Here is a 54530-nt window from a genome sequence, read left to right as displayed (position 1 = left end):
CTGCGCACCTGCTTGGTTTCGGTAGCGCCTTCGTCGTGCTCGTCCTTGCGCTTGACGCCGCGCTGGTCCTGGAAGTCCAGGCCAGCGATGGCGGCGGCGGTATCGTCGTCCCAGTCCTGCGGCGGCTTGAGATTGCCGGCGGCGTCGAAGAGGCGGCGCACGTCGAAGCGCGCGGCGCGCGCCAGGTGCGCCAGCACCTCGTCGCGCCCCATGTGCTGCGCGGCCCATGCCGAGGCTTTCTTGCTTTTCATGTCTTGATTCCTTGTTCAGAACGTCCAGCCCAGGCGCGCGCGGCCCTGCAGCGCACCGCCCTCGTCCATGACCAGATCGGCGCCCACGCGGAAGCGGCCGAGATCACGCTCCAGCCACAGGCCGGGTTGCCCGGCGTATTGATCCAGGCTGGCCCCAGCGGCCCAGCCGCGCTTGGGCGGCGGCACCAAGGTCGCCTCCAGCGGCAAATCCAGCGCCTGGATCACCTCGCCGTCGGGAGAACTGGCCAGCACGCGCCGGCCGCCGTCGAGTTGCAGCAGCGACAGGTCCAGCGATATCGGCGGACAATCCTCTCGCCGGGGCTGCACGGTGACGGCGATGCGGCGCTCCTCGCGGCTGCCGCGGGGCAGCGCATGCGGCGGTTCAAGGGGCGTGGCCGGAGCGGCTGACCGCGCGGCGATGAGACTGCCGTCGGATTGGCGCTGGGCAGCGACAGGGCGCAGGTCCTCGACGACGACGCGTGGCGCCGGATGCAGATGCCAGCCGATGAACACGCCTGCCAGAAGACCCAACAGCAGCGCCAGCAGCCACAGCCCGAGATACAGGCGGCTCATGACGGGCGCTCGCACAGCGCCCTCTCCGCGGCCCGGCGCCGCTCCAGGCCCGGCAGGCGAATGCCGCGCGCATGAACCCAGCGGCTCAACTCCGCGCAGGCGCCGGCGTAGTCGCGGGCATTGAGGCGACGCGCGAGCGTGGAGCGGCAGAAGGCCCCTGCTCCCACGTTGAACGTGAAGGACGTGAAGGCCCCGCGCTGCCCCGGCGTGAGCGGCACGCGCACGCAGGCCATCATGGCGTCGTGCGCCGCCAGCAGTTCATGCCACAGCAAGGCCTCGCATTGCGCGCGCGTGGCAACATCGCCGACGCGTACGCCCGCCGTGCTGCCGTAACAGATCGTGGGGATGCCCACCGGATCACGGTACGCCGTCGTGCGCAGGCCCTCGAAGCCTGCCACCAGCACGAAGCAGCCGAGCAGGCCCGCGACCGCCAGCCGCGCCTTCATGCTCCGCTCCGCAGCTCGCGCCGCCATTTCCATAGCAAGTGGACGGCCTGCAGCCCGAGATAGGCCAGCGTCAGCCAGCCCACCAGGTCGTGAACGGTTACCCCACTGAAGAAGGCCAGCACCGGTGGCCCGGATTTGGCCGCCGCCGCACTCACATCGCCACGCATGTCGGTCATCGGATATCTCCTGAAACGAAAAAGCCCGACGCGAGGGTCGGGCATTGGAAGAAAGCGCTGGACGTCGGGAACAAAAAAGCCCGGCACGGGGCCGGGCTTGGTCGAACTCTGGACGCGAGCTCTCTGCGGACTATTTTACGACGATGCAGGCCACACTCATAACGGAGTTCCGTTTTCTTTCATGAGCCGGCTGGCATCAGTTGCAAGCGGCCGAGGCCACCTGCAACTGTGCCGCCCGCACCATCCGGATCAGCGGTACCAGCAGCAAGCCGAACAGCAGAAGACCCGCACCCGCCAGCAGCAGGAAGGTGGACTGCAGACCCCAGCCGTCCAGCGCAAGGCCCACCAGAGGAGCCGTAGCCAGGTAGGTAGCGCGGAAGCCCAGGTGCGCCAGCGAGTTGGCCGTGGCCCGGAAGCGGCCCGGCACGCGACGGTTGAAGGCGTCGCGCAACACCACCAGGCCCAGGCCACGAGCGATGAAGAACAACAGGCTCACCGCCAGCCCGCCTGCCAGTCCCAGGCCCGCCAGGCCGAGATAGCCCAGCACCGGCGCCAGGCCGATGACCGTCATCAGCACGGCAACTCCCCAGCGGCGCTCCAGCCCCAGGGCCACGCGGCCTGCAAGGGCCGCCACCAGGGCCAGGCCGCCCCAGAGGTAGCCGAACAGCGACAACTCGATGCCCTGCGCCTGCCAATGCGGCTGCAGCAACCACACGGCATAGAACGAGCCCTGGCTCCAGATGCACAACGCCAGCAGGGTGTAGCGCAGCACGCGACTGCTGCCCCACAGATGCACGACGATCTCGCGCAGGTTGCCAGCGTGATCATCGCGCGACAGGCGCTCTCCAGGCGGCTCGTGCAGGCCCAGTGCGAACAGCAGCGGCAGGGCGCCCACCAGCGCCTGCACCCAGGCGACAGCATCCAGCGACCAGGCCAGCAGCACCAGGCTGCAGACGATGCCGGCCAGGGCCTCGCCCGAGGTGTGGAGCGCGAACATGCGGGTCACGACCTTCTCGGGATGGCTGTTGTCGCCGGCCAGGGCCTGCTCCGTGTCGTACAGCAGCGCGAGATCGGCTCCCGATACCAGGCTGACGCCCACGGCCAGCAGCAGCTCGCAGATCGAGAGCTGCAGGAAGCCATGCGAGAACACGAAGCCGGCATGCCCCGCAGCCATGAACAGTGCGCCGACCTGCAGCGAGCGCACGCGGCCGAAGACGTCGGCGATGTAGCCCGACGGCACTTCCATCAGCAGCACGAAGCCCGCAAACACGGCCTGCAGCAGCAGGACCTCGCTGAGGCTCAGGCCCCGCTCGCCCAGGAAGGGCACGATCACCGGGATGATCACCAGGAAGACCTGGAAAAAGCCCAGGCCGGCCACGCAGCTGACGTTGCGCCGCAGGCGTATCCTCAACAACTCCTGTTCATCGTTCGTCACCATGACACTGCTCTTGGAAAAACAACCGCACAAAGACAAAACCCCGGAGGCTTGCGCGCTCCGGGGTTGGTTCGGACTACAGATCCGTGATCTGGAAGGTCAGGGCGAACAACCCGGAGCAGCGCGCGCAATAACGGCAAAACCCAGCACATGCGAACGCATGGCCGGAGTGTTGCCTCGAGAGTTGTAGGCGCGAAGGATCACGGGTGTACCTGATTCAAGGGCGCGCATCCTGCGCCTGGGCTCGAGGCTTGTCAATGCGACTGGGCCCGCCAGCGGATCGGCCCTGGAATCGCTACATGATCTGGATCACCGCCTATGACCCTGCCTGGCCCGATGCTTACGCGCGAGCGAGCACCGCGCTGCTGCGGGCGATGGGCGAGCGGATCGTTGCCATCGAGCACACCGGCAGCACCTCGGTCCCCGGCCTTGCGGCCAAGCCGGTGATCGACATCTGCGCAGCTACGCGGGACCTGGCCGGTTTCGCGGCCATGCAAGTGCGCTTGCAGGAGATCGTCTACGAGCCCGAGGACTACGGCGCGGCGCAGCGTCTGTTCTACGTCCGCAAGCGTGCCGACGGCAAGCGGACGCATCATCTGCCTGTGTTCCCCTTCGACCAATGGCCAATGCTGAAGGAGCGGATGTTCGCCGCTCACCTGCGCCAGTACGCCGACGCGGCAGCACGCTACGCTGCCTTGAAGCTGCAGCTCGCCGGGCTCGGGCTCGACCGCGAGGCATACACGCGCGGCAAGACCGCGCTGATCCAGGAGCTGATGGACGCAGCCCGCGCCGAGCGCGGGCTGCCGCCGGAACCCGTCTGGGAGGAGTGAGGCGCGACGCTCAGCTGACGCCGAGGTAGCGCCCCTGCTTGTGGTTGGTGACCAGGATGAAGCTGGTGGTCACGGCGCCGAGGATGGAGAGCGCGACCCGATCCGGCGGAAGCTGGAATGCCGCCAGCAGCACGATGAGGCAGTCCACCGCCATCTGCACCTTGCCGGCACGGATGCCATGGCGCTCCTGCAGGTACAGCACCAGCAGGTTGATGCCGCCGAGGCTGGCCTTGTGGCGGAACAGCATCAGCATGCCGGTGCCGATCAGCGCGCCGCCAATGACGGCGCCATACGCCGGCTGGATGAACGATAGCTGCAGGACCCGCGGCGTGAATGCCGACAGCAGCGACACCAGGGCGACGGCGGCGAAGCTTCGCAGCAGGAAGCCGCGGCCCATGCGCGCCCTGGCCAGGGCCAGGAACGGCAGGTTGAACACGAAGAAGATCGGCCCGAATCCCCAGCCGGTGACATGGTCGAGCAGCAGGGCCGCGCCGGCGGTACCGCCCGTCAGCAGGCCGATCTCCGCATAGAGCGTTACGCCGAGCGCAACCAGGGCCGTGCCGCATAGCAGGGCCTGCAGGTCCTCGACGGGACCATGGGGGGTGTATGACAGCCTTTCTTCCATGGGGCGCAGTCTGGGCCGCCCGACCCGGGGCTCCATCCGTACAAGTACCTGAATCCCGGGAGCGTACCCCGCTAGCGCCCCTGCGCCTTGCGGTACTCGCCGGGTGCGCGGCCGAACCAGCGGCGGAAGGCTCGCGTGAAGCTGGCGGTATCACCATAGCCGAGCTGCAGGGCCATCTCCTCGATCTTCATCTCGGTGCCCTCCAGCAGCTGCACGGCGACCTGCTTGCGCTCGGCCTCCACCAGGTCGCGGAAGCTGGTGCCCTCCTCCTCCAGGCGGCGGCGCAGGCTGCGTGGCGCCATGGCCAGCTGCTGCGCCACATCCTCCAGCGAGGCCACCAGGCCCAGCGGCCCGAGCAGCAGGCGGCGCACCTGCCCCGTCACGCCCGCCACCTGGCGCCGCTCAAGTTGCGCGCGGCACTGGTCCTCGAGCAGGCGCACCAGGTGGGCGTCGTACATCGGCAGCAGGGTCTCGGCGTCCTCGCGCCGCAACACCAGGGCGTTGCGCGCACAGCCATACCGGGGAGCGATGCCGCAGAGCTCTTGGATGCGCCCGGCATGGGCCGGCGCGCGGCCCTGGAACTCCAGGCGCTGCACGTGCAGGCCCCGCAGGCCCAGTTCGTGCAGCAGGTTCACGGCGGTGGCCATGTCGCGCTCCAGCAGGAACTGGCGCAGGTGCTGCGGTATGCCGGACGGGTCGGCACTGACGCCGAACTCGCGCTCGTCGGAGAACAGCGCCAGCTGGCAGTAGGCGGTGCTCAGCGGCAGGTAGCGCAGGGCGCTCTGCGTAGCCTCGCGCAGGTTGCGGCTGATGCGCATCACGAAGCCCCAGATGCCGAAGGTGGCCACGTTGTACTGCAGGCCCAGCTCGAAGCCCGGCGCCTGTACCTGGGGCAGCGCCAGGATCAGGTTCTCCACCAGGCGCATCTCCTGCTCACGCGCGATCAGGGCATCGGCGTCGCGCAGCTGGGCCTCGGTGATGCCGGTGCCGAGCAGGCAGGTGGCGGTATCGACGCCATGACGCGCGCCGAAGTTGACCATCACCTGGGCGATGGCGACGGGATGCTGGAAACTGGCCTCTGCGGACATGGCGGCTGGGGTCCTGCTCAGGCTACTGGCCGGAAATGCACGGCGGCAGGCCGGCAATGCCCTGCCGGGCGTCCTGCCCCGGCGGTACTGTGCGACCTGTTAGTGCTCGCGCTGGAGTCAGCCATGCAGCAGGATCTGGTTTCGTTGAACAGGCAGGCCATTGCCACGGCCCGGGAATATACAGGCGAGCTGGCGTGGCCGACAGTGGCACTGGCGCTAGGCGTGATCGCGGCCTTCATCGCCAACCTGTGGCTGTTCGCGGCGGGGCTGATGCCGCTATGGGCGGCGATCCTGGCCTATGCCGTGCTGACCTACATGTCCTACACGCCACTGCACGAGGCGGCGCACGGCAACATCCACGGCGGCCACGACCGGCTGCAGTGGCTCAACGATCTCTGCGGCTACCTGGTGGCACCGCTGATCATGGTGCCCTTCTCCACGCACCGGGTGGAGCACTTCACGCATCACCGCTACACCAACCAGCCGGACAAGGACCCGGACCACGTCGTCAGCGGCATGCGCCATGGCTTCCTGGCCTTCATCCTCCACGGCCTGCGCTTCCTGTGGGTGCAGAACACCTTCCTGTTCCGCGACTACTGGGCCACCGCGCCGCTGCGCGAGCGCGCCACCTACGTGGCGGAGGTGAGCTTCGCACTCGGCTGGCGCCTGGCCTTTGCGCTGGCGGTGACCCGCGAGCACACCGTGCTGCTGCTGGTGGCCGGCTACCTGGGCGGCGCGTTCTTCACCGCCTACTGGTTCGCCTATCGCCCGCACCTGCCCTACGAGGAGCCGGCGCGCTACCGCAACACCAACAGCCTGATCATGCCCCGCTGGATGAAGCCGCTGGAATGGTTCTGGCTAGGCCAGAACCTGCACTCGGTGCACCATCTGTTTCCGCGCGTGCCGTTCTACCGCTACCACGCCCTGCACCGGCGCATCGAGCCGGCCATGCGCGCCCACGGCACGTCCATGATCGGCATCTTCAGCCGCCGGGCCGTTCCGCCCGATGCCTGAGGACGCATTCAGGCGGCCTTCGGCAGCGGCTCCAGGTCCATCACGCGGATCTGCTCGGGCGGCACCGGGCGACTGAACAGGAAGCCCTGGCCGCTGTTGCAGCCGTGCTGCAGCAGGAACTGCAACTGCGCCGGCTTCTCCACGCCCTCCGCCAGCACCTCCAGCCGCAGGATGGTGCCGAGTGCGATGATGGCGGAGATGATCTCGGCGTCCGTCGAATCCTCCGGCACGTCGCGCACGAAGGCTCGGTCGATCTTGAGCTTGTCCACCGGAAAACGCTTTAGATAGACCAGCGAGGAGTAGCCAGTGCCGAAGTCGTCGATGGCGATGCGCAGGCCCAGCGCCTTCAGGCGGCTGATCTTGTCCTGCACGTCGGCGGTATCGCCGGCCAGGGCCCCTTCGGTGATCTCCAGTTCCAGAACCTGCGGCGGCAGGCCGGTCTCCCCCAGGATCGTGCTCACGCGGCTGTCGATGTCGGGCAGGCTCAGCTGGCGCGGCGACAGGTTGACCGCCAGCGTGCCCAGCTCGAAGCCTTCCGCGCGCCAGCGCGCCACCTGCTCGCAGGCATGCCGCAGCACCCACTCGCCCAGCGGCACGATCAGGCCGGTGTCTTCGGCCAGCGGGATGAACTCCGCCGGCGGCATGGTGCGCCCCTCGGCGTCGTGCCAGCGCACCAGCGCCTCGACGCCACGCAGGCGGCCGGTGGCGAGGTTGACCAGCGGCTGGTAGTGCAAGGTGAACTCCTCGCGTTCCAGGGCACGGCGCAGGCGTGCCTCCAGGTCCAGGCGTGACGCCGCAACCTGGGTGAGCGCGGCGTTGTAGAAGCGGTAGGTACCGCGCCCGGCGGCCTTGGCCTCGTACAGGGCTGAGTCGGCGTGCTTGATGATGTCGCCGGCGCTGTCGCCGTCGGCCGGGAACAGGCTGATGCCGATGCTCAGGCCCACGTAGGCCTGGTGCCCGCCGGCCAGCAGGAAGGGCTGGCTGACGCACTCGATCAGCGACCGCGCCACGCGCGCGGCGTCGGCCTGGCCCAGGCCCTCCAGCACCACCACGAACTCATCGCCACCCTGGCGCACCAGCAGGTCCGACTCGCGCAGCGCGGCGCGCAAGCGCTTGGCGACGATGGACAGCAGCTCGTCGCCTGCCGTATGGCCCAGGCTGTCGTTGACGTTCTTGAAGCGGTCCAAGTCCATCATCAGCAGTGCGCCGGGCTGGCCGTTGCGGCGGCCGCGCACCAGCGCCTCGTCGAGCTTGCTGCGCAGCACCAGGCGATTGGGCAGGCCGGTGAGCAGATCGTGATGGGCCAGGTGTTCGAGCTGCGCCTCGGACTGCTTGATGCGGCTGATGTCGGAGAAGCTGCCGACATAGTTGACGAGCTTGCCGGAGTCATCGTGCACGGCGCTGATGGTCTGCCACTCGGGAAAGATCTCGCCGTTCTTGCGGCGATTCCACATCTCGCCCTGCCAGAAGCCCTGGCTGCGGATGGCGTCCCAGACCTGGTCGTAGAACGCCGCGTCCTGCCGGCCGGACTTGAGCAGGCGCATGTTCTGGCCGATCAGCTCGGCCTCCGGGTAGCCGGTGATCTGGCAGAACGCCGGGTTCACCGCCAGGATCTGGCCTCCCGGGTCAGTGATCACCACGCCCTCGTGCGTGGCGGTGAAGACTGTCGCGGCCTGGCGCAGCTTGAGCTCCTGGTCCTTGCGCTCGGTGACGTCATGCAGGAATCCATGCCAGGTGACGCTGCCGTCCGGATCCGTTCCCGGCATGGAGCGCCCTTCCAGCCAGCGCACCTCGCCGTCCTGCGCGTGGATGCGCATCTCGCGGTGCCAGGGCGTGACGTCATGGCAGGACTGCTCGATGGAATCGATCAGCCCCCGCAGATCGTCCGGGTGGACCCGCGCGAAGACCGGAGCCATGTCGTGGGCCACCTGCTCGGCCGTCACGCCGAACAGTGCCTCGAAGGGTGGTGAGGCATAGGGCATGCGGTAGCTGCCGTCGTCCAGGCGGCAGAATGCGAACAGCGCGCCCGGCAGCGTCCCCGCCACGCGGCCGATGTATTGCTGTAGCGTCAGCCGTTCGCGCAGCGCCTGTTCGATCGCCTTGCGCTCGCTGATGTTGACGTGGGTGCCAACCAGGCGCAGCAGCTTGCCGCCGGCACCATAGACCGGGAACCCCTGGCTCTGGATATGCACGTAGGCCCCGTGCTTGTGCCGCATGCGGCAGTCCAGCTCCAGGCTGTGGGCACTACCGTCGCGCACGCGCTGCACGGCCTGGCGCAGGCGTATCAGGTCCTCGGGATGCAGCAGGCGCTCGTAGGTCGCGATGCTGCCCTCCAACTCCTCGTCACCATAGCCCAGCATCGCTTTCCAGCCGCTGGAGTAGTAGGCGCGGCCATCGTCTAGGTTCCAGTCCCAGACGCCGTGCTGCGCGCCGCGCATGGCCAGTTCGAAGCGCTCCTCGCTCTGGCGATGCGCTTCTTCCGCCCGGCGCCGCTCGGTCACGTCGCGGATCGCACCGAACAGGTACAACGGCCGGCCCTGGGCATCGCGCACCAGGCTGGGATTCACCGCCACCCAGAGTTCGCTGCCGTCCTTGCGCAGGTAGCGCTTCTCGTAGGTGCCCACCTGAAGGCCGGCGGCCACCGCATCCCGGTTGCGGCGTGTCTCCTCCAGGTCATCCGGGTGCGTGATGCCGACGAAGCCCTTCTCGATCAATTCCCCGGCGCTGTAGCCGGTCAGCCGGCACATCATCGCGTTGACGCGCAGCAGGCGCCCATCCGGCGTGGACAGCATCATGCCGATGCTGGCGTTCTCGAAGGCCTGGCGGAAGCGCTCCTCGGAATCCTCCAGCGCGTGGCGCTCCTGCGCCAGCGAGAGGTCCTCGGCTTCCGCCCGGCGGCGGAAGCCGGTGTACAGCAGCGCCGCCGTCACCAGCACGAACAGCAGGCCCTTGATCACGTTGATCTGCGCCGCCAGCTGCGCGTCCGGCAGTGACTGCACCCAGCGATCCCCGAAGTAGACCCAGGCCGCCGACAGCACCAGATAGGCCAACGCGATGCGCCGGGCAGTCCAGCCGGCCGCGGAGGCCAGCGACGCATTCCCGTCGCGCGAACCGGCGAGGGCCGCGACGGCTTTACCACACCGCTGGAGGAATGAGGGCTGCATTGCCATTACATCGGCAATGCAGCCCCGGTCTTTAGCTCATCACGCCCTGGCGCAGCATCCGGGCGACAGCCGGACGGGCTTGCGCATAGGTCTCCAGCATCAGCGCCAGGGGTATCCGCAGTTCGCGGGCACGGAAGCGATCCGCATCCGCCGCCTGGGTGGCGCAGCCACGTTGCGTGCGGACCCGCTCCAGCGGCCATTGCAGGTGCACGGCCCGCAACACCTGGCGTTGCAAGGCGGGCAGGCGGCTCCAGGCCATGTCCATGCTTTCGCCCGCCAGCTCGTCCGGTGCGTCAAGCGCGGCATGGTCCTCGCCATCCCAGACCGGGATCGCATAGTGCCGCTCCGCCGACGCGCAAGCGGTGAAGGCCTGCGGCCCACCGATGTCGCCTGCGGCCCAGCGGCGCCAGTTGTCCAGCATCCGGTCCAGCCACTCGTCGCGCTGCGCCCGCGCGATCACTTCCGTCGTCAGTCCGCTGTCGTAGGTTTTCATTGCCGTCGCTCCTGCCGCCTGGATCCATCTGCCGCCGCCGGCGGCACTGCCCTGCCCCTTCACCCCGATCCTCACGCGGCAGGCTCCAGCGCCGCCGCCATCTGCTCCGACAACTGCCACAGCTTCACCGCCGCCATGCCCCGCGGCTCCCGCGTCGCTCCCCGCATCAGGTCGCCCAAAGAGGAATAGGAAAGGCCACAGAGATCGGCGATATCCGACCGGCTCAGCCCCGCCCGCTCGCACCACAAGACCCGCTCTTTCCAGTCGCTGTCCATGTGCATATTTTACGGTTTTCCGTATGTCTCGGACAATGGATTTCCGTAACGGAATTCCGTATATTTGCTACATGACTGTCGGAGAACGAATTAAATCCGCGCGCAAGGCGCAGGCCCCCATGATCGGGGTCAAGCAGCTGGCCGACGCCGTCGGCCTGGCCGTCAGCACGCTCTACGACCTGGAGCGCGGCGAGCAGGAAAGCACCACCAAGCTGCACGCCATCGCCGAGTTCCTGGGCGTGCGCGCACGCTGGCTGGAGACCGGCCAGGGCCCCATGCGTCCCGAGCAGGGCGACCTGCTCGACGCCAGCTTCGACGACAAGTACGACCGCGTGACCGTGGTCCGCGGCGCGATGCTTTCGGGCGGCCCTGGCAAGGTGTCCTGGGAGTTCGAGGAGGTGGACCGTCACTTCGCCTTCCGCCGCCAGTGGCTGCAGGAAAAGGGCCTTCGCGCCGACCGCTGCCGCATCTATGAGGTGGCCGGCGACAGCAACGCCCCCTACATTCGCCACGGCGACGTGGTAATGCTCGACCTGGACGACCGCAAGGTGGTGGACGGCGAGTTCTACGGCCTGGCCTTCGGCGACGACCTGCGGGTCAAGCAACTGGCCTTCCGTGCCGACGGCGCCCTGCGCGTGATCAGCGCCGCGGAGCCGGACAAGGCCGAGACCTACCGCGGCCAGGAGATCGACGCCATCAGCATCATCGGCCGCGTGGCCTGGCGCGGCGGCTGAGCCCCGGGGGGGGCCGGCACAGGGTAGATGAGGCCCTGATGCGGTTCCGACGGGGTAGCGCTCCGGTACGCATGCCTCGCCCCCGGATCTCGCGCAAAGATTACGGAATTCCGTCATCTCATTTGTACGGCATGCCGTACAATACTTCCGTACCCGACTACGGAATCCCGCCATGCCCGAAACCCCTGCCCTGCACCCTGGCGATACCGCCCGCATCCGCCACGGCCGCCTCCGGCATCGCCTGGCGGAAGTGCTGAAGGTGGATGGCCGCCACGCCACCGTGATTACCGCCGCGGGCGAGATCTGCCTGCCACTGTCCAGCCTGGAGGCTCAGTGATGGGTGCCGCGCTGAGGATGGACGACGGTGCCTTGATGCCGGCCCCTCCGGGCCAGGCGGAGGACCGCGAACGCCGCCGCATCGCCGCGGCACTGGACCTGCGCACCGGCTCGCTCTGCGACGGCCGCGCGCTGGTGGCCGAGGCCCTGACCGACTGCGACGCCGCCAACGCCACGCTGCGCAGCATCGCCAGCCATGTGCGCACGGCCGTGCTGGGCGACAGCGAAGCGGTGGACCGGGAGATCGGGCGGATCGTGCGGGAAGCGGTGATCCGCTACGCCCGAGCCCCGGTCTAGGAGGCGTTCAGGCCGCGGCCGGAACTCCGACCACGGCAATCCGATTGCGGCCGCCGGCCTTGGCGGCATCCATCGCCGCATCGGCATCGGCCAGGACCTCGCGCAGGTCGCGCACCTAGTCCTGTACGTGGATGGAGGACGGGCCGATGCTGACGGTGACGCGGATGGTTTCGCTGCCGATGTTCACTGCGGCGTCTTCCACGGCACGGCGCAGGCGCTCGGCCAGCCCCAGGGGCTTCGGCCCGCGCGGGCCAGGATGGCGGGCTTGCCCCCCTCCGGTCCGCCACGGCCTGATGACCGGGCTCCAGTGATCCTACGAATCGCGGCCCGCAGTCAGCCACGGATGCCGCCCGTTTGGGGGGTAGGCCGGCATCACCAGGATTGGTATGACCCCTCCAGACGACGTCCGGAGCGGGGCCGGGTCCCGTTTCCTGGCCCGGTCTTCCGTGGCAGGATGGCGCGGTATCCATGAGTACCCTCAGCCCTTCGGACCCCAGAGCCCTGACGCCAATCGCCGCATCACGTCCGCGTGCTCAACGATGAGCCTGCACCTGCCCACCTTGCTGATCGTCACCGTACTGGCCTACCTGGTCTTCGGCCTGTTCCAGATCGCCATGAGGCAGTTGCGACGCGAGCGCGAGGGCCAGTTGCTGTGGGGCTTCTCCAATCTCGCCGGAGCCCTCGGCGGCTCGTTGCTGCTGTTGCGCGGCATGATTCCGGACTTCGCCTCCATCGCCCTGGCCAACGGCCTGCTGGTGCTGGCGCATTCTCTGATGTGGGCGGGCCTGCGGCGCTTCTCCGGGCAACCCGTCCACTGGTGGCTGGTCTGGTCCGCGCCGCTGCTTGTGACCTGGCTGTTTTGGGGCTTTGCTCCCGTGGCTGGCAACGCGCCTGCCCGCACCTGCGCGCTGGCGCTGTTCATGCTGCTGTTCAGCGGCGCCAACTTCGCGGATGCTTGGCGCGCCCAACGGCTGGAGCCGCTGGTGATGCGTCGGCTGGTGATGACGGTGTTCCTGGTGACCTGCGTGTTCATGGCGGACCGCGCGCTGTTCATGCTGCAGCACGCCTCGCGCGCGGCGGAGCACACCGTGATGCATCCGGTGCATACCTACTCGGCCCTGGTGGCGCTGCTGATCGTGACCGTGTGGAACCTGTCGATCCTGATGATGGCCAGCGAACGCCTGGCCAACCGCCTGACCGGGCTGGCGCATAGCGACGGCCTGACTCGGGCGCTGAATCGCATGGGCTTCCGCGCCCTGGCGGTGCGCCAGGTGCAGCGTTGCCGCCGCGACCGCAAGCCGGTATCGGTGCTGCTGCTGGACCTGGATCACTTCAAGAGGATCAATGACAACCACGGCCACGAGGCCGGTGACCGGCTGCTCTGCGCCTTCGCCGCCACGGTGGGCGAAATGATCCGCCCCGGCGACCTGCTGGCCCGCTACGGCGGCGAGGAGTTCTGCGTGCTGCTGCCGGAGACCGGCCTGGACGAGGCAGCTGCCGTCGGCGAGCGCCTGCGCGAGCGCTTCGCCACCGTCCGCATACGAGCCGACGACGCGGTGATCGGCACCACCGTCAGCATTGGCGTGGCGCAGTTCCTGGGTGGAGAGATGATCGATGATGCGGTGTCGCGCGCCGACCGCGCGCTGTACCAGGCCAAGCACCACGGCCGCAATCGCGTGGAGACCACCGCGACGATCATGGAGCCCGAGCCGGCCTGAGTGCCGGAAGGCGGCACCGGAACCGGGATCAGCGCAGCAACGAGACGGCGGGTTGCCGCCGCACATCGCGCCATCACGACTGCCGTTGGCCTCGTGCGCGGCGCTGACGGCTGCTCGAACGTCCGTGCTTCGAGGCGCGCGTCAGCCGAGCCTGTCCTTCAGCAGCCTCAGCAGGTCGTTGGGATTCACTGGCTTGGTCAGGTGGTGATCAAAGCCCGCCTCTCGGGAGCGTGCCTTGTCAGCCTCTTGACCCCAACCGGAGATCGCCACGATCAGCCGCTGCGCCGCCCAGGGCTCGCCGCGCAGGCGCTGCGCCACCTCGTAGCCGTTGAACCGCGGCATGCCGATGTCCAGCAAAATCACCTCGGGCCGGAAGCGCGCGGCCAGCTCCAGGGCCTCTTCGCCGTCATGCGCCATGCGCACGTCGTAGCCCTGCATCTCCAGCAGCGCGGACATGGCTGCGGCGGCGTCGCGGTTGTCGTCGGCCAGCAGAACGCGGCGGCCGTCGCTCTGCTCCGGCACCGCCGGCCGCATCGCGGTGGCCGGCAGAGAGTCCAGCGGCAGCAGCGGCAGGGTGACGATGAAGCTGGTTCCTCGCCCGAGCCCCTCGCTCTCCACTGCGATGCTGCCGCCGTGCATCTGCACCAGCGCCCGGGCCAGCGCCAGGCCGATACCCAGGCCGCCGCTGCTGCGCTCCAGCGAGGGCGATACCTGGGAGAACATCTCGAAGATGCTGCCCTGATGTTGCGGCTCGATGCCGATGCCGTTGTCGCGCACCACGATCCGTGCCTGCGCGCCCTCGCCCGACACCTCCAGCGTGATCACGCCGCCCGGCGGCGTGTAGCGCGCGGCGTTGTTGAGCAGGTTGACCAGTATCTGCACCAGTCGCGTGGGGTCGGCATTCACCCAGAACGGCCCGGCGCCCAGCGACAGCTCCATCCGGTGCCGCGCCTGATCGATCTGCGGCGCCGCCGCGTCCAGTGCCAGGCGCACCGCTGCCAGCAGGTCGGTCACCTCGCGACGCAGTTCCACCGTGCCGCGGGTGATGCGCGAGGCTTCCAGCAGGTCGTCCACCAGCCGCGTCATCTGCTCGGTCTGCCGCAGTATCAGGTCGCGCGCCCACTCGGTCTGCGCCGGGGTGGCGCGCGGCGAGCGCAGGATCTCGATGCCGCTGCGGATCGGCGACAGGGGATTGCGCAGCTCGTGCGCCAGCGTTGCGAGGAATTCATCCTTGCGGCGGCCGGCAGCGTGCAGCTCCTCGTTGAGGCGGCGCAGCTCGCTCTCCGACTGCTCGCGCTCGGTGATATCGATCCCCAGCCCGTAGACCATGTTCGGCTGGCCGGTCTCGTCGCAGTCCACGCGGCCCCGGCCCTCCATCCAGCGCCAGTCGCCACCGGCCGGCAGGAAGCGGAATTCCACCGCGTAGTCACCGCGCCGCTCGATGGCGCCACCCACCGCCTGCGCCACGCGCTCGCGGTCCTCCGGATGCACCTGCGCGAAGAAGTCCTCCTCGCGCCCCTGGAATCCGCCCGCCGGCAAGCCGAAGATTTCTTCCATCTCGCGGCTCCACCAGACCTTGCCGCTGAACAGGTCGCGCGACCAGGCCCCCATGCGCCCGCCGCGCATCGCCAGCGACAGCACGTCACGGCTCTGCTGCAGCGCGGCTTGCGCCCTTGCGCTCTCCAGCGCGAACCAGGTGCGCTGCGCGATCTGCTCCAGCAGCGTGGCTTCCTCCATGCTCCAGCCGCGCGGCTCGCGATGGTGCAGCGCCAGCAGGGCGACGAAACGGCCAGCCTTGACCAGCGGCACGCACAGCGCCGCGCGCGTATGCAGCGCGGCATAGGTGGCGCGCGTGATCTCCGAGGCGCAGCGCTCGTCGGCCTGCACGTCCACCACCGCCACCGGCTTGCCCTGCGCCAGGTCGTCGATCAGTGCAGGCCCGAAGTGATGCAGGTGATAGCGGCCGGCGGCGCTGGCCAGGTCCGCGTCGCAGTAGTCGCGGCTGATGATCAGCTCGGTGCCATTGTCCTCCACCTCGCCGAAGCCGCAACGGCTCACGCCGAAGTGGCGCGCCACGCGCGCCGCGAATTCCTGCAGCACCGCCTGCGGGTCTTCCAGGTCGCGCGTGGCATCGTTCAGCTCCAGCAGCAGCGCTTGCGCGCGGGCGTCGCTCGTCAGCCGCGCATCCGCTCCAGCCAGCGCCTGCACCACGGCGTCCACCTCCGTCAGGCCGCCGCCGGAAGGCAGCACCGACAAGGCGCGGTTGCGCCCCATGCCGCGCGCCGCTTCCGCCAGGCGCTCGATGGGCCGCTGGATCGAGCGGGCCACGCCGGCTGCCAGGATCAGCCCGATGCCCAGCAGCAACGCACCGGCCAGGACGGCCGCCATCGCCGAGCGGCGCAGGCCCTGGTCGAGCTGTTCCGTGGGCACGGCCACCAGCACGGTCCAGCGGGTGATACCGGAGCGCCGGTAGGCGGCGACGCTGGCGTCGCCCTCCAGCGTGCGGCTCTCGATCACGGCCTCGGGCTTGCTTCTCAGCGCCGCCAGCAGATCGGGCGATGCCGAGCGCGTGACGAAGCGTTCATGATTCCGGTTGCGCGCTACGATATGGCCGTCGGCGTCGAGGATCGTGGCGATCCAGCCGTCCCGCAGGTTGAGCCCGTCGAACAGGCGTGCCTGCGACTGCGCGGTCATCTTGACCGCCAGGCGCAGCGTATGGCCGCCGCCCTGCACCGGAAGCGACATGGCCACCACCGGCGCCTGATTGAGCGCGCCGGGCATGACATTCCACAGTTGCAGGCTGGGCCCGCCGTCGAAGGTCGCGGTGGTGGGACGGGCCAGCGGCTCCCGGGGCAGGATCGTGCCCGGCACCGCGCTGGTGTTGATTAGTTGTTGGCCCTGTTCGTTCGAAAGCACCAGCCAGACGCCATCACGGGTCAGCGCCTCGCGGGCCTGCCGCTCGAAACCGGGGTAGTCGCCCGTCGCCAGCAGGGGCGAGGTGGCCAGGGCCTGCAGCAGGACGCCGGCCTGGCCCAGTTGCTGGTCCTGCGCGATGGACAGGGCTCGCGCGGTGTCCGCCAGTTGCTGCTCGGCGCGGCTGCGCTCCTGGCGATAGCCCTGCATCACCAGGTAGGTCCCACCGGCCACGGCGGGGATCATCAGAGCCGCCGTCAGCTGCTGAAGGCGGCTGCGGACCGACGAACTGCCACGAGCTGCTTTTCCCGGCGTGGCCCTGCCCATTGCCTCTCCTGATGCTCTATCGGATCCAGCGGCTAGCTGCCACCGTCCGGTCGGTCTGATGTTTGAGGCTGCATTCTTCCACAGCCCCGCGTTCCCGGCGGCCGGCAGCCGGACGGGCACAGGATCGGAGCGGTGAGACCTCAGTCGGCGCCGGTCTGCTCGAGTCGCGCCCGGGCTTCCTTCTTGCCGATACCGCGCAAGCCGGCGATGGCCGCCACCTGGGACTGCCGCGGCAGCGTCTTCTCGGCCTCCCAGTTGTAGACCGATTGGGCCGTCACACCGATCAGCTTGCCCAGTTCCTCGGCGCTGAGGTCCAGGCGCGTGCGCAGGGAGCGCAGGCCCTTGGCCGAATACCGGTGCTTCTCCCCACCCTCATCCGCCACGGGCGCGGCGGCCGCGGCCTTGCCGGCCTGCTTGCGCAGGGCCGCCAGCTCGCGCTCCAGCGCCTGTACCTGCTTCTTCAGGGATGCCAGCTGCTGGCGGTGTGAAAGGCTTGCCGCCTGCAGCGGAGCCAGGCTCTGGCGCAGGGTCTTGCGGGACAGGCGGACGATCTCGGTCTTCAGCAGGGCAGCGACGTTGGGCATGGCTGGGAATGATCTAAGGGGGGAGTGTCAGTATGCCTGACTCAGTCGTCAGGTCAGGTGAACGATCCTACGGTCAGATGCCGCAGGAGGGGTGGCCGGCTGGACAGCGCGGTAAGGACATGCTGGGATTCGTGGCTCTTTTGACCTCCCGCCGGACGATGTCCGCTCGACCGATTCCCGCGGTCAGCCTGCTGCTGGCGCTGTTCTGCACCGCCTGCGCCAGCCTGCACCCGCCCGCACCAGCACCTGCCGCGGAGCCACCCGGCAACACCGCCCTGCCCGACCTGGCGACGCTCTCCTACAACCAGATCGCCAACCGCTACCTGCTGCCGCTGTATAAGCAGATCGCGCCGCTGGAGGTCTACTGCGGCTGCGCTTTCGACCCCGGCACCAAGGCCGTGGACCCGGCCGCCTGCGGCTTCGAGCCGGATCGCCCCTGGGGCGACGACACCTCGCGCGGCCACCGCATCGAATGGGAGCACGTGGTGCCGGCCTCGCGTATGGTGGAGACGCTGGGCTGCGGCAGCCGGGCAGCCTGCCGCGCGCTGGAGCCTTTCCGCCTGGCAGAAAACGATCCCTACAACCTGTTGCCGGCACTGGGCGCGCTCAACGCGCGGCGCAGCAACCACCCCTATGCCGAGATTCCCGGCGAGGCACGCGCCTACGGCCGCTGCGACTTCGAGTTGCAGGAATGGCGCGAGCCTGGGCATCGCCGTGCACGCGTGGAACCGCCGGAGGACATCAAGGGCGACATCGCCCGCATCTCGCTGTACTACTCGCAGCGCTTCGGCCTCCGGTTCAGCGACGCCGAGCTGCAGCAGTTCCAGGCCTGGAGCACGGCCGACCCGGTGAGCGCCGAGGAACGCGCCCGCGCCGCCTGGATCCGGCGCAACGTCACCGGCTGGGCAAATCCCTTCGTGGAGTAGGGCCTAGCCTGGCCGAAAATCCGGCAGCATCGCAGCGACTGCGGCAGCGTTGACAGGCCCTAGGCGGTGCGTCCGCAGTGCAGGTTCGCCGGCACCGCGATGTCCATCATCTTCGGGTCCGGCAGGTTCAGCGCGCGCATCAGCTCCACGTACTGCTCGCGTGTCTTGCCGGCCAGGCGCGGGTTGTGGCGCTTCTCCTCGCCGATGGACGAGCTCGTCCAGCCCTTGTAGTCGTGCGCGGGGTAGACCTGCGTCTCGTCGGGCAGGCGGAACAGCACCTCGATGATGGAATGCCAGGAGTCCTCGGGATTGCCGTTCTGGAAATCGGTACGGCCGCTGCCGCGGATCAGCAGCACGTCGCCGGTGAACACCGCCTGCGGGCGCTCCGGGCGCAGCACGAAGCTGAAGCTCTCGTCGGTGTGGCCCGGAGTGTAGCGCGCCTGCAGGCGCAGGCCTTCCAGCTCCAGGATGTCGCCGTCGCGCACGCTCTGCGTGACGCATTCGGCGCGGCTGCGGTCGCCCATGATGGTGACGCAGCCGGTGGCGTCGCGCAGGTCGCCCAGCGCGGTGATGTGATCGGCGTGGGTATGGGTATCGATGGCGCGCAGCAGTCGCAGGTCCAGCTCGCGGATCGCCTGCAGGTACTGCTCCGCCTGCTCCTTCACCGGATCGATGATCAATGCCTCGCGGCCGATGCCCGAGGCAAACAGATAGGTATAGGTGCTGGATTCGGGTTCGAAGAACTGCCTGAACAACATGCGCTCCTCCCTGCTCATGCCACGGCCCGCCGGATCATCACCACGCCCACCGCCAGCATCGCCACGGCGAAGCCGCCCTGCAGCGCCGGGCCGGCGATGCGCGGCGCCAGCAGCCGCCCGCCCAGCATGCCGAGCAGCGCACCGCCGACGAAGGGCAGCGCCGCCGCCCACGGCAACGCGTGGCCCAGCGCCAGTGCGCCCATCACCGCCGCGGCGCTGGTCAGCGCAATGGCCAGCAGCGAGGTGGCGATGGCCGAGTGCATCGACAGCGGCGTGGCGGCGCGCAGGGCCGGCACGATGACGAAACCGCCGCCCACGCCGAGCAGGCCGGACAGCAGGCCGGTGACGGCACCGATACCGCCAATCAGGGCCGCACAGGGCAGCGTCCACATCAGCCGGCCGGTCTGCGCATGCAGGCCGCACAGCGGCCCGCCGGCCTCGGCACCGTCGCCGGCCACCGTGGCACGCACGATGCGCGCCTCCGCCGGCGCACGCCGCGCCTGCAGCAGCATGCGCAGCGCCACCAGCACCAGCACGGCGGCGAACAGCAGCGAAAGGAAAGGAGCCAGCAGGCGTGGCGCAGCCCACAGACCCAGCGGCGCGGTGCAGGCGCCGGCCAGCGCCATCAGGATCGCGGCGCGGTAGCGCACATAGGCCACGTTCCAGGCCACCGCCGTGCCGAAAGCAGCCGCGGCGCAAACCGCCAGCAGGGCCACCGGCACCGCGTCGGCCAGGCTCCAGCCCAGGCCCAGTACCAGCAGCGGCACGGCGAAGATCGAGCCGCCGGCACCCGTCAGCCCCAGCACCAGGCCCGCCACCACGCCCAGCAGCATGCTCATGCGTCCATCGTCTCCCGGATGTCCCGCCCGAGTGTAAGCCGCAGCCTTGCAGCGAGCTTAGAATTTTTCGGCGCCCCGCGCGGTCCATGAAGACCCGACCTCAGAGGACTGCCATGTCGCCCTACTCCCGCCAGCACCAGGCCCTCGCCCTGGTCGCCTGCCTGCTGCTTACCGGCCTCGCCGCCGCCCTGGGGGCCGTCGCCTCGGCCAACGCCGCGAGCTTCTATGCGCAATTGAGCCAACCATCGTGGGCCCCACCCGCCTCGGTCTTCGGCCCGGTCTGGACGCTGCTGTACCTGCTCATGGGGATCGCCGCCTGGCTGGCCTGGCGTGTCGGGCCGCGCCCGGGTCGGCGGCGGGCGCTGGGCCTGTTCAGCGCACAACTGGCCGTCAATGCGCTATGGAGCTGGCTGTTCTTCGCCTGGCATCGCGGAGCGTTCGCCCTGGCCGACATCCTGTTGCTCTGCATCCTGCTGGTGGCTACGCTGCTGGCGTTCTGGCGCCAGCGTCCGCTGGCCGGCGCCCTGCTGCTGCCCTATCTCGCCTGGGTCGCCTTCGCCGCCGCGCTCAATGCCGCGATCTGGTCGCTCAATCCCCAGCTCCTGTCCTAGGCGCGCCGACCCTGGGCATGCGGTTTGCCGTCCACCAGGCAGACCTGCCGGGAGCCACCATGCCCACTCCGATCACCGCTCATGAACCCACCGCCGACGAAACGCCGGACAGCCCACGCTTCGTATGGATGTGCCTGCTGTTCGTCGCCATCGCGTCCCTGCATGGCGTGGCCCGGCTCGCCTCGGTCCTGATGCCCCCTGGCCCTGCCAGGAAGCCGCCTCCGCCCAGGCCTTGAACGCTCAGGGCAGCGGCTGCGCGCTGCGTCGGAACTCCACGGGCGGCAGCTTCAGCATCTGGCGGTACTTGGTAACCGTTCGCCGGGCGATGGGCACGCCCATCTCCTGCAGCCGTGCGGCAAGGTCGACATCGGACAGGGGCGCATCGGCTGCTTCTGCCCCGATCAGTTCGCGGATCATCTCGCGCACCGCGCCAGCACTGCAGCGCGCACGCGGGCTCGACAGCTCCCGCGTGAAAAAATGGCGGAACTCGAAGCAGCCCAGCGGCGTCGCCATGTACTTGTTGCTGCAGGCGCGCGAGACGGTGGACTCGTGGCAGTCCAGCTCGCGCGCCACCTCGCGGGCCAGCAAGGGCTGCAGGCCAATCTCGCCCGCGGAAAAGAACCCCTGCTGCCGCGCGACGATGCAACGAGCCACGCGCAGGATGGTGTCCTGCCGCTGCTGCAGGTTGCGCAGCAGCCAGCGCGCCTCGCGCAGCTGCCCCGCCATGCCGGGATACTCGCCGCGCCGGCGGCCCTGGCGGAACATCTGCACGTAGTCCTGGTTGAGGCAGGCGCCCGGACGCAGTGCCGGGTTGGGCACCACCTCGAAGCGGCCATCCTGTTCCTGCACCAGGACGTCCGGGGTCACGTAGTCCCCAGCCGAGGGCAACCCGCTGCGGGCGGGGCTGGGGTCCAGCTGGCGGATCAGGCGCAGCGCCGCGCGCAACGAGGCCTCGCTGCAATCCAGGCGCTGCTGCAACCCCCGGAAGTCACGGCGCGACAGCAACTCCATCTGCTGCCGCAGGATGCGCCGCGCCAGGGCATGCGCGGCGGTGGGCTGCGGCTCGGCCTCCAGTTGCAGCAGCAGGCACTCCGTCAGCGACCCGGCCGCGACCCCGGCGGGTTCGAAGCTGCGCACCAGCGCGATCGCCTGCCCGATGTCCTGCTGCGTCAGGCCCGGCTGCACCACGGCGACCGGTACGTCCTCGCGCAGGTATCCATCGTCGTCCAGCGTGTCGATCACCAGTTCCGCCGCCAGGTGCTCCCGCTCCGAGCAACGGCTGCCGCAAAGCTGGCGACGCAACTGCTCGCGCAGCCCAGGCTCCTCCGGCAGGCGTTCCATCACGTCCTGCGCGGTGGCGGAGGACGGCGATCGCTCGAAGGCATAACCCTGCAAGGACGGCGTCGGCGCCTCGCGCTCCTCCTCCTGATCGAGGAAGGGATTGCTGGCGGCCGCCTCCCGTAGGGCCTGCTCGAATTCCAGAGAGGACAACTGCAGCAGGTTCATGGCCTGCTGCAGGCGTGGCGACGGCGTCAGGTGCTGTCGCGCCACCAGGGTCATGCTTGTGGTCATCGCGCACATCCTTGTGCATTGCAGGATCAACTCCGACGCAATGCATGTGCCACCCGCCTGGCGCCGTACCGCACCCCGGGCACGCGCGATGCCCTCCCGATCCTGCAAGCAGGCTGCAAGGGCTTCGCCCTGTGGCCCATCCCTTTGCACGCTCCAGGACGCTTCACCCACGACCGCTACCGGCGGGCACCCCGCTTGCTACCTTTTATTTCGCGTGAGCCGCGGCGAGACCCGGCAGAACCTGGGCTCCACCGAGACCGACGGCGACCGCGGCAATCGCAAGGGCCCCAGCGCCCGCCACTAGCCTTTTCAGGCTCACCACAGGAGACATTCCAATGGCAAACCTCAACACCACCACCCCGGTCGTCGGCGGACGCCCCGGCAAGGGCCCTGGTCCGGAAGTCATGGCCGCGGACACGCTGGAGGGCGATCGCGTGGTCAACGCCGCCGGCGAGACCCTGGGCAAGATTCGCGACATCATGATCGACGTGCCCAGCGGACGCGTGGCTTACGCCGTGCTGTCCGTCGGCGGCCTGGCCGGCATCGGTGACAAGCTGTTTGCGATTCCCTGGGCCGCGCTGATTCTGGACGCGGATAACCACTGCTTCGTGCTCAACGTCGACAAGGAGAAGCTGAAGAACGCACCCGGCTTCGACAAGGACCATTGGCCGTCGATGGCCGATCCGCGCTGGGCCAGCACCATCTACGAGTATTACGACACCCCGCCGTACTGGCATTGAGTGAAAAAAAGGGCGCCTGAGGGCGCCCTTTTTCTGACCAAAGCAAGGCCGGCTTACGGCGCCTTGTCCTTGGCGTCCAGCTTCTCGGCATGCTCGCTGTGCGTGCGCAGCGTCGGCAGCGTCTCCGCGGCGAACTTGCGCACGTCCGGATCCTTGGCCTCGTCAGCGGCCTTGGCAAACAGCTTCACGGCCTTGTCATGGCCGTCTTCCATCGCGTCGGCGTAGGCCTCGTCGAAGTCCTTGCCGGACTTGGCGGCCTTCAGCTTCTCCAGCTCCTTGCGATGATCCTTGTCCAGCTCGGCCGGCAGCATCACGCCCTTGGCCAGGGCCAGGGCCTTGAGCTTGGCGTTGGCGGCGCTGTGGTCCGTCACCATGGTCTGGGCAAACTTCTTGATCTCCGGGTCCGTCGCGCGCTTCACCGCGACCTCGCTGGACTGCACCTCGAACAGGCCCGCCACGGCGGCTTTGTCAAAGAACTCCTGGTCCGGTGCCTTGGTCAGCTTCTGTTCGGCCACGGCAGCAAAGGGGAGCAGCAAAGCTGCAGCGAGCATCGCGTAACGTGAATTCCTTTTCATGGTTTCTCCTGGTATGAAACGCGGACGGATGTCCGTTCGGGGTGCCGGGACGCCGCGCCGCTTCAGTGACGCGCGCCCTGGTGCTGGGGTCCTGGAGAGGGGCGGGCCTTTCGGCGAGCCTTCTCGCCGGCCTCGTCCAGGGAATGGGTCTGCTTCAGGGGGCCGCTCTTGTCGGCCAGCTGGCCCAGGCGCTGGTAGAAGCGGTGCAGCGTCTGCAGCTCCTCCTCGCCCAGGTCTTCCACACTGATCAGGTGATTGCTGGCTTCGCGATGCGAAGCCAGCAACTCGTTGAGCTTCAGGTGCAGGGCTTCGGTCTGCTTGTTCTGGGAATGCTGGATCAGGAACACCATCAGGAAGGTCACGATGGTGGTGCCGGTATTGATGGTGAGCTGCCACTTCTCGCCGAAGCCGAACACCGGCCCCATGGCCGCCCACAGCAGCACGGCACCCGCCGCCGCCACGAAGGCCACCGATCCGCCGAAGATGCGGTTGGCGCCATCGGCAAAGCGGTCGAAGAGATCAATGCGCATCAGGTGCCGTGCCATGAGCGCCCTCCACGATGACGCCTTCGGCTTGCTGCGCAGCCACATCCGCCGCATGCACCCGGCCGCAACTGGCGAACAGCGCCGGCAATACGGCCAGCGTCAGTGTCATCAAGCCCCGAATCATCGACTCCATTGCAAGCTCCCGCGCCGGTCCGGCCTGCGCTGCATATCGCCAGACCCGTGCCAGCCGCCTCCACGTCCGGCCACCGCTTTCAGTTCAGCGCGCAGGTGCCCGATTTTTCTCGGAGTAATGCGGATCTTTGCGGGCGGGACGGTCCCGCCGCATTGCCACTGCCGCCATGCGTTACGCATGCCCCCGCGTGTGCGGCATTGCGCATTCCCGCCCGGACATTCCGTCAGGCCGGCCTACCCGCGGCAGGCATGAGGCTTGCCGTCAAGCTCAGGCCACTTTCAGACAAGGAGCTGAACATGACCAGCAAGATTCCTTCGATGCATCCCCCGGAATCCTCCACGGACAAGAAGGCATCCCGGCAGCGTTCGCCGGTAGCCGAGGCCGTGAGCCTGACCAAGATGACTGTGCGCGCCGGCAGCGACATGCGCCATGTCCTGAATACGCTGCTGAGCCTCAAGCCGCAGGCGATCGAGAAGCTCACCCCGGCGGAGGCCCGCCAGGAACCCACCGTCACCGATGCCATGATCAAGTACCTCGAAGGCAAGGGCCGCGAGACCTCGCCCGAAAAGCGGGTGCCCGGCGTCAGCGCGCGTGACATCGTGGTCGATTGCGCCACCAGCAGCCTGCCGGCCACTGTGTACACACCAGAAGGCCAGGGTCCGTTCCCGCTGATCGTCTACTACCACGGTGGCGGCTTCGTGATCGCCGACCGCAAGGTCTACGACGGCGGCGCGCGGGGCCTGGCCAGCCAGGCCCGCGCCGTGGTGATCTCCGCCGATTACCGCCAGGCGCCGGAGCATAAGTTCCCCGCGGCGCACGACGACGCCTGGGCGGTCTACGAATGGGCGGCCACCCATGGCGCCGCCTTAGGCGGCGATCCGCGGCGCATCGCGCTGGCCGGCGAGAGTGCCGGCGGCAACCTGGCGCTGGCCACCGCGCTGGCCGCCGCCAAGGTCGGCCTGTCGGTGCCACGGCACGTGCTGGCGGTATATCCGGTCACGCAGCCGGACATCCACACGCATTCCTACGACAAATATGCCGACGCCAAGCCGCTGAACCGGCCGATGATGCAATGGTTCGTCGGCCACTACATCAGCTCGCCCACCGACACCCGCGACTGGCGCCTGGACCTGGCACACGCCGACCTGCAGGGCCTGCCGCCGGTGACCCTGATCAACGCCGAGATCGATCCGCTGCTGGATGACGGCGCCATGATGGAGCAGGCCCTTCGGGAGGCTGGCGTGCCGGTGGAACGCCGCGTCTACAAGGGCGTGGCCCATGAATTCTTCGGCGCCGCAGTCGTCATCAGGAAGGCCGCCGAGGCCCAGGCCTACGCCGCGCAGCGGCTCAACGCCGACCTGCGCGATTCGCGCTTCCACTGATGCTCCAGACCGGGAGGCCCACCATGAAGACCGATTCCGGCTCGACCGAATCCCTGTGGATGCAGAGCGCGCGAATGCCCCGGGGCGACACGCTGCAGGAGGACCTGCACACCGGCGTATGCGTTGTCGGCGCCGGCATCTCCGGCCTGACGACCGCCTACCTGCTGGCCTGCGAGGGCAAGTCCGTGGTGGTACTGGACGACGGCAACATCGGCGGCGGCGAGACTTCTCGCACCACCGGCCATCTCGCCACCGGCTTGGACGACCGCTACCACCGCCTGGAGAAATACCACGGCGAGAGCGGTGCCCGGCTGGCGGCCGAGAGCCATGCCCATGCGATCGATCGCATCGAGCAAATCTGCCGCAGCGAAAACATCGACTGCGACTTCCGCCGCGTCGACGGCTACCTCTTCGTGCCCCCGGGGGAATCCGACCGGGAACTGTTCCGAGAAATGGAGGCCGCCCAGCGTGCCGGCCTCAGCGACGTGGAACTGGTTACGCGCATGCCGGTGGACTCCTACGACTTCGGCCCGGCGCTGCGCTTTCCGCGGCAGGCCCGCTTCCACGCCCTGCGCTACCTCAACGGCCTCGCCGCCCTCGTGATCGAACGCGGCGGCCGCATCCACACCGGCAGCTTCGTGGAGCGCATCGAGGACGGGGAGCCGGTGCAGATCAGCGTTGCCGGCGGCTATACCGTAACCGCGGCCGACGTCGTGGTGGCCACCAACAGTCCGGTCAACAACCTGTTCACGCCGCATACCAAGCAGGCGGCCTACCGCAGCTACGTCATCGTGCTGCGTATCCCCGCCGGCTGGCTGCCGGACCTGCTCGCCTGGGACACGCCCGATCCTTACCACTACCTGCGCAAGGCGCGCAGCGAGAATCCCGAGTGGGACCTGCTGATCGTCGGCGGCGAGGACCACAAGACCGGGCAATCCGGCGGCCAGGGCGACGCACCGTTCCAGCGTCTGGAGCGCTGGGCGCGCGAACGCTTTCCCATGGCCTCGGAACTGGTGGCCGCCTGGTCCGGCCAGGTGGTGGAGCCCGTGGATGGGCTCGCCTACATCGGCCGCAACCCGCACGACGAACACGGCTACGTGGCCACGGGCGATTCCGGCAACGGCCTGACCCACGGCACTATCGCCGGCCTGCTGATCACCGACCTGATCCAGGGCCGCGACAATCCCTGGGCGCGCCTCTACGATCCCGGGCGCGTACCGCTACGGGCCGCCGCCGAGTTCGCGCGGGAGAACCTCAACGTGGCGGCGCAATACGCCGATCTTTTCGCCAGCGCGGAGCTCAGCGGCTCGGAGGAACTGCAACCGGGCCAGGGCGCGATCCTGCGGCGCGGCCTGCAGCAGATCGCCGCCTACCGCGACGACGAGGGCCTGCTGCATGAGCACTCCGCGCTGTGCACCCACCTGGGCTGCGTGGTGGAGTGGAACGGCACGGAGAAAACCTGGGACTGCCCCTGCCATGGCTCGCGCTTCGACAAGTGCGACGGCCACGTCATCAACGGACCTGCCGCGAGCGGATTGGCCAACGTGCTGGAGGGACCGCGCTGCGATCGACCGCCGCTGGAAGAGCGCGGCGACGCCCGGCCGCACCGGCACTGAGCGTGCAGCGCCGGCCCTGGCCTTCAGGCCAGCGCCGGTCGGGCGCAGACCTCATCGGTGATGGCGACGATGTGCTCGATCAACTCCCCGCGCAGCACCGCAGGGCCGTGGCCATGGGTCTTCCATCCATCCGGCGTGACCCAGTCCTGCATCAGCGACTGCATGCGACGCAGCCGCTCGGACAACTGGCGATGATCGGGATAGGCCTCGTCGAAGCGGTGAGCGATCGCCACGGCCCGCTCCATGGCGGCATCGCCGGCTCCAGGCTCGGCCTTGGCCATACGGTACAACCAGTCGCACAAGGATGCAGCTTCCTGCTCGTCCATGGAGGGCTCCCCTGTTGGTGCCGGCCAAAATATGCCCCCCGGACGGCAGGGCTGACAAGGGACGATTTCCTACACGCATCCTCCGCCGAGCCAGCCGGCTTTCGCTCGGAAATCGTTTTCCTTCAATTCCATAAAGCTCATCGATTCAATGTCTTTCGCATTGAATCGATCAGGATGCAGGGCGAAATCCGGTTCATTTGGAATTCACTGCATTTCGCCTACCCTGACTCCAGCCCGATCGGTGACCGCGCCCCATCCGGCGCCCAGGAAAGGAGGTTGGGAACATGAAGAAGGCACTGGCGGCTGCCATCGCGCGCCCTACCCTGCTGGCCACGCTGGGCGAAGCCCGCTGCGTCGCCGAACTGAGCCGCTATCTCGCGCTGTCCGAGCGTCGGCTGGTGGCCGATGCCCCGCATGGCGACGGCCGCCCCATCCTCGTCATTCCCGGCTTCCTCTGCAGCGATCTGTCGACCTGGGCCCTGCGCCGCTTCCTGCGCAAGGTCGGCTACCGCAGCTTCGCCTGGAAACAGGGCGTCAACTGGGGCCCCAAGCCCGGCGTCCGCACCCGCCTGCTGCACCGCGTGCATGAGCTGAGTGAGCGTTGCGGCCAGCCCGTGACGATCATCGGCTGGAGCCTGGGTGGCTTCTACGCCCGCGAGCTGGCCTGCATCCGCCCCGACCTGATCCGCGAGATCATCACCCTGGGCTCGCCGCTGCACGGCACGCCGCAGTCCACCGCGGTGTGGAACGCCTTCCTTTGGCTCAACCGCAAGCACATGCCGCAACTGGCCTGGAGCGAACTGCAGTTCCCGGTGCCCTACGAGGTGCCCTGCCTGTCGATCTTCAGCAAGGGCGACGGCATCGTACCCTGGGAATTCTGCGTGCCGCGCCGCGGGCACTGCGGCGCCCGCATCGAGGTGCGGGGCAGCCATATCGGCCTGGTCGCCAATGGCGAGGTCATGCGCATCCTCGGCCAGCACCTGGGCCAGCCTGCTGCCACCCGGCCGCCACGGCTGGCGGCGCGGCGGCGCATGCGCCGCCCCAAGCTGAACCTCGCCCGTCACTAAGGGCGATCATTCGCAGAAGTCTCCCCTGCTGGCGACCCCAGCGCGCCCTGCCCGCGTAAGCGCTGCCGGGGGATTTAATTTGGCATTTCAAATACCAGAATCTGTCTTGCCGACCGTGTTCCCGGCTTCCTTGGAACTCCGCCCTCTGACCCTTCGCCGCTAGACAGGAGTAGCGACATGAGCCAGAAATCCGGATACAGCAGCGGCCTCGACGAGGCCGCGGTAGAAGCCACGGCGCAGCGTCTCAGCGCCCAGGGCTATCACGAAGTCCATAACGTGGACGATATCTCGCAGCTACAGCCGACGCAGTTCCTGCGCCGGCGCGAATACACCCTGGAGAGGCAAGGCAACGAGGAACCACGTTACTGGCAAGTACTCCGGCGCGCCGAGTAGCACGGAGCGCCTTCATCCGGCTCCGCCGCTTCGGCGGGGTGTTCGCAGATGACCGGGCCACCCTCACGACCGGGCCGGTCACGGCGATAGTAGGACGCAGAGCGCATCCCCGCCTCGCGCCACTGGCGCAGCCCTCTGTCCCCATGAGCTTCGCGCAGCGCTCTCTCCTGGGCGATCATGCCGGGCTCCCCAGTCGGAGCACACGAGCCCGGGGCGCCCTGCGGCGCGACCGCGACGCAGGGCGCGAGAACTGCCCGCAACTGATCTGCGCCGCCAGCAACAGCTCGCGCACGTAATGCCGGGCAAAGCGGCGCAGCAGTTCGGGCGTGGGTCCGTAGAGCTTCCATCCGTCCGGTATCGTCCAGGGCTCCATCACCGCCGCGGCCTTGCGCGCCTTCTCCACCAGCAGCCAGATCGCCGAGGGGCTTTCGAAGCGATGGGTGATCTCGCGGATGCGCTCCAGCGCCGCATCGCCGCTGCCGGGAGCATCATCCAGGATGCGGTCCAGCTCCTCGCACAGCTCCGTTGCTTCATCGGCCAGCATGGCAATCTCCGTTGATCTTTAGATGGCCGCCAGCGACGGCATCGGCGCGGTGACCGGCGTGGTGTGGATGATCATGGTGGACTCGCTGGACTTGCCGGCCGTGTCCGTGGCGATGGCGCGCAGGGTGAAGCTGCCGCCCACGGCGTAGAGCTCTTCCTCGCGCCCGCCCACCGGCACCTGGAAGCGCCCGCAGGATGTGCCCAGCAACTGCAGGCGCGTTCCGGCATAGACCATGCGCGAATCGTCGGAGCGCTCACCTTCGGGAATCGGGATCTCGCGCACCACGTCGAACGGAGCGATCCAGTCGCCAGCGGCCGTAGCGCAGCGGAAGGTGCCCTGTACGCTCAGGCGCAGGCTCGCCACCGCCACGTCGTCCTCGGCGCGTACCATGATCCTGAAGCTGGAGTCCGGACCACCGCGCAGCTCGGGCGATGCCGATACCAAGCGCTGCACCACCTCGCTGCCGGGGCCCGCGCTGCCCCAGGCGATGTCCGGCTTGGAGCGGTCGAACACCAACTGGTCGGCGGCGCTGCAGCTGGCCACCCCTGACAGTGCGACGGCAATGGAAGCGATGAACTGGTTCATTGGGATTCCCCGTGTGATGCGTTCGCCATCGCAAGCGCCGGGCCAGGGAAATGCCGGAACGAAAAATCCGAAAAATCAGGGCACTGCGAAAATCACTCGTCGGCGGGGCCGTGCGTTTTGCAAATGTCCGCGCCTGCCTCCGTCAGAAAGTGCATGCAGGGGCTGCCGGCCGCCTGTGGAGGTGAGCAGGGATCGTCCCGGATGCGGGTGATCATCTCCACTACCGCGGCACTGAGCATGCCGGGCGCCAGGCCGCAGCCATACTGGCGGCAAGCGTCTGCGCAGTGCCCGCGACCATCGCCGGAATCTGCAGGGCACTGTGACGTGCTTCATGCAAACTGCATCGCCCATTTTTCGCTTTCGGGATGTCGCGCACAGAAACATCAAGGGCTTGGCCGCACAATGGGTCTCGGCATGGACATTGCCCTCATGCCCTGCCACGACGCCGAAGGGATCCTCATGAAAACCACCGCACAGCAGCACAACATCCCGTTGCCGCTCACCCTGATGAGCCGGCCGCGTCGCTCGCGCGCCCTGGAGCTCGCCGTGGTGGCCGGTGTCGCCGCACTGCTGCTGGCGGCCACCTTCCATTCGCAGGAGCCGGTCGCCGCGGGCACCACCGCCGCGCCGGTCCTGGCGCGCTGACGAACACGCTGCCCGCTCCTCACGCCGCGATGCGCGGCGCGTGGGCCTCGCAGCAGTAGTGCCCCTCAGGCTCGCGCCCGCGCGGCGCCGACAAGCCCAGCGCACGTTTCGGCGAAATCAACTGACCCGTCAGGCAGACACTGAACTGCCAGAAGAAGCTGCCGCGCCGGAACTGCGCGCGGGCCTGCTTCACCGCACCCGGCAAGCGCCAGCTGCGCAGCCCGGTCACATCCATCCAGGCGCCCACCTGCAGCAGCCCGGCCGTCTCGCCCAGCTCCCAGCGCGGCAGCAGCTGCATGTGGAAATCGATGGCCTCCATCGCCGGCCGCACCCGCTCCCCCGCCCAGCCCCGCTGCAGCAGGAAGTCCCTCATCGCCGCCGAGCTGCTGTAGGTGAAGGCACGGTCCGCGCGGTAGCGCGGCGCTACCAGCCCCAGGTCATGGAACAGGCAGGCCAGCGCCAGTTGCTCGCGGTCGCAGTGCACGCCGAAGCGCTCGGCGTAGCGCAGCGCCAGGAAATGCGTGCGCAGCGTGTGATGGAAGAGCCGGTCGTCGAAGGCGGCGCGCGCCAGCGCGCCCGCCTCGGCAACCACCCGTGTATCGGGCATCTGCGCCCGCAGCAATACGTCCATGATCCAGGCTCGTGCAGTGGAGATTGCACCAGCCTAGGCGCCGCGCTAGCGCGGCGCCTTGATATTTATCAAGCCGCGGCCAGCAGCGGCTTCAGGAAGCCCGCGAACAGCACCAGGAAGCCACCGACCTCACCCACGATCAGCGCCACCATGTAGAGCGTGATCAGCGCGCCCGGCACCGTGCCGCTGCCGAGCCGGTGCGGGCGCCGCAGCTGGTTGTCGGTGTCGCGCAGGATGCCGTGCAGCGCATACATCATCACCGCGGACACGAAGAACACAATCGGCACCGCCACCGCCCAGGCATTCACCACCTCCGGCCAGGCACTGAGCTTGGCGAACTCCGCCAGCACCAGGCAGGCGAAGGCGTACATCAGCGCAGTGCGGTGGCAGATGTCGACATAGACCGGCGCCTGCGCGTCCGGGCTGTTCATCATGCTGCGATATTTCCAGATGCCGGTGAGCAGTCCCGTGATGAAGAACAGGCCGCAGCCGAGCTGGGCGATCTGTACGGCGGTGAGCATGTCTACGGTCCCTTCGTGTCGTTATGGTTGATCGTTATACGCTCAGGCGGCCTGGCGCCGCGAGCGGTAAAAGCTCTTGCCGCAGGCGTTCTGCTGGTGCCAGTAGGCCCGATGCAGCAGCGTCAGCGGCGGAATCCAGAAGCGCGCCTCGTCCAGCGGCGCCGCCGGTGCCTGCGCCCCCAGGCGGATCTCGGCGCTGACGACCCCCGGCCCCTCGGCGGTATTGCGACGAGCCAGCACCTGCCCTGCCGCATCCACGATCTGGGTGGCGCCGACGAACTCGGACTCGTGCGGCACGCTGAGCCGCGTACCCGGCAGCAGCAGGAAGCGGCTCCGGAAACGGCCGCAATGGGAAGCATGCAGCACCGGCACGCCCAAAAGCCTGGCGAACTCCACCGGCGCCTGCTCGGAGAAGCCGCGGTTGATCCGGTGCAGCGGGCGCAACAGCGGCGTCAGCAGCGGCCAGTTCGACGGAATGGTCCACCAGTGGTTGCCGGTCATCGCCAGGCCGATGCGCCCACGCAGCCGCTTCACCGTCTGCGTGCGGATCAGCTCCCAGCACACCGCCGCACCGACACCACCAAGTTCGGTGTCCATGTAGCCATCGTCGCTGCCCGGCTCGTAGAAGCAGTTCTCCCACATGGTCGGCAGGTCCTTGTCGTGGGTGAACCAGCGACCGTCGGGCTGAACGAAGAAATAGGTGTTGTACACGCCCGTGCCGCGGCGCAGCACCATCGAACCGCCGATGTAGCCCCGGTGCCGCTGCGCCAGCTCCAGCATCATCGCCAGCGCCGGGTTGTCGCGCTCGTCCAACGCCTGCCCGTCGAAGGGCTCGTCGTAGTACACCGGCGAAGGGAAGAACTCCGGCAGCGCGACGATCCGCGCACCGGCGGCAAAGGCTTGCTCGGCATAGCCGCGCGCATCGCGCAGGTTGCCGGCGATGTCGCCGGGGCGGCCCTGCAATTGCACGGCGGCAACCGGAACGGGCTCGTTGGAGTTCATGGCGGACGGGGCTCGACTTGGGAAAGGATGCCGCGCAATCTACCCGCCGCCATGCCCCGACACTTGCCCAAACCGGCTGCCGCCCCGCTGATCTGCCTGTGGCCGCAGCGCCTGCTGTTCATCGGCCCGCTGGGCGAGGTGGCGCCGCACCGCCATGCCGCCACCGTGCTGCTGGTGGCGCTGCAGGGCGAGGTGCGCGTGCGTCTTTCCGCCGAGCGCCGCTGGCGCCAGGCGCAGACCGCGCTGGTGCCGGCCGGCTGCATGCACGCGCTGGACCTGCGCGGCGGCATCACCGCGGTCTACTACAACGATCCGCATCGCCCCTACCACCCGGCGATGTCGGCACGCGACTGCGCCGAGCCGTCCTTCGACCCGCCGCCGCTCGCATCGCTCGGCGATGCCCTGCGCCGCTTCCACCAAGCACCGGACGCTCCATCCCTTCTGGAGCCCTGCCTTAATACGGCCCTGGGGCGCTACCCGACACTGCCGACGCTGGACCCGCGCGTGGCCGGCACCATCGGCCTGATGCAGGCCGACCTGGGCGAGAACCTGCCCCTGTCGGCGCTGGCCGAGGCCGCCGCGCTCTCGCCGAGCCGCCTGCAGCACCTGTTCCAGGACCAGACCGGCGTGCCGCTGCGCCGCTTCCGCATCTGGATCCGCTTCCGCCATGCGCTGGAGCGCATCGCCGCCGGTGCCTCGCTGACCACCGCGGCCTTCGACGCCGGCTTCGCCAGCTCCACCCATTTCAGCCACGCCTTCAAGGCCATGTTCGGCGTGTCCCCGGCCAGCGTGCTGGCCGGCGCGCGCGCACCGCGTATCCTGTCCCTGGACTGACCACGAGAACCCCTGCATGCGCGACATCCTGTTCCTGGGCCACGAGGCCGGCCAGCTGCTGAAGGAACGCGGCGAGAAGATCGCCGTGGCCGAGACCTCCGCCGGCGGCCTGATCGCTGCCTGCCTGCTGGCGCAGCCCGGCGCCTCCGCCTATTTCGCCGGCGGCGCCATCACCTATTCCGCGCGCTCCATCCGCGGCCTGGTCGGCATCTCCACCGACGAGATGCGCGAGCGCGGCATCCGCTCCAGCTCGGAGCCCTATGCACAGTGGCTGGCGGAAGCGGTGCGCGCCAAGCACGGCCGCATCGCCTGGGGCCTGGCGGAGACCGGCGCCTCCGGGCCGCAGGGCAATCCCTACGGCGATCCCGCCGGCCATACCTGTCTGGCGGTCCACGGCACGGTGCGGCTCGTGCGCACGCTGCGCACCGGCAGCAGCGACCGCGTGGAGAACATGTGGGCGTTCACCGAGGCGGCGCTGGCACTGCTGGTGGAGGCACTCAAGACGGCACCGCGCTGGGTGAGCCGGGATGGTCCTGGAGTGCCTTGAATGGCACTCCAGGCCGGCGAACGCCCGGCCATGGATGGCCGGGCCGGGGTGAAATGGGCGAGCAGAAGTCTCGCCATGGATGGCCCCCCGGAAGCCGAACCGCTCACACTTCGACAGGCTCAGTGCGAACGGTTCACAGAGAGATCGGCGTGAATCAACTCCGCTCCGCCAGATAGCGCCAGCCTCCCACCACCAGCGGCAGCGCCGTCAGTGCGAAGAACACCCAGTCCAGCGCCGAATCCACCAGCAGCATGCCGATGATGCCGGCGACGCTGAGCAGCGCCATCACCAGGACCCGCTTGAGAACCTGGCTGCGAGCTCCGTCCTTGGAGTTCGCCCCTGCGGGGCCAGCCTTGCGGCTGTCCAAATTCGTTCCAGACGAATTTGTCATGCCGGCACTCCTGCCGGAACCGCCTGGCGCTTGCGGCGGCGGTCCCACCACAGCCAGGCACCGTTGACGGTGATGAACAGCGTCAGCCAGGTGCAGGCGGTCCACAGCAGCTTCAGCGGCAGGCCGCCGTAGTCACCGAAGTGCAGCGGCTGCGACAGCGAGATCGCCTTGATGTAGGCCGGCACCTCCGGAACGATCGGCACCTCGCCGGTCTTGGCGTCCACGATCACCACGCGGAACAGGCGCTCGTCCACGCCCTGGTTGCCCACCAGCAGCGCGGTGTAGTGGCGCGGCGTGGAGAACTCCGTCAGCGGGTAGACCATGGTGCTCACCGTCCAGCCCGCGGGCGCCGCTTCCTGCGCGATGGCATAGGCACGGTCCACGTCCACCGGCGGATGGCGCGCGTCCACCGGCTCCATGCGGTTGGCCTCCTCGCGCAGGTGGCCCAGCTCGGTCATCTGCCAGACACCGATCGCCACCGAGTTGAAGCCCAGCAGGAAGCCCGTCACCGTCACCACCAGCGCCCAGCCCAGCACCACGGCACCGATGAAGTTGTGCAGGTCCAGCTGCAGCAACCGCGAGCCCTTGCCCCGGCGCAGCATGCCGAAGGCGATGCGTCGCACGTAAGGCGCGTAGACCACGATGCCCGACACCAGCGACAGGAACACCAACAATGCGATCAGCGCGCCGATGAGCTCGCCGATCGGGCCGAGGAACCACTCCGCATGCAACTCCAGCAGGAAGCCGGTGAAGGTCATGCCGGGATCGGGATCGCCCACCGGCTGCGCGGTGACCAGGTCGGTGAAGCGCAGCTTGGCGCCCTCGAAGCTCCTGGCCTCCTTGGGACCGGTGACCACCAGCATCACGCCAGGGTGATGCTCCGGGTCCAGGCCGGTGCTGAGCACGCGCTCGTCCGGGTAGGCCGCGAGCACGTTGGCGATGGACTCCGACGCCGGGCGCTGCGGCGTCTCGGCGGCATGCTGCGACACCGGCACCTCGCCCAGGGCCTCTTCGATCTCCTCGTGGAAGATCAGGATCGTGCCGGTGATGCACAGGACCAAGAAGGGGATCGTCGCGATCAGGCTGGTCCAGCGGTGCAACCAGAGATGGAAGCGGAACCAGCGACCTGGCGCATTGGCTTGGTTGCTCATCAGTAGAGGTTCTTCTTGTAGTCGTTCTGCAGGGTCTTGTCCATGAAGCCGGGCACCGCCAGCGCCGTGCGCGCGATGCCGGCCATGATGCCGCCCGATTTGCTGTGCATCACATGCGCCTTGAAGATCGCCGCCGGGTCGATGTCGGCGGCGGCAGGCAGCGCCGGCCAGGGTTGCGCACGCGCCAGCGCGGCACTGTCGTAGGCCTGCAGCAGCGGCTGCTCGATGCAGGTGGCGAGCTTGGGCAGGCGCTCGGCGACGGTGAACAGCGCACGCATCGCCGCATCGGTGGTGAGGCACGCGGTGCCCGACAGCAGCACCATGCGCGACGACCCCGGCACCAGCACCGCCGCGGCCACCCGCGGCTGCGCCAGGATATTGCGGAAGCTGTCGACGCGGCGGTTGCCCGGGCGGTCGGCGAACCAGGCATCGCCGCTGCGCATCTGCAGCATCGCGCCGCGCGGATCACCCTTGGGACTGACATCGGCCTGGCCCTGCTCGTTGATCGTCGCCAACGCCATGAAGCGGCTGGCATCGACAAAGGCCGTCGCGGTATCCGGAATCTCCCCGCCCGGCTCGCCCTTCCAGAACTCCGAGCGGATCAGGGCCTTGGCGCAGTGCAGGTAGCACTCGCGCACCTCGATCTCCACCACGCCTTCCGCCACTGACACGACGCGGCCATTGACGCGCAGCGTCTCGCACAGGCTTGGCGACAGGAACAGGCCGCCAAAGCCCAGGCCCGGTTGCGCCTGGTCCGGGTGATCCAGCAGCGCCAGCGAAATGCGCAGGCGGCGCGCGTCCGGCGCCTGCACGAAGCCCGGCTCGCCGCCGCCGACGGTGATGGCGATGCCGCGTCCATCGCCAAAGGCGGCGAACAGCAGTGGCGAGGTCTGCAGCCAGCGCAGCGAGGCCGCGTCGAGGAAGTCGATCACCTTCAGGTCGCGCGGCCCCGGCACCTTGCCGACCACGGCTTCCAGCGCAGGCAAGGTCTCGATACGCTCAGTCATGGCGGACTCCAGTGGCGGCCGGCGGCAGTTGCGCCTTCAGGCGCGCGATACGCGCCGTGATGCTCTCCTGCTGCTCCGGCGGCAGGCCCGACCACCACTGCCGGACCGCCGAGTTGTCGTAACGCTGCACCCAGCCGTCGTAGCGGCGGACCTGCGCGGCCGGAAAGCCATTGTCCATGCCACGCAGGTAGTGGTCGAAGAAGCCCAGCACGAAGGCATTCGGCGCGCCCACCAGGATCTCGTCCGGCGCGGTGCCGAACATGCCGTCGCGCAGCGGCCGGCGCAGGAACAGGCCGGTGTCGGTCAGCCCGGAGTGCACCGCCCCGCGCAGCACCATGCGGTGGATGTCGGCACGCTGCCCGGCTTGGTCGAAGGCCTCGTAGGAGAAGTCGTTGAAACTGTGCAGCTCGCCCTTTGGCTCCAGGCCCAGCATCCGGTAGAAGCCCGCGAACTCGGCATGGAACATCAGCAGCGGCACCGGCAGATCCACGGCGAAGGTGTTGAAGTGGAAGTCACCGCCGTCGAGATTCACCGCTGCCGCGCAGCGGCGATCCACCAGGCAGAGCGCGGCCGACGTGGTACCGCCGAAGGAGATGCCCATCTCGCCGGTGCGCGAGAAATCACTGGCCGCCACCAGCTCCGCCACGTTCTCCGGCACCTGGCCCGCCTGCAGTCGGTCGTGCACGAACAGGCGATCCGCTAACCACACCCAGGGGCTTTCCACCGCGGCCCGGTTGCGCTCCGTCGCCATATGCTCCGCCGTTGCCAACTGCGCGTCGATACGCTCGTTGAAGTCGGTGGTGGTATAGGCGCGGATCAGGTCGGGCGGGATGCCTTTCTCGAAGGACTCCTGCATGTGCCGGATCAGGCCCGGGTCCATCGGCACCACGCTGCCGTCGGGGAACACCGTGGGCGAGGCATCGCCGGTGTGCTGCACCGAGTAGATCACGTAGCCATGGCTGGCCAGTTCTTCCATCAACGCAGCATTGAGCTGGGCGTATCCGGTGTAGCCGTGGCTGTAGAACAGTGTCGGCAGGCGGCCGCTGCCATTCATCAGCGGCGCATCCTCGTATGAATTCGTGCGGACGTGCTTGAGATAGCCCAGCAGCGGTGGGAAGCCGAGCAGTTCGCCGAATCCCCGCGCCGTGCTTTTCGTCTCCGCTTCGCTGAAATAGCGGCGCGGTTCCGCGCCCGGTGCCGGCGAGGCCGGGTACCAGGCACGCACCAGCAGGCGCCGCGGCTCGCCCGGAGCGGCACCGAAAATGCCCGGCCGCGACGCATCGGCCAACTCGAAGCTGCGCAGCCCGACCTGATACGGCCCCGAGGCCTTCGGCAGCGGCGTGGCGGGGAACAGCCAGGGCAACGCGATGCCCACCGCGCCGGCCAGGCTCAGCAGGCAGCCGAGCAACACAAGGCGGCGGCCTGCCACCAGCGAGCCCAGCAGGAACAGCATACCGGCCACGGCGCCCGCCCCAGCCTGCCAGCGGTCATCACAGACACCCTGGATGCCCGCCGCAACGGTGGCCAAGGCCGACAGCCACAGCAGCGCACGTCGTCCCGGCAGTGCGCGCCACCACCAGGCAGCCACGAACACGGCAATGGCGGCAAACAGGGCCAGGTCGGCAGGCGTCAGCGATTCCATGGGCACAGGCTCAGAACTGGAACGCGAGGCCGCCCATCAGGCGGCGGCCGTAACCCAACGCCGCCACGGGATCACGGCGCAGCGCCGTGGTGGCGGCGTCCAGGCGGTAGTCGCGGTCGGCCAGGTTGCTGCCGTTGAAGAACAGACCGAGCGCTCGGTACTGCCAGCGCACCGACAGGTTGAGCAGGGTGTAGGCGTCGATCTGGTGATTGGCGCCATTGTCGATCTGCGCCGAGGTCGAACCCACGCGCTGCACCTCGGGGCGGATCAGCAGGTTGCGGATCGGCGTCCACTCCAGGGCCACGGTCATGGAGTACTCCGGCGACTTGGGAATCGGATTGCCGCTGTAGTCGCCCGCCGAACTGACGAACTCGATGATCTTGCCATCGACGATGCCCAGGCTACCGACCAGGCGCAGGCTCTCGAAGGGCGAGGCTCCCAGCTCCAGTTCACCGCCACGGATGCGCGAGCGGCCAGCGTTCTCGATGATCTGGCAGGTCAGCGGGCCCACCGGCACCTGCATGTCCTCCCAATCGGTATGGAACAGGTTCACGGCGTAGTGCGTGCGCCAGCCGCCCAGGCGCCCCTTGAGCGACAGCTCGTAGTTGCGCGTGCGCTCCTCGTCGAAGCTGTAGCGCTGCCCGCAAGCCAGATGATAGCCGTCACCACCGGGACGATAACCCTCGGTGTAGGACGCACCGACGAAGCTGTTGTCGAACAACTGGTAGCTGGCCGCAAGCTTCGGCAGCACCGCCGAGAAGCTGCGGCTGACATCGGTCTCGCCGTCCGGCCCCAGGACCCTCGCGCCCTGCAGCAGCAGCACGGCAGCCTCGGCCAGGGGGTTGTCGCCGCCCAGGTCGTTGACCGAGTGTCTGCCGTTGCGCTCGTGGTCCACGCGCAGGCCGGCCGTCAGCGTCAGGCGGTCGCTGGCCTGCCAGTCGAGCTCGCCGAACACGGCCCGGTTCTCGATGCTCGCCGGGCTGTCGGACACCACCGTCACGCCACCCAGCGGCAGTGAGCAGATCAGGCCGACCGGGCAGAAGCCCACCGCATCCAGCAGCGCCGTCAGCGCGGTCAGGCCGGTGGAGTACTCGCCATCCTTGCCGTCGAAGTAGTACAGGCCCAGGGTGCCGCGCCAGGCATCCCCGTTGAAGCTGGCGCGCAGCTCCTGCGAGAAGGAGCGCGAGTCGGCGACCTGCGCGATGTAGCCGTCTTCCCGCTCGGTGTAGTCCACGTCCAGGTGCAGCAGGGTGTGCGAACGGGCCCAGGAACTGACCGAGCGCAGGGTCCAGTCCTCGCCGAACCGCAGGCGCTGGTCCACCGAGTAGAGCTTGGCTTCGCTGTCGATCTCGCTGGGCTCGTTGGCGGTGGCCACGCGTTCCTGCTCGCGTGTCTGCAGTACGTAGCGGTTGCCGATCTTGCGGCGGCTGTAGGCGACGCCCAGCACCACCTCGTAGGGGCCCTCGGCGCCGAATGGCGTCAGCTTGGCGCGCAGGCGCGTTCCATGGCTGCGGTCCCGCGCCCAGTCGTCATCGTCGCGGGTCTGGTTGTAGATCTCGCCGTCGCTGCTGCGGTAGTCGGTGACCAGGCGGATCGCCAGCAGGTCCGGCAGCAGGGTGGTACCGAAGGCCGCGGCGCCCTGCTGCGCGCCATCGTTGCCGAGGCCGAGGCGCCCGCGGAACTCGGGGATGAAGCTGCCCTCCACCTGCGGCTCCACGGTGTTGATGACCACGGCGCCGGCCATGGCGTTGCGGCCCAGGCTGGTGGACTGCGGCCCGCGGAAAATCTCGACCTGGGCAAGGTCGAAGGCCGAGAGATCGGCGAATCCCATCGCCCCACGCGGCAGGCCGACGCCGTCGACCACGATGGTGGTGGCGGTGCCGTAGATCGTGCCGGCGCCGACCAGGCTGGCACCGTAGCTGCCGATACCGCGCATGCTGATCGTGCTGAGCCCCAGCTCGCTGTCGTTCCAGCCGGTGTTGGGCGTGGCACGGATCACGTCGTAGACATCGCGCACCGCGCTGCGCTCGATCTCCGCGCCGGTCTTCACCGCAACGCTGGCCGTGGTGCGCTCCGCTTCACGGGTCAGCAGTTCGCCAGTGACCACGATGGCGGGCAACACCACCGCCGCGGGCGGCGGCTCCGGGGTTGCCGGCACCGGTGCCGGTTCCTGCGCCAGCGGGATCGTCGTCACCGTCTCCGTCGTCGCATCGTCCTGGGCCAGTGCAGCGGTTGTCCCCAGCACGGTCGCCAGCAATGCGGCCCCCCGCAGCATGCTTTGCGCCCCCATGAATCCACCCTTTATTGATAATGATTATCAATTATAAGGGAGCAGGCAGGAATTCGCGCGTCCTGTCCTTTATGATCACATCGCGATTGCCGGGCGCCCAGGAGGGCCCCGTACTCCAGGCCCGAGGTGCCGATGCACGATCTGCCGGAAGCAGGACCGGGTGGCATGGATGCCACTGCCGCTACACCCCGCCCCGCTGGCATGCGCCCGCAGGAAGCGGCTGCCGCCATCCTGGAAAGCATCACCGACGCCTTCTTCGCGCTCGACCGTGACTGGCGCTTCCGCTACCTCAACGCCCAGGCGGAGCGACAGATGCAGCGCTCCGGCCAGGATCTTCTGGGCCAGCGGATCTGGGACATCTTTCCCGACGTGGGCGCCAGCGCCTTCGGCGCCGCCATGCGGCGCGCCATGGACCAGCGCCAGCGCGGCACCGCCGACGCCTGGTATTCCCCCGACGCACGCTGGTACGAGATGCGCACCTACCCCGCCCCCGAGGGCATCGCGGTCTACTACCGCGACGTCACCGAGGAGCGCCAGGCCGAGGCGCAGATGCAGCAGGCCGGCCGTGAACGCCGCCTCTACGAAGCCATCCTCACCAACACGCCCGACCTCGCCTACGTCTTCGACCGGCAGCACCGCTTCATCTATGCCAACGAAGTGTTGCTGAAGATGTGGAGCAAGACCTGGGACGAAGCCATCGGCAAGACCTGCCTGGAACTCGGCTACGAGCCCTGGCATGCCGAGATGCACGACCGCGAGATCGAGCAGGTCGTCGCCACGCGCCAGCCGGTACGCGGCGTGGTGCCCTTCAACGGCAGCTTCGGCCGGCGCATGTACGACTACATCTTCGTCCCGGTCTTCAACGCCCAGGGCGAGGTCGAGGCCGTCGCCGGCACCACGCGCGACGTCACCGAGGCGCAGGAATCCGAGCAGAAGCTGCAGCGCCTCGCCGACGAGCTGGCGGAGGCCGACCGGCGCAAGACCGAGTTCCTGGCCATGCTCGCGCACGAGCTGCGCAACCCGCTGGCGCCCATGCGCAACGCCGCCGAGATCATCCGCCGCAACCCGGCCCACGCACCTGGCGTGCTGGAGGCCGCGGACATCCTGCAACGCCAGATCGGCCAGATGGTGCGCCTGGTCGACGACCTGATGGACGTCAGCCGCATCAGCCACGGGCGTATCGGCCTGCAACTGGAGCCCACCGATCTGGCCAGCGTACTCGGGCAGGCCATGGAATCCGCGCGTCCGATGATCGAGGCCGCGTCGCAGGAGTTGTCCCTGCAGCTACCCTCGGGCTTCCTGCCGCTGCAGGCCGACACCGTACGGCTGACGCAGGTCTTCAGCAACCTGCTCAACAATGCCTCCAAGTACAGCAAACCCGGGGCCCGCATCCTGCTCGAGGCAAGGCAGGAAGGCCGCGAGCTGCGGATCGCCGTGCGCGACCAGGGCATCGGCATCGCCCCTGCCGCCCTCCCCGGCATCTTCGACATGTTCACCCAGGTGGACCGCTCGCTGGAGCGCCCCCGCAGCGGCCTGGGCATCGGCCTGGCGCTGGTCAAGACCCTGGTGGAGCTGCACGGCGGCCGTGTCGAAGGGCACAGCGAGGGCCTGGGCCAGGGCAGCGAGTTCCGGGTGTGGCTGCCCATGGCCGCCCTGCCCGAGGAAGCCGTCACCGCCACCTCCACGCCGGCCACGGTCAGTGGCCGCCGCGTCCTAGTGGTGGACGACAACGTCGATGCCGCCCAGACCCTGGGGCAGTTGCTGGAACTGCTGGGCAATGAAATCCGCCTTGCGCACGACGGCCAGGCTGGCGTGGACGCCGCTGCCGAGTTCCAGCCGGAGCTGATCCTGATGGACATCGGCCTGCCGCAGCTCAACGGCTACGAGGCCTGCCGCCGCATCCGCAGTCAAATCCAGGGGCGCCGGCCCGTGATCATCGCGCTGACCGGCTGGGGGCAGGAGCAGGACCGCGCCCAATCGGCCGAAGCGGGCTTCGACTCCCATCTGGTCAAGCCGGTGAAATACGACACCCTGATGCAGCTGGCGGCCAGCCTGCTGCCCGCCGCCTGAAGCCCTCAGCCCGGCGAATCACCGTTGCTGGCGTAGTCGCGCATGCCCTCGCGGATGCGCTCGCTGCCCTGCTGGTCGTCACCGTAAGGCGCCTGCCGGTCCCACCGCCCCCACTCCGCGCGATACAGGCCCGAAGCCTGCTGGGCCCAGCCGGCCCAGCGCAGCAGCACCTCTTCCGGCAGCCCCACCGAACGGCCGTGCGCACCCCAGCCGCGGTTGGAATCGTCCAGCGTGTGCTGCGCGGTCGGCAGCGCGGAAAGTCCCAGCACGGCGTAGTCGACGCCGAAGCCGGCAACGCTGCCCTGTTCCCGGAACACCTTATCGGGCGGCAGCCAGGGCCGGTTCACCTGCAGGCGCCGGCCGTCCCAGGCGATGCCCAGGCGGGCACGCCCCTGGAATACCGCCACGGTGCGGCGCCCCTGCGGGCCGTCCACCACCACCTGGGTCGCATAGTCCACGGTGGCGCCGCAGTTGCGCTCGATCACCGAGGCGCTGAGGCCATCGCGGCGCAGGTCCACCCATTGCAGCAGGCGTTCGCCGCAATGGCCGATGACGGTATCGGTACCGTTCCAGTTCAGCACCAGGCTGCGGCCATCGGCCGACTCGCGCAGGGAGTACTGGTCCGGCCCGGCGGCGGCGATCTCCACGACCGCGGGCATGGCCGCCTCCAACACCGTTGCCAGCATCAGGGCAACGGCCCCCGATACGCCCGCACTCACGGCCGTACTGCCGTGCGGCGCACGGCCCCCCGCATCTGATTCATGACAGCCCCCATCGTCCCGCCCCTCGCGGAACACACGCCTGGAACATGCAGGAAGCGAACCAGCTTGTCCTCGCGCCGGCGCACACCGCGCCAGCCTTGCAAATCGCCCATCGGAACCATGCTGCCAGAACCCCGAATCAAGCCCCGCCCCTGCACCGACGACACTAGCAGGGAGGGTACCCCCCGCCGCCCGCAACCGATGGCCGGGGGCGGGCGGGGGCTGCACGGCGAGCTCCCGGCCTGGCCGTCATCCCCCCGCTGTCATGCGTAAGTCACATTTACCATCGGCGCCCTGGTTGGGCTCCCCAGGGTAGGCCTAGAATGTGTGCGTATAACCATATTCACGGAGCGCCTTTCGCTCCGTAACCCAGGGAATCGACAATGCTTTTCAAAGCCCCCCAGGTACGCGCGGCCTTGGCCGCAACCCTCTCCCTCGCCTTGCTCGCCGGTTGCGGCAGCCGCAGCGACTCCGCTGGCGGCGGCAGCGGCGGCTCCAAGGACGATACCGGCACCCGTGACGGCCGCACCTTCCTGATCAAGCCGGGCGCCAACGCCACGCGCGACATGGTCGCCGCCATGGTCCAGGCCGCCCCGGGCGACACCATCCAGTTCGACTGCGGCTACTTCGAGCTGACCTCCTCGCTGAACCTGACCGACACCGAAGACGTCATGGTCAAGGGTTGCGGCAAGGACAAGACGGTCCTGTCGTTCAAGCACAACAACGCGCCGGAAGGCATCCTCGGCGTCAACGTCCACGGCCTGTTCATCCAGGACCTCACCGTGCTCGACACCGGCGGCAATGGCATCGAGCTGCGCGGCGTGGATCACGCCTCGCTGCGCCGCGTGCGCGCCATCTGGTCGTCCAACGGCGGCCGCGAAAGCCCCACGCCGATCACCGCCGCCAACGTCTTCGAGAACAACGCGCGCCTGCTCAACGTGCCCTGCACCAGTCCGGCCACGAACCCCCCTGGCAGCCCGTTGGGCGGCAGCACCTCGCCGGACTACACCGTCAGCCCCAAGTCCGGCCGCTACGGCATCTACCCGGTCTCTTCCGAGAACATCCTGGTCGAGGACTCCGAATCGATCGGCGCCTCCGACGCCGGCATCTACGTCGGCCAGACCAACAACGCGATCATCCGCAACAGCCGCGCCGCCTTCAACGTCTTCGGCTTCGAGATCGAGAACGTGCGCGGCGGCGAGTACGACACCAACCTCGCCGAGTGCAACACCGGTGGCTTCCTGATCTACGACCTCGACGGCCTGCGCCAGTACGGCGACAGCTCGCGCATGCACGGCAACACCTCGCGCATGAACAACACCTACAACTTCACCTCGGGTGGCTTCGTCGGCAACGTGCCTGCGGGCAGCGGCATGATCACGCTGTCCTACGACCGCATCGACGTCTTCAACAACACCTTCGAGAACAACAACACCGCCGGCATCATCCACGCCAGCTACGAACTCTTCCCGGAAGGCCTGGGCCGCCCGGTGGAGAATCGCATCGACTGGTACACCGAAGGCATGCACATCTGGGGCAATACCTTCCGCGAGAACGGCAACAAGCTGCCCGTGCCTGGAGTCGCTGACCTGATCAACGGCGACGTCGCACGCCTGCTGCCGGTGCTGATCGGCCTGAAGAACACCGCCGCCTGCCTCAACCCGCTGAACTTCGAGCATTGCCTGGGTTCCGGCGCGCTCGGCTACCGCGGCGCCCACATCATGTGGGACGGCCTGCTCGATACCTGGTCCGACTGCCCCTACCCGCTGGATGCCAACGGCAACAAGGTGCCGGCCGACAACCGCGGCAAGCCGCTGCTCGGCAGCGAGCACCCGAACCCCGAGTGCCACTACAACCAGTACAAGTTCAACCCGGCCGACAAGAAGCGCATCGTTCCGGACTGGTGGGCCTCCTGCATCGATGACGACAACGTCTTCGAGGGCCGCGGCGCCCGCTTCGCCAATTTCCACGGCCTCAAGGGCCTGGAGCTGGTGATCGCCGCCGCCACCGTCGATCCCGGCAACCCCGGCGGCCTGATCGGCAACGTGCTGACCAACCTGACCGCCACCGACCTGACGCAGTTGGCCTCCAGCTACGACATCAAGCCGCACCAGTGCGTCACCGCCTACGGGAAGAACCTGGAAAAGCTGCCGCCCGTGGTCATCGCCGAGTTCAAGCGCACCGGCCAGTTCGACCCGGCGCCGACCGAGGCCGAGACTGCCAAGCTTTGCGGCGCCGGCAAGCCTGGCACCGTGAACTTCGCCGCCGCCGGCGTGAACTGCCCGACGCTGGACCAGTACCAGCTGTTCGCCGACGCGCAAGACCCGCGCAGCGCGCCCAACGGCCGCGGCACGCCGTTCTCGCTGAACAGCAAGCTGTTCTCCGACTACTCGGTGAAGTACCGCCAGGTCTTCATCCCTAACGGCAAGACCGCCACCTACCATGACGCCAAGGAAGGCGGCGCCGTGACCGGTGCCAACATGACCTTCGACTTCCCGGTCGGCACCATCATCGCCAAGACCTTCACCTTCGCCGACGAAGCGGCGGGCACCGAAGTGCCGGTGGAAACGCGCCTGCTGATCAAGCGCGTCAACTCCAAGGGCAATGTCCGCTGGATGGGCCTGCCCTACGTCTGGGAGACCGTGGACGGCAAGCGCGTCGCCAAGCTGGCGCTGGGCGGCGGCACCGCCGCCGTGCACTGGAAGACCACCGACGTCGACTCCGGCGTGACCCACACCGGCTCCACGCCTGAGTACCTGATCCCGCATGGCAACCAGTGCCTCAGCTGCCACTCGCGCGAGGACGGCGAACCCGGTTCCGCGCCGATCGGCCTGAAGACGCGCTTCCTGAACAAGCCCTACCGTCCGGAATCCAACTTCGTGAAGTCGGCCCCGCACGCCGTCACCGGCCACAACCAGATCGCCTGGTGGTGCAGCAACGGCCTGCTCGCCGGCTGCCCGACGGACCTCGGGGTCGATCCGGCCACGCAGATCGCCACCAAGCTGGAGCGCGTCCCGGCCTTCAACAAGCCTGGGGACGCCGGCTTCCCCGCCGGCTCCAACGAGGACATCGAATCCCGCGCCCGCGCCTGGCTGGAAGTGAACTGCCAGCACTGCCACAACGTGCGCGGCTTCGCCGCCAGCACCGGCATGTACCTGGATTCGATCCGCAAGGTCGACAGCACCTACGGCATCTGCAAGCGCCCGACCGCCACCGGCCGCGAAGGCACCGACGAGGGCCGTCGCTTCCACGACATCAACCCGGGCAACCTGGACGACTCGATCCTGCCGTTCCGCATCGGCCCCACCGCGACGACCCCGGCCGCACGCATGCCGCCCCTGGCGCGCAGCGTGGTCGACGAAGAGGGCTACGCCCTGGTCAACCAGTGGATTCGCGACGTGATCACGGTCGACGAGACCAAGTACCCCGGCTCCTCGAGCTGCGGCGAGAAGTAGGCAGCAAGGCTGTAACGAATAGGCCCGCGCAAGCGGGCCTTTTCGTTTGGGGGCCCGGCACATTCATCTGCCAGACAGCCGGCCCAGGCATCCTTGCCTGAACCCGCGGAATGGCCGCGGGTCGAAAAACCAAACGGCTCCCAAGGAAGGGAACATGGCCACACAAAAACAAGGACGCATTCTTGCGGCGCTCTGCGCACTCCTCCTGGCCAGCGGCACGTCGCTGGCGCAGCAGCAACAGGCAGCCCCTCCTGAAGACAGCCTCGACAGCACGCCGCCGCTGGCGGCCGGCGCCAAGGGCTTGGCGGTCCTGCGGGCACAGGTGCTGCTCGACCGCGCCCACTTCCCCAGCGGCGAGATCGACGCCCAGTATGGCTCCAACATGCAACGTGCCGTGGCCGCCTGGCAGCGGCGCCACTCGCTGAAGGCCACCGGCCGTCTCGACGAGAAAAGCTGGGAGGCCCTGACTCGCGACACCGCTCCGGTGCTGGTCAGTCACCGCATCACGGAAGCCGACGTTGCTGGCCCCTTCCAGGCGATCCCGGAAGACATGATGGAGAAAGCCAAGCTGACGTCGCTGGGCTACGCATCGGCAGAAGAAGCCCTGGCCGAGCGCTTCCACGTCAGCCCCGAGCTGCTGCGCCTGCTCAACAAGGATAAGGACTTGAACCGCGCCGGCGAGGAGATCGTGGTGCCCGGCGTGTCGCGCAGCGCCTTGCCCGCCGCCTCCAAAGTGGTGGTGGATCGCTCCGACCTGTCGGTTTCGCTGATCGACGAGCAGGGCCAGGTCGCCGCGCGCTTCCCCGCCACCATCGGCAGCCGCCACGATCCCCTGCCGCTGGGCAAGTGGAAGATCAACGGTGTCTCGCGCGATCCGCCCTTCCACTACAACCCCAAGCTGTTCTGGGATGCCGAGGAAGGCCACAGCAAGGCCAAAATCCCGCCGGGCCCCAACAACCCTGTGGGCGTGGTGTGGATCGACCTGTCCAAGCCGCACTACGGCATCCACGGCACACCCGAGCCCCGCACCATCGGCAAGACGCAGTCGCATGGCTGCATCCGCCTGAGCAACTGGGACGCCGCCGCGCTGGCCGATGCCGTCAAGCCCGGCACCCCGGCCCTGCTGCAGCGCTGAGACAGGAGGCCGCCGCTATGCGCATCTTCTGGACCTTGCTCGCCGGGCTCATGGTGGGCGGCGTCGTGGCGCTGTGGTCGGCCAGCATTCCGATCGAGGCGGCCACGGCGGATACACCTGTCGTCGTGGCCGCCACCCCGGTCGCCGCACTGCCTCCGGCCGAGACACCCCGCCAACCGGAAGCGCCCGACACTCCGATCGACGCGGAACGCTCCCTGGTCGGCGAGCACACGCCTGCTCCGGCAGCCCTGCTGGTTCCGGTCTCCGGCGTCGCCGCGGATCAACTCAACGACAGCTTCGCCGACGGACGCGGCGGCTCGCGCGTGCATGAAGCGATCGACATCATGGCCCCGGCCGGTACGCCGGTGCTCGCCACTGCCGACGGACGCATCGTCAAGCTCTTCACCAGCGTGCCGGGTGGGCTGACGATCTACCAGTTCGACCCGGGCGAAACCCTGGCCTACTACTACGCCCACCTCCAGCGCTACGCCGACGGACTGTTGGAGGGCCAGGAGGTGAAGCGCGGCGAGGTGATCGGCTACGTTGGCTCCTCCGGCAACGCCGATCCCGCGGCACCGCACCTGCACTTCGCCATCTTCATGCTGGGCCCGGAGAAGCACTGGTGGCAGGGTACGGCGGTCAACCCCTACCCGCTGCTGGTCTCGCGCGGCCCACGGCCCTGAGCCTCAGGCCTTCGCCGCCTCCGCCCGCTCCGCCAGCAGGCCGGCCAGCAAGGCCAGGTTGAGCGGCTTCACCAGGTGGTGGTCGAATCCCGCCTCGCGGGTACGCTCGCGGTCCGTGGCCTGGCCCAGCCCCGTGAGTGCCAGCAGCAGCACGCGGTCGCCGCCCGGCAGGGACCGCAGGCGACGGGCGGCTTCCACGCCATCCATGCGTGGCATGCCGATGTCGAGGATCGCCACGTCGGGCCGGAAACTCTGTGCCAGCAACAGGCCCTCCGCGCCGTCGTGCGCCACCGCCGTGGCATGCCCCTGCAGCTCCAGCAACGCCGCCAACGAGTTCGCCGCATCGGCGTTGTCGTCCACCACCAGCACACGCAGCAGCGCGGCCGCCTCGTCCGGCAGCGCCGGCGGCAGCTCCAGCGGAGCGACATCCGCCAGCAAAGGCAGGCGCACGGTGAAACAGCTACCCTGGCCCGAGCCGGCGCTTTCAGCGCTGACGCTGCCACCATGCAGCAGCACCAGGTTGCGCACCAGCGACAGGCCGATCCCCAGCCCGCCCTCGGCGCGCCCCTGGTGCGCACGCACCTGGGAGAAAAGATCGAAGACATGCTCCAGGTCGGCAGACGGAATGCCGATACCGTCGTCGGTGATGCTGATCACGGCGGTGTCCGCCTCGCGCCACACCGCCAGGCGGATATGCCCGCCGGGCTCGGTGTACTTGGCCGCGTTCGACAGCAGGTTGGAGAACACCTGGGTCAAGCGATCGAGATCGCCGTCCAGCCGGATGTCCGGCGCCGCGATGTCCATCTTCAGCTCATGCCGGTGCGCATCGATCAGCGCGCGGGCCGCTTCCACGCTGCCGGCCAGCACCTCGGACAGCTCCAGCGCCTGCCGCCGCAGCTGCAGCTTGCCGGAACTGATGCGCCCCACATCGAGCAGGTCGTCCACCAGCCGCACCAGGTGCGTCAGCTGGCGGTCCATCATGTCCACCGTGTTCAGCAGCCGTGAATCACCCTGCCTCACCAACCGCAGGATCTGCAGGCCGTTGCGGATCGGCGCCAGCGGGTTACGCAGTTCATGCGCCAGCGTCGCCAGGAACTCGTCCTTGCGCCGGTCCGCCTCGCGCAGCGCCTCCTCGGCGCGCTTGCTCTCGGTGAGATCGCGGCTGATCTTGGTGAAGCCCAGCAGTTCGCCGTCCGGCCCGCGCACCGCCGTGGCGATCTCATGGCCCCAGAAGCGGCTGCCGTCCTTGCGCACGCGCCAGGAGTAACGCTCGGCGCGGCCGTTGGCGGCGGCTTCCGCCAGTTCGCGTGCCGGCGCATCGTCGGCAACGTCCTCCGGCGTAAAGAACAACGCGAAGTGCTTGCCCAGCACATCCACGGCCTGGTAGCCCTTGACGCGCTCGGCGCCCTCGGTCCACTCGATCACGTAGCCGCTGGGGTCCAGCATCAGGATCGCGTAGTCGCGCACGCTCTGCACCAGCGAGCGGAAGCGCACGTCGCCCTCCTGCACGCGCAGCTCCGCGTTCTTGCGGTCGCTGACATCCCAGACCAGGCCCGCGATGCCGAGCTTGCCGGTCTGCGGGTCGGTCGTGGCATCGGCCCACTCCTCCAGCCAGGCGATCTCGCCGTCGACCGGGCGGATGACGCGGAACTCGCTGTGCCAGCCACCGCCGGCGGCAGCGCGCAGGGTCTCCAGGTGCCGCTCCGCGTCCTCGGGGTGCAATAGCCGCAGGATCTGGTCGTCCCCGCGCCAGCGCTCGCCGCGCGGCAGGCCGAACAGCTCCGCCAGCGTCTCGGACGCGCTGGTCTGGCCGCTGGCGGCATCCCAGTACCAGGAGGCCATGCGCCCCGCCGTCATCGACGCACGCAGCCGCGTTTCCGCCACGCGCAGGGCCTCGCCGGCCGTCAGCCGCTCGACCGCCAGGGCCGCCTGGGCTGCGAACAGGTCGGTCAGCTTCAGTTCGTGCTCCGAGGGCCGGTGCGGCCGCCGGAAGTGGGTCGAGAGCACGCCCACCAGGCGCCCCTCGCGGGAGATCAGCGGCGTGGCCTGCACCGCGCGGTAGCCCGCCCGGCGTGCTTCCTCCAGGCTCGGCGCATAGGCCGGCTCCGTCTCCACGTCCTCCACGATCACCCGCTCGCGGCGCGCCACCGCCATGCCGCAGGCACAGGCCGTATCGGCTCGCACCACCGCATAGCGCCGCTGGAATTCAGTGTCGAAGCCCTGCTGCGCAACCACCCTCAGGCTGCTGCTGGCCGCATCCCAGAGCTGCAGGGCGCCGAATTCGGCGCCCTGCACCGCCATGGTGGTCGCCAGGATTTCCTCCAGAAGATCCTGCAGGCTGCCACCCTCGTTGATGCGGCGCCCGATCGCGTGCAGGCGCTGCACCGCTGCCAACTCGCCTTCCAGCGCGTCCTCGCGTCCGCGCTGTAGCGACTGCGCCGGCGAACGGCCCGCAGGCAGGTCACGCACTTCGGCAGCGACATTCACGACGGCGTCCGTCTCGTCCCTTAGCGGGCACAGGATCAGTTCGACCTGCCGCGGTCGGCCACCCTCACGCCGCAGCAGCAATTCACGCCGCAGGGTCTCGCCCTGCACGGCGCACTCCACCGCCGTCCTGAGATCCTGCCGCTGCATCCCGGTAAGCTGCCAGCACGGCAGGTCCCACAAGGCCTGCCCCAGGCCCTCCTCGGGGGTGGACGCACCGGGCAAGGCCGGCTCCACGCACAGCAGCCCGCCGCCCGCATCGAGGAGCGCCCTGAAAACCGACAAGGAATCGAGCGCCGCGCGCAGCCGTACCGCCTGCGGCTGCGCAGGCGAGCCTTCTCCGGCCTTGGGGGCACGCCGACGCTTCTTCGAGCCGCCGGGCGCCGGGGGACTGGCATCCATGTCCGTCTTGAGCCTCGCCGAGATGCAGTGGCTTCCGCCCGGCATGAGCCGGGCCTTTCCGGCAGTATAGGCACAGCCCGCGAGGACGCGTCAGGCCGTTGCGCCCTCGTGCTGGGGTCCTGGCAGAATGCCTGCCATGTTCCTGTCAGACCCCGCGGAACTCCGGGCCACCATCCTGCGCCACTTCCCGGCGCTGGCCAGCGCGCAGTTCCGCCTGCGTACCCGCGGTTTCCACTCCATCGCCGTCGACGTCGACGACCACCTGATCTTCAAGTTCCCGCGCAGCGAAGAAGCCGCGCAGGCCCTGCGCCGCGAAGCCGGCCTGCTGGCTGCACTGCGCCCGCATCTGAGCATGCCGATCCCCGAGCTGACACTGTACGAGGAACCGGTGCTGTTCTCGCAGCACGCCAAGCTGCCGGGCGAGCACCTGCTGGCCGCGGACTATGCGCATCTGCCGGACCGGGCACGCGCCGCGCTGGCCGAGGACATGGCGCGCTTCTATGCCGAGTTGCATACGCTGGACCATGACCTGATGCGGCAAGCCGGCGCCTTGCCGGTAGGCCCCTGGCTGCCGCCGGACGCCATCCTGCGCGAAGCCTGGCCGGTGCTGCCCACCACCCTGCGTCCGCTCGCGGAACGCACATTGGCCGAGTGGGCCGCACTGCCCCCAGACCCGCTGGGCCTGACCTACGGCTTCTTCGACGGCCACGGCTGGAACATGGCCTTCGACCACCCGCGGCAGCGGCTCAACGGCATCTACGACTTCGCCGACTCCGGCTTCGGCGCCCTGCACCAGGAATTCATCTACACCAGCTTCATCTCGCTGGACCTGACGGCGCATATCGCCGACGCCTACGAGCAGATATCGCAGCGGCGCCTGGATCGCGCTCGCATCCACTTGCTGACCGGTGTCTTCTGGCTGTCGGAACTGGGCGGCTTCGCGGACGATCCCGAGCAGTTGCCCGGGGCGCTGCGCCATCTGGAAACCTGGGCAGCTCGCGACACCACCGCCGGGCGGCGATGATCGGGCCGATCCCTGTACCGGGGGTTCGAATCCCTCCCTCATTTTTAAACTTTGAAAAACAAAAAAGCCGACATTGAGTCGGCTTTTCCATTTTATGGCGGAGAGGGAGGGAGTCTCCCCCACTTCCCTTCTTTGCGCCCTTAAAACCCTTCTAGGACAAGGCTTTCAGGGGGTGTTGATAGCTGGCCCGCTTTCCGCAGGGACCTCACGGATTGTAACAGCACTCTGCGCCGGGACAGTCGGGGCATAGCCAGCCGCCTGGATTTTCAAATCTTCCCCCTAAAAAACTAAAGGACCCCCTACAGGAGGTCCTCATTTTTCTAAGGGTACCCACCTGCCATCAGGCCGCCAGGATCGCGCCATCCTCGGCTTCGTCCTCGGGGGCAGCATCCGGGCTCCCGTCTGGATCATGGCTCGACTGAAGGGCTTCAATCTCTTCGCGGGTCAGTTCACTGATGACGAGTTCGGGCAGGCCAGCATCATCGCCCCGGTCCAGCACGCGCTGCACCTGAAGGCTCTGCCTGAGCATGTCCGAGGTGTTCTTGATTGCAGTCGAGTAGGCGGCCCCCGCTCGCATGACGAGGACAGCGTCTTGCAGAGATTTCGCCTTTAGCTGATCCGTAGCCTCAATCAGGAGTGCCCGGAGGTGGCGAGCGTGCGCCAGATCATCATTGATGAGCCTTGCCGCTTCCTCGCGAATTGCCTCGTCCGACGTGACTCGGTTCAGCAGGTCAGTCCGAGCAGCTTCCAATAGCTCCTGCTTCAGCACCCCTTTCCGCGCGCCATGCTCGGCAAAATGACGCTGGAGCGAGCGCACGCTGATGCCGAGCTTCTGACTGATCGACAACACCGTATATCCCGCCTCCCTCATCGCAAGGGCTTTGGCGATCTCATCTGGCAGCGCTACTTTTTTGCTCATCGTTACTTCGGGCGTAGTGGGGGCATTTTTCAGTTGCAGCCCGAAGGGCTGAAACTGAAGGCTGTTGTCTGGTGGCCTGGGGTAGGTGAGACGCAATACTCCCCCAACCCCGATGAAGGGGTTGGGTCGGCGCGCCACCTACCCCAGGGAAAGGCCCGGGGTCTAGGTTCCGAAAATCCTCAACCACAGCCGCAGTTATGTGTTGCATGTTCGACTAGGTGAGGTCCGGCGCTCGTCGAATTAGCCCAAGAACTCATTCCGGTTCTTGCGCTCATGCTCACTGGCACGGCCTGCAGCGACCTTTTTGGGCCTACTCCACCGTTGAGGGTTCGCCAGATGCCTTCTTCCCTCGTGCGACATTCTTAGATGCCGCTCCCTCGCGCCCGAACGTTTGGATGCCGATAAAGCGCGAAGGTCACAACTGCCTCTATTTCTTAGCTCCCCCTTTGCCGGACATGGGCGGCAGGGCAGGAAAGAGGTGGTCTTCAACAAATTTGGTGACCGCCTGATCAGTGGCGCCAGCAGCGGCCAACTCTTCGCAACGACGCATCACCCCGACAAAGCGGTCCAGCGCCGGCTCAAGAATGTTCTTCAGCGCGACCGACATAGGAATGTCCTGTCTCGCAGCAAGAGCTTCAACGTATTCCAGATGCGCGCCCTCTACCCAGAACATGAACGGCTTACCGCCATGTTCCCGCTTCTTCTCCCGACGACGGGCCTGCCGCTCAGCAGCCGTCATTACGCGCGCGCCTTTCGGCTTAGGGCCGCGCTTGGAGGGCTTGTCGGTGGAGGAACCATTTTCCATAGCCCACGATAGCACGAATTACGTGACTTGTCACGCAATTGATGCTAGCCTGCAACACATTAAACGTCCGTCTTTTCATGTTGCAGGGGTGCCCAGATGCGCACAGCTACGTTCATCACTGTTGGCGCGCAGCGAAAGTTGACCCAGGGTGCGCAGCGAAAAGTGACCCACCTGTAAGGGTTGAGAGTCTAGTTCAAATCTGTGGGTAAGTTGGTCTTTCGTGCTTTGGATCTGTTCTCC

The 54530-nt window shown here is 68.3% G+C and carries 55 protein-coding genes (1 of these 55 running past the window's edge); 22 read left to right on the top strand and 33 right to left on the bottom strand.

Annotation, left to right across the window (positions count from 1 at the left end; all coding sequences use genetic code 11):
• The 5 genes from QT386_RS21355 to QT386_RS21335 form a co-directional block, all read right to left on the bottom strand.
• Window positions 1-251, bottom strand: the 5' portion of a protein-coding gene (locus QT386_RS21355; RefSeq protein WP_289275780.1) for a terminase small subunit. Its footprint begins 166 nt before the window's first position; the window shows 251 of its 417 coding nt (coding positions 1-251); the start codon lies at window positions 249-251; its stop codon lies off the left edge, out of view.
• Window positions 252-266: 15 nt separating this feature from the next.
• Window positions 267-824 (bottom strand): hypothetical protein, encoded by a 558-nt coding sequence (locus QT386_RS21350; RefSeq protein ID WP_289275779.1) that lies wholly within the window; start codon window positions 822-824, stop codon window positions 267-269.
• Entirely contained in the window at window positions 821-1270 is a 450-nt protein-coding gene (locus tag QT386_RS21345) for a lysozyme (RefSeq protein WP_289275778.1), read from the bottom strand. Before QT386_RS21345 ends, QT386_RS21350 begins: the two co-directional genes overlap by 4 nt.
• Window positions 1267-1446, bottom strand: coding sequence for a hypothetical protein (locus QT386_RS21340; RefSeq protein WP_289275777.1), 180 nt, complete (start codon window positions 1444-1446; stop codon window positions 1267-1269). Before QT386_RS21340 ends, QT386_RS21345 begins: the two co-directional genes overlap by 4 nt.
• Window positions 1447-1642: 196 nt before the next feature.
• The gene (locus tag QT386_RS21335; RefSeq protein ID WP_289275776.1) at window positions 1643-2884 is read right to left on the bottom strand and encodes an MFS transporter; all 1242 of its coding nucleotides are present in this window, start codon (window positions 2882-2884) and stop codon (window positions 1643-1645) included.
• A 296-nt stretch (window positions 2885-3180) separates the two neighbouring features.
• Between QT386_RS21335 and QT386_RS21330 the strand changes: the two genes are divergently transcribed.
• Window positions 3181-3711 carry a GrpB family protein gene (locus QT386_RS21330; protein WP_289275775.1) on the top strand — a complete coding sequence of 177 codons (531 nt, stop codon included), beginning with the start codon at window positions 3181-3183 and terminating at the stop codon, window positions 3709-3711.
• A gap of 10 nt (window positions 3712-3721) precedes the next feature.
• On the opposite strand, the gene QT386_RS21325 is transcribed toward QT386_RS21330, so the two are convergent.
• Window positions 3722-4336 carry a YitT family protein gene (locus QT386_RS21325; RefSeq protein WP_289275774.1) on the bottom strand — a complete coding sequence of 205 codons (615 nt, stop codon included), beginning with the start codon at window positions 4334-4336 and terminating at the stop codon, window positions 3722-3724.
• 71 nt (window positions 4337-4407) lie between these two features.
• A complete protein-coding gene (locus QT386_RS21320) occupies window positions 4408-5424 on the bottom strand; it encodes an AraC family transcriptional regulator (RefSeq protein ID WP_289275773.1) in 1017 nt (338 codons plus the stop codon).
• 123 nt (window positions 5425-5547) lie between these two features.
• On the opposite strand from QT386_RS21320, the gene QT386_RS21315 reads away from it, so the two are divergent.
• Window positions 5548-6438: a fatty acid desaturase gene (locus QT386_RS21315; RefSeq protein WP_289275772.1), complete on the top strand. Its 891-nt coding sequence runs from the start codon at window positions 5548-5550 to the stop codon at window positions 6436-6438.
• Between the two features lie 8 nt (window positions 6439-6446).
• Here the strand turns inward: QT386_RS21315 and QT386_RS21310 are convergent, their stop codons facing one another.
• From QT386_RS21310 to QT386_RS21300, 3 genes are all read right to left on the bottom strand, one after another.
• A complete protein-coding gene (locus QT386_RS21310) occupies window positions 6447-9602 on the bottom strand; it encodes an EAL domain-containing protein (protein ID WP_289275771.1) in 3156 nt (1051 codons plus the stop codon).
• A gap of 31 nt (window positions 9603-9633) precedes the next feature.
• The gene (locus tag QT386_RS21305) at window positions 9634-10095 is read right to left on the bottom strand and encodes a hypothetical protein (protein ID WP_289275770.1); all 462 of its coding nucleotides are present in this window, start codon (window positions 10093-10095) and stop codon (window positions 9634-9636) included.
• Between the two features lie 71 nt (window positions 10096-10166).
• Entirely contained in the window at window positions 10167-10370 is a 204-nt protein-coding gene (locus QT386_RS21300; RefSeq protein WP_289275769.1) for a helix-turn-helix domain-containing protein, read from the bottom strand.
• A 119-nt stretch (window positions 10371-10489) separates the two neighbouring features.
• Here QT386_RS21300 and QT386_RS21295 point away from each other — a divergent pair, with 119 nt between their 5' ends.
• The 4 genes from QT386_RS21295 to QT386_RS21280 all read left to right on the top strand — a co-directional run bounded on the left by QT386_RS21295 (window position 10490) and on the right by QT386_RS21280 (window position 13455).
• Window positions 10490-11104 carry a S24 family peptidase gene (locus QT386_RS21295; RefSeq protein ID WP_289275768.1) on the top strand — a complete coding sequence of 205 codons (615 nt, stop codon included), beginning with the start codon at window positions 10490-10492 and terminating at the stop codon, window positions 11102-11104.
• A gap of 172 nt (window positions 11105-11276) precedes the next feature.
• Window positions 11277-11441 carry a hypothetical protein gene (locus QT386_RS21290; RefSeq protein ID WP_289275767.1) on the top strand — a complete coding sequence of 55 codons (165 nt, stop codon included), beginning with the start codon at window positions 11277-11279 and terminating at the stop codon, window positions 11439-11441.
• On the top strand, window positions 11441-11737 hold the full coding sequence (locus QT386_RS21285; protein ID WP_289275766.1) for a hypothetical protein: 297 nt from the start codon (window positions 11441-11443) through the stop codon (window positions 11735-11737). Before QT386_RS21290 ends, QT386_RS21285 begins: the two co-directional genes overlap by 1 nt.
• Window positions 11738-12276: 539 nt before the next feature.
• Complete coding sequence (locus QT386_RS21280; protein WP_289275765.1) at window positions 12277-13455, top strand: GGDEF domain-containing protein; 1179 nt, start codon at window positions 12277-12279, stop codon at window positions 13453-13455.
• A gap of 141 nt (window positions 13456-13596) precedes the next feature.
• Here the strand turns inward: QT386_RS21280 and QT386_RS21275 are convergent, their stop codons facing one another.
• Both QT386_RS21275 and QT386_RS21270 read right to left on the bottom strand, forming a co-directional pair.
• A complete protein-coding gene (locus tag QT386_RS21275; protein WP_289275764.1) occupies window positions 13597-16614 on the bottom strand; it encodes an ATP-binding protein in 3018 nt (1005 codons plus the stop codon).
• 221 nt (window positions 16615-16835) lie between these two features.
• Window positions 16836-17279, bottom strand: a complete 444-nt coding sequence (locus QT386_RS21270; RefSeq protein WP_289275763.1) for a helix-turn-helix transcriptional regulator — start codon at window positions 17277-17279, stop codon at window positions 16836-16838.
• Between the two features lie 158 nt (window positions 17280-17437).
• Here QT386_RS21270 and QT386_RS21265 point away from each other — a divergent pair, with 158 nt between their 5' ends.
• On the top strand, window positions 17438-18205 hold the full coding sequence (locus QT386_RS21265) for an endonuclease (RefSeq protein WP_289275762.1): 768 nt from the start codon (window positions 17438-17440) through the stop codon (window positions 18203-18205).
• A gap of 59 nt (window positions 18206-18264) precedes the next feature.
• Here QT386_RS21265 and QT386_RS21260 read toward each other — a convergent pair whose 3' ends face one another.
• Together QT386_RS21260 and QT386_RS21255 are read right to left on the bottom strand one after the other, a co-directional pair.
• The gene (locus tag QT386_RS21260) at window positions 18265-18963 is read right to left on the bottom strand and encodes an MBL fold metallo-hydrolase (RefSeq protein WP_289275761.1); all 699 of its coding nucleotides are present in this window, start codon (window positions 18961-18963) and stop codon (window positions 18265-18267) included.
• 14 nt (window positions 18964-18977) lie between these two features.
• Entirely contained in the window at window positions 18978-19802 is an 825-nt protein-coding gene (locus QT386_RS21255; RefSeq protein ID WP_289275760.1) for a sulfite exporter TauE/SafE family protein, read from the bottom strand.
• 113 nt (window positions 19803-19915) lie between these two features.
• Here QT386_RS21255 and QT386_RS21250 point away from each other — a divergent pair, with 113 nt between their 5' ends.
• Window positions 19916-20413 (top strand): TspO/MBR family protein, encoded by a 498-nt coding sequence (locus tag QT386_RS21250; protein WP_289275759.1) that lies wholly within the window; start codon window positions 19916-19918, stop codon window positions 20411-20413.
• Between the two features lie 59 nt (window positions 20414-20472).
• Window positions 20473-20649: a hypothetical protein gene (locus QT386_RS21245; protein WP_289275758.1), complete on the top strand. Its 177-nt coding sequence runs from the start codon at window positions 20473-20475 to the stop codon at window positions 20647-20649.
• Window positions 20650-20653: 4 nt separating this feature from the next.
• Here QT386_RS21245 and rpoN read toward each other — a convergent pair whose 3' ends face one another.
• Window positions 20654-21985 (bottom strand): RNA polymerase factor sigma-54, encoded by a 1332-nt coding sequence (rpoN, locus tag QT386_RS21240; RefSeq protein WP_289275757.1) that lies wholly within the window; start codon window positions 21983-21985, stop codon window positions 20654-20656.
• Window positions 21986-22320: 335 nt separating this feature from the next.
• Here rpoN and QT386_RS21235 point away from each other — a divergent pair, with 335 nt between their 5' ends.
• Window positions 22321-22725 carry a PRC-barrel domain-containing protein gene (locus QT386_RS21235; protein ID WP_289275756.1) on the top strand — a complete coding sequence of 135 codons (405 nt, stop codon included), beginning with the start codon at window positions 22321-22323 and terminating at the stop codon, window positions 22723-22725.
• 53 nt (window positions 22726-22778) lie between these two features.
• Here the strand turns inward: QT386_RS21235 and QT386_RS21230 are convergent, their stop codons facing one another.
• The 3 genes from QT386_RS21230 to QT386_RS21220 all read right to left on the bottom strand — a co-directional run bounded on the left by QT386_RS21230 (window position 22779) and on the right by QT386_RS21220 (window position 23978).
• Window positions 22779-23300 carry a DUF4142 domain-containing protein gene (locus tag QT386_RS21230; RefSeq protein WP_289275755.1) on the bottom strand — a complete coding sequence of 174 codons (522 nt, stop codon included), beginning with the start codon at window positions 23298-23300 and terminating at the stop codon, window positions 22779-22781.
• A 62-nt stretch (window positions 23301-23362) separates the two neighbouring features.
• Complete coding sequence (locus QT386_RS21225; protein ID WP_289275754.1) at window positions 23363-23845, bottom strand: low affinity iron permease family protein; 483 nt, start codon at window positions 23843-23845, stop codon at window positions 23363-23365.
• On the bottom strand, window positions 23820-23978 hold the full coding sequence (locus QT386_RS21220) for a hypothetical protein (protein ID WP_289275753.1): 159 nt from the start codon (window positions 23976-23978) through the stop codon (window positions 23820-23822). Before QT386_RS21220 ends, QT386_RS21225 begins: the two co-directional genes overlap by 26 nt.
• 296 nt (window positions 23979-24274) lie before the next feature.
• On the opposite strand from QT386_RS21220, the gene QT386_RS21215 reads away from it, so the two are divergent.
• The gene (locus tag QT386_RS21215) at window positions 24275-25360 is read left to right on the top strand and encodes an alpha/beta hydrolase (RefSeq protein ID WP_289275752.1); all 1086 of its coding nucleotides are present in this window, start codon (window positions 24275-24277) and stop codon (window positions 25358-25360) included.
• Between the two features lie 23 nt (window positions 25361-25383).
• Window positions 25384-26976: an FAD-dependent oxidoreductase gene (locus QT386_RS21210; RefSeq protein WP_289275751.1), complete on the top strand. Its 1593-nt coding sequence runs from the start codon at window positions 25384-25386 to the stop codon at window positions 26974-26976.
• Between the two features lie 23 nt (window positions 26977-26999).
• Here the strand turns inward: QT386_RS21210 and QT386_RS21205 are convergent, their stop codons facing one another.
• Window positions 27000-27302, bottom strand: a complete 303-nt coding sequence (locus QT386_RS21205) for a hypothetical protein (protein ID WP_289275750.1) — start codon at window positions 27300-27302, stop codon at window positions 27000-27002.
• Window positions 27303-27586: 284 nt separating this feature from the next.
• Here QT386_RS21205 and QT386_RS21200 point away from each other — a divergent pair, with 284 nt between their 5' ends.
• Both QT386_RS21200 and QT386_RS21195 read left to right on the top strand, forming a co-directional pair.
• Window positions 27587-28369, top strand: a complete 783-nt coding sequence (locus tag QT386_RS21200) for a triacylglycerol lipase (RefSeq protein ID WP_289275749.1) — start codon at window positions 27587-27589, stop codon at window positions 28367-28369.
• Window positions 28370-28546: 177 nt separating this feature from the next.
• Window positions 28547-28762 carry a hypothetical protein gene (locus QT386_RS21195; protein WP_289275748.1) on the top strand — a complete coding sequence of 72 codons (216 nt, stop codon included), beginning with the start codon at window positions 28547-28549 and terminating at the stop codon, window positions 28760-28762.
• A gap of 175 nt (window positions 28763-28937) precedes the next feature.
• Here QT386_RS21195 and QT386_RS21190 read toward each other — a convergent pair whose 3' ends face one another.
• Window positions 28938-29306 carry a hypothetical protein gene (locus QT386_RS21190; RefSeq protein ID WP_289275747.1) on the bottom strand — a complete coding sequence of 123 codons (369 nt, stop codon included), beginning with the start codon at window positions 29304-29306 and terminating at the stop codon, window positions 28938-28940.
• Between the two features lie 18 nt (window positions 29307-29324).
• Window positions 29325-29891: a hypothetical protein gene (locus tag QT386_RS21185; RefSeq protein WP_289275746.1), complete on the bottom strand. Its 567-nt coding sequence runs from the start codon at window positions 29889-29891 to the stop codon at window positions 29325-29327.
• A 459-nt stretch (window positions 29892-30350) separates the two neighbouring features.
• Between QT386_RS21185 and QT386_RS21180 the strand changes: the two genes are divergently transcribed.
• Window positions 30351-30536, top strand: a complete 186-nt coding sequence (locus QT386_RS21180) for a hypothetical protein (RefSeq protein ID WP_289275745.1) — start codon at window positions 30351-30353, stop codon at window positions 30534-30536.
• Between the two features lie 19 nt (window positions 30537-30555).
• Here the strand turns inward: QT386_RS21180 and QT386_RS21175 are convergent, their stop codons facing one another.
• The 3 genes from QT386_RS21175 to QT386_RS21165 all read right to left on the bottom strand — a co-directional run bounded on the left by QT386_RS21175 (window position 30556) and on the right by QT386_RS21165 (window position 32690).
• Window positions 30556-31167: an HD domain-containing protein gene (locus QT386_RS21175; RefSeq protein ID WP_289275744.1), complete on the bottom strand. Its 612-nt coding sequence runs from the start codon at window positions 31165-31167 to the stop codon at window positions 30556-30558.
• A gap of 68 nt (window positions 31168-31235) precedes the next feature.
• Window positions 31236-31688 carry a hypothetical protein gene (locus QT386_RS21170; RefSeq protein ID WP_289275743.1) on the bottom strand — a complete coding sequence of 151 codons (453 nt, stop codon included), beginning with the start codon at window positions 31686-31688 and terminating at the stop codon, window positions 31236-31238.
• A 42-nt stretch (window positions 31689-31730) separates the two neighbouring features.
• Window positions 31731-32690, bottom strand: coding sequence for a carbon-nitrogen hydrolase family protein (locus tag QT386_RS21165; protein WP_289275742.1), 960 nt, complete (start codon window positions 32688-32690; stop codon window positions 31731-31733).
• A 51-nt stretch (window positions 32691-32741) separates the two neighbouring features.
• Between QT386_RS21165 and QT386_RS21160 the strand changes: the two genes are divergently transcribed.
• Both QT386_RS21160 and QT386_RS21155 read left to right on the top strand, forming a co-directional pair.
• Window positions 32742-33524 (top strand): helix-turn-helix domain-containing protein, encoded by a 783-nt coding sequence (locus QT386_RS21160; protein WP_289275741.1) that lies wholly within the window; start codon window positions 32742-32744, stop codon window positions 33522-33524.
• 16 nt (window positions 33525-33540) lie between these two features.
• On the top strand, window positions 33541-34071 hold the full coding sequence (locus QT386_RS21155) for a CinA family protein (RefSeq protein ID WP_289275740.1): 531 nt from the start codon (window positions 33541-33543) through the stop codon (window positions 34069-34071).
• 154 nt (window positions 34072-34225) lie between these two features.
• On the opposite strand, the gene QT386_RS21150 is transcribed toward QT386_RS21155, so the two are convergent.
• Genes QT386_RS21150 through QT386_RS21130 form a run of 5 tightly spaced genes read right to left on the bottom strand, consistent with a single transcriptional unit; the run spans window position 34226 to window position 40552 of the window.
• Window positions 34226-34462, bottom strand: coding sequence for a hypothetical protein (locus QT386_RS21150; protein WP_289275739.1), 237 nt, complete (start codon window positions 34460-34462; stop codon window positions 34226-34228).
• Window positions 34459-35613 carry a PepSY domain-containing protein gene (locus tag QT386_RS21145; RefSeq protein WP_289275738.1) on the bottom strand — a complete coding sequence of 385 codons (1155 nt, stop codon included), beginning with the start codon at window positions 35611-35613 and terminating at the stop codon, window positions 34459-34461. Before QT386_RS21145 ends, QT386_RS21150 begins: the two co-directional genes overlap by 4 nt.
• Entirely contained in the window at window positions 35613-36620 is a 1008-nt protein-coding gene (locus QT386_RS21140) for a pyridoxamine 5'-phosphate oxidase family protein (RefSeq protein WP_289275737.1), read from the bottom strand. The genes QT386_RS21145 and QT386_RS21140 overlap by 1 nt, the downstream gene beginning before the upstream one ends.
• Window positions 36613-38262 (bottom strand): hypothetical protein, encoded by a 1650-nt coding sequence (locus QT386_RS21135; RefSeq protein ID WP_289275736.1) that lies wholly within the window; start codon window positions 38260-38262, stop codon window positions 36613-36615. Before QT386_RS21135 ends, QT386_RS21140 begins: the two co-directional genes overlap by 8 nt.
• A gap of 10 nt (window positions 38263-38272) precedes the next feature.
• A complete protein-coding gene (locus QT386_RS21130; protein WP_289275735.1) occupies window positions 38273-40552 on the bottom strand; it encodes a TonB-dependent receptor in 2280 nt (759 codons plus the stop codon).
• A gap of 165 nt (window positions 40553-40717) precedes the next feature.
• Between QT386_RS21130 and QT386_RS21125 the strand changes: the two genes are divergently transcribed.
• On the top strand, window positions 40718-42622 hold the full coding sequence (locus tag QT386_RS21125; RefSeq protein ID WP_289275734.1) for a PAS domain-containing protein: 1905 nt from the start codon (window positions 40718-40720) through the stop codon (window positions 42620-42622).
• Between the two features lie 5 nt (window positions 42623-42627).
• On the opposite strand, the gene QT386_RS21120 is transcribed toward QT386_RS21125, so the two are convergent.
• Window positions 42628-43281: a hypothetical protein gene (locus tag QT386_RS21120; RefSeq protein ID WP_289275733.1), complete on the bottom strand. Its 654-nt coding sequence runs from the start codon at window positions 43279-43281 to the stop codon at window positions 42628-42630.
• Between the two features lie 485 nt (window positions 43282-43766).
• On the opposite strand from QT386_RS21120, the gene QT386_RS21115 reads away from it, so the two are divergent.
• From QT386_RS21115 to QT386_RS21105, 3 genes are all read left to right on the top strand, one after another.
• Window positions 43767-46838, top strand: a complete 3072-nt coding sequence (locus QT386_RS21115; protein WP_289275732.1) for a parallel beta-helix domain-containing protein — start codon at window positions 43767-43769, stop codon at window positions 46836-46838.
• A 154-nt stretch (window positions 46839-46992) separates the two neighbouring features.
• A complete protein-coding gene (locus QT386_RS21110) occupies window positions 46993-47973 on the top strand; it encodes a L,D-transpeptidase (protein WP_289275731.1) in 981 nt (326 codons plus the stop codon).
• 17 nt (window positions 47974-47990) lie between these two features.
• Window positions 47991-48656, top strand: coding sequence for a M23 family metallopeptidase (locus QT386_RS21105; protein ID WP_289275730.1), 666 nt, complete (start codon window positions 47991-47993; stop codon window positions 48654-48656).
• Window positions 48657-48659: 3 nt separating this feature from the next.
• Here QT386_RS21105 and QT386_RS21100 read toward each other — a convergent pair whose 3' ends face one another.
• Window positions 48660-51542: a PAS domain S-box protein gene (locus tag QT386_RS21100; RefSeq protein WP_289275729.1), complete on the bottom strand. Its 2883-nt coding sequence runs from the start codon at window positions 51540-51542 to the stop codon at window positions 48660-48662.
• Between the two features lie 136 nt (window positions 51543-51678).
• Here QT386_RS21100 and QT386_RS21095 point away from each other — a divergent pair, with 136 nt between their 5' ends.
• Window positions 51679-52566: a phosphotransferase family protein gene (locus QT386_RS21095; RefSeq protein WP_289275728.1), complete on the top strand. Its 888-nt coding sequence runs from the start codon at window positions 51679-51681 to the stop codon at window positions 52564-52566.
• Between the two features lie 340 nt (window positions 52567-52906).
• Here the strand turns inward: QT386_RS21095 and QT386_RS21090 are convergent, their stop codons facing one another.
• Complete coding sequence (locus QT386_RS21090) at window positions 52907-53485, bottom strand: hypothetical protein (RefSeq protein WP_289275727.1); 579 nt, start codon at window positions 53483-53485, stop codon at window positions 52907-52909.
• A 427-nt stretch (window positions 53486-53912) separates the two neighbouring features.
• Window positions 53913-54224: a hypothetical protein gene (locus QT386_RS21085; RefSeq protein WP_289275726.1), complete on the bottom strand. Its 312-nt coding sequence runs from the start codon at window positions 54222-54224 to the stop codon at window positions 53913-53915.
• Between the last annotated feature and the right edge of the window lie 306 nt (window positions 54225-54530).

The organism is Solimonas sp. SE-A11, from assembly GCF_030345715.1.
Taxonomy (GTDB): domain Bacteria; phylum Pseudomonadota; class Gammaproteobacteria; order Nevskiales; family Nevskiaceae; genus Solimonas_A.
Note: the sequence above shows the minus strand (reverse complement) of the source record. Positions and strands in the feature narration are given on the sequence as shown.

Excerpts from the sequence above, each read along its gene's own strand:
- QT386_RS21290 (WP_289275767.1), top strand. The coding sequence starts at position 11,277 with ATGCCCGAAACCCCTGCCCTGCACCCTGGCGATACCGCCCGCATCCGC.
- QT386_RS21200 (WP_289275749.1), top strand. The coding sequence starts at position 27,587 with ATGAAGAAGGCACTGGCGGCTGCCATCGCGCGCCCTACCCTGCTGGCC.
- QT386_RS21325 (WP_289275774.1), bottom strand. The coding sequence starts at position 4,336 with ATGGAAGAAAGGCTGTCATACACCCCCCATGGTCCCGTCGAGGACCTG.
- QT386_RS21300 (WP_289275769.1), bottom strand. The coding sequence starts at position 10,370 with ATGGACAGCGACTGGAAAGAGCGGGTCTTGTGGTGCGAGCGGGCGGGG.
- QT386_RS21175 (WP_289275744.1), bottom strand. The coding sequence starts at position 31,167 with ATGGACGTATTGCTGCGGGCGCAGATGCCCGATACACGGGTGGTTGCC.
- QT386_RS21095 (WP_289275728.1), top strand. The coding sequence starts at position 51,679 with ATGTTCCTGTCAGACCCCGCGGAACTCCGGGCCACCATCCTGCGCCAC.
- QT386_RS21135 (WP_289275736.1), bottom strand. The coding sequence starts at position 38,262 with ATGGAATCGCTGACGCCTGCCGACCTGGCCCTGTTTGCCGCCATTGCC.
- QT386_RS21215 (WP_289275752.1), top strand. The coding sequence starts at position 24,275 with ATGACCAGCAAGATTCCTTCGATGCATCCCCCGGAATCCTCCACGGAC.
- QT386_RS21270 (WP_289275763.1), bottom strand. The coding sequence starts at position 17,279 with ATGCCCAACGTCGCTGCCCTGCTGAAGACCGAGATCGTCCGCCTGTCC.
- QT386_RS21100 (WP_289275729.1), bottom strand. The coding sequence starts at position 51,542 with ATGGATGCCAGTCCCCCGGCGCCCGGCGGCTCGAAGAAGCGTCGGCGT.
- QT386_RS21310 (WP_289275771.1), bottom strand. The coding sequence starts at position 9,602 with ATGCAGCCCTCATTCCTCCAGCGGTGTGGTAAAGCCGTCGCGGCCCTC.
- QT386_RS21150 (WP_289275739.1), bottom strand. The coding sequence starts at position 34,462 with ATGACAAATTCGTCTGGAACGAATTTGGACAGCCGCAAGGCTGGCCCC.
- QT386_RS21220 (WP_289275753.1), bottom strand. The coding sequence starts at position 23,978 with ATGGAGTCGATGATTCGGGGCTTGATGACACTGACGCTGGCCGTATTG.
- QT386_RS21255 (WP_289275760.1), bottom strand. The coding sequence starts at position 19,802 with ATGAGCATGCTGCTGGGCGTGGTGGCGGGCCTGGTGCTGGGGCTGACG.
- QT386_RS21230 (WP_289275755.1), bottom strand. The coding sequence starts at position 23,300 with ATGAAAAGGAATTCACGTTACGCGATGCTCGCTGCAGCTTTGCTGCTC.
- QT386_RS21140 (WP_289275737.1), bottom strand. The coding sequence starts at position 36,620 with ATGACTGAGCGTATCGAGACCTTGCCTGCGCTGGAAGCCGTGGTCGGC.
- QT386_RS21305 (WP_289275770.1), bottom strand. The coding sequence starts at position 10,095 with ATGAAAACCTACGACAGCGGACTGACGACGGAAGTGATCGCGCGGGCG.
- QT386_RS21350 (WP_289275779.1), bottom strand. The coding sequence starts at position 824 with ATGAGCCGCCTGTATCTCGGGCTGTGGCTGCTGGCGCTGCTGTTGGGT.
- rpoN (WP_289275757.1), bottom strand. The coding sequence starts at position 21,985 with ATGACCACAAGCATGACCCTGGTGGCGCGACAGCACCTGACGCCGTCG.
- QT386_RS21120 (WP_289275733.1), bottom strand. The coding sequence starts at position 43,281 with ATGCCCGCGGTCGTGGAGATCGCCGCCGCCGGGCCGGACCAGTACTCC.
- QT386_RS21315 (WP_289275772.1), top strand. The coding sequence starts at position 5,548 with ATGCAGCAGGATCTGGTTTCGTTGAACAGGCAGGCCATTGCCACGGCC.
- QT386_RS21085 (WP_289275726.1), bottom strand. The coding sequence starts at position 54,224 with ATGACGGCTGCTGAGCGGCAGGCCCGTCGTCGGGAGAAGAAGCGGGAA.
- QT386_RS21320 (WP_289275773.1), bottom strand. The coding sequence starts at position 5,424 with ATGTCCGCAGAGGCCAGTTTCCAGCATCCCGTCGCCATCGCCCAGGTG.
- QT386_RS21090 (WP_289275727.1), bottom strand. The coding sequence starts at position 53,485 with ATGAGCAAAAAAGTAGCGCTGCCAGATGAGATCGCCAAAGCCCTTGCG.
- QT386_RS21170 (WP_289275743.1), bottom strand. The coding sequence starts at position 31,688 with ATGCTCACCGCCGTACAGATCGCCCAGCTCGGCTGCGGCCTGTTCTTC.
- QT386_RS21190 (WP_289275747.1), bottom strand. The coding sequence starts at position 29,306 with ATGCTGGCCGATGAAGCAACGGAGCTGTGCGAGGAGCTGGACCGCATC.
- QT386_RS21330 (WP_289275775.1), top strand. The coding sequence starts at position 3,181 with ATGATCTGGATCACCGCCTATGACCCTGCCTGGCCCGATGCTTACGCG.
- QT386_RS21125 (WP_289275734.1), top strand. The coding sequence starts at position 40,718 with ATGGATGCCACTGCCGCTACACCCCGCCCCGCTGGCATGCGCCCGCAG.
- QT386_RS21160 (WP_289275741.1), top strand. The coding sequence starts at position 32,742 with ATGCCCCGACACTTGCCCAAACCGGCTGCCGCCCCGCTGATCTGCCTG.
- QT386_RS21180 (WP_289275745.1), top strand. The coding sequence starts at position 30,351 with ATGAAAACCACCGCACAGCAGCACAACATCCCGTTGCCGCTCACCCTG.
- QT386_RS21295 (WP_289275768.1), top strand. The coding sequence starts at position 10,490 with ATGATCGGGGTCAAGCAGCTGGCCGACGCCGTCGGCCTGGCCGTCAGC.
- QT386_RS21210 (WP_289275751.1), top strand. The coding sequence starts at position 25,384 with ATGAAGACCGATTCCGGCTCGACCGAATCCCTGTGGATGCAGAGCGCG.
- QT386_RS21260 (WP_289275761.1), bottom strand. The coding sequence starts at position 18,963 with ATGTTGTTCAGGCAGTTCTTCGAACCCGAATCCAGCACCTATACCTAT.
- QT386_RS21265 (WP_289275762.1), top strand. The coding sequence starts at position 17,438 with ATGTCCGCTCGACCGATTCCCGCGGTCAGCCTGCTGCTGGCGCTGTTC.
- QT386_RS21235 (WP_289275756.1), top strand. The coding sequence starts at position 22,321 with ATGGCAAACCTCAACACCACCACCCCGGTCGTCGGCGGACGCCCCGGC.
- QT386_RS21285 (WP_289275766.1), top strand. The coding sequence starts at position 11,441 with ATGGGTGCCGCGCTGAGGATGGACGACGGTGCCTTGATGCCGGCCCCT.
- QT386_RS21165 (WP_289275742.1), bottom strand. The coding sequence starts at position 32,690 with ATGAACTCCAACGAGCCCGTTCCGGTTGCCGCCGTGCAATTGCAGGGC.
- QT386_RS21335 (WP_289275776.1), bottom strand. The coding sequence starts at position 2,884 with ATGGTGACGAACGATGAACAGGAGTTGTTGAGGATACGCCTGCGGCGC.
- QT386_RS21275 (WP_289275764.1), bottom strand. The coding sequence starts at position 16,614 with ATGATCCCCGCCGTGGCCGGTGGGACCTACCTGGTGATGCAGGGCTAT.
- QT386_RS21340 (WP_289275777.1), bottom strand. The coding sequence starts at position 1,446 with ATGACCGACATGCGTGGCGATGTGAGTGCGGCGGCGGCCAAATCCGGG.
- QT386_RS21110 (WP_289275731.1), top strand. The coding sequence starts at position 46,993 with ATGGCCACACAAAAACAAGGACGCATTCTTGCGGCGCTCTGCGCACTC.
- QT386_RS21130 (WP_289275735.1), bottom strand. The coding sequence starts at position 40,552 with ATGGGGGCGCAAAGCATGCTGCGGGGGGCCGCATTGCTGGCGACCGTG.
- QT386_RS21185 (WP_289275746.1), bottom strand. The coding sequence starts at position 29,891 with ATGAACCAGTTCATCGCTTCCATTGCCGTCGCACTGTCAGGGGTGGCC.
- QT386_RS21205 (WP_289275750.1), bottom strand. The coding sequence starts at position 27,302 with ATGGACGAGCAGGAAGCTGCATCCTTGTGCGACTGGTTGTACCGTATG.
- QT386_RS21225 (WP_289275754.1), bottom strand. The coding sequence starts at position 23,845 with ATGGCACGGCACCTGATGCGCATTGATCTCTTCGACCGCTTTGCCGAT.
- QT386_RS21250 (WP_289275759.1), top strand. The coding sequence starts at position 19,916 with ATGTCGCCCTACTCCCGCCAGCACCAGGCCCTCGCCCTGGTCGCCTGC.
- QT386_RS21245 (WP_289275758.1), top strand. The coding sequence starts at position 20,473 with ATGCCCACTCCGATCACCGCTCATGAACCCACCGCCGACGAAACGCCG.
- QT386_RS21145 (WP_289275738.1), bottom strand. The coding sequence starts at position 35,613 with ATGAGCAACCAAGCCAATGCGCCAGGTCGCTGGTTCCGCTTCCATCTC.
- QT386_RS21155 (WP_289275740.1), top strand. The coding sequence starts at position 33,541 with ATGCGCGACATCCTGTTCCTGGGCCACGAGGCCGGCCAGCTGCTGAAG.
- QT386_RS21105 (WP_289275730.1), top strand. The coding sequence starts at position 47,991 with ATGCGCATCTTCTGGACCTTGCTCGCCGGGCTCATGGTGGGCGGCGTC.
- QT386_RS21115 (WP_289275732.1), top strand. The coding sequence starts at position 43,767 with ATGCTTTTCAAAGCCCCCCAGGTACGCGCGGCCTTGGCCGCAACCCTC.
- QT386_RS21345 (WP_289275778.1), bottom strand. The coding sequence starts at position 1,270 with ATGAAGGCGCGGCTGGCGGTCGCGGGCCTGCTCGGCTGCTTCGTGCTG.
- QT386_RS21280 (WP_289275765.1), top strand. The coding sequence starts at position 12,277 with ATGAGCCTGCACCTGCCCACCTTGCTGATCGTCACCGTACTGGCCTAC.
- QT386_RS21195 (WP_289275748.1), top strand. The coding sequence starts at position 28,547 with ATGAGCCAGAAATCCGGATACAGCAGCGGCCTCGACGAGGCCGCGGTA.